Genomic DNA, 45,131 nt, shown 5'->3' on the forward strand with positions numbered 1-45,131 from the left:
AGGTTGGTAATTTCGAGTTGCCTTCCTGAATCTGTTTGAACAATTGCGCTAGGGCCAGACTCTGTTTCTCGCCGCCTTGAGGCACGAACCGCTGCGTTGAATTTCCGATCAAACTCGTACTTGGCAGCGATCGCTGCAAATTTTTGTTGTGGTGTAAATTCTACTCCTTTGAATAAGTCTTTAAACTGGACGATAGGACGCGATTCTAACTGTGATTCTTGGAAATATTTATTGGTTTGGCTAATTAATAATTCTACTGGTGAGTAACCTTTTGGTGTTATCCCTGTACTTAAATAAACTGTTTTTAATTTCTTATCTTTAATATAATTAACATCACGATACAAGTAGCGGCTGTTTTCCCGGATTTTATCCATCTCAGGTTTTTTAGCACTTTTGAATAAATCAACCGCTATTTGGTTTTGATAACATCCTTCTTCAATCATGCTCCGGTACATTTGACGGTTAATGTCCATTGCTTGCTGGATAATTTCGGGAGTTCTTTGAGAATGAGCAATTTCAACAACCCCTTGCATATAAGGCTTGTATTCTTCTCGAATTAACTTTGGATCTTTCTGGCGTTCTTGCTTAAACAGGGTTTCGTAATGGTTAGAAACTTGGTCTAAATAATTTGATTTCTGCTCAAAAGTACCGTAAGTTTTAAGTACCTCGATTTCTGATTCTAATGCTTCCAGTGCTGTCACTTGATTGTTGATTATGCCCACGCTGATGCTATCGCTCATGTGGATAGCGATTTTTTCAAATGGGGGTTGGGTTCCATCTTCCAAATAAAATGATTGTTTTTTGAGCTTAACCGTGGGCGAATAGGCGTTCTGGGGAAGATTTCTTCGCTCTGCCTCTGCTGTCAGATTAGGATATAAGCTAGCTCTTGCTACACCAATGCAGTCACCATCGTAGTCTCGTGCTTGGCGTTCTGATTCGGTTTCTGCTGGGTCGATAAAATCAGCATTGATTCCTCGTGCTTCTAGCTCTGTGATTCTTTGCTGTATGCGCTTGTGGTCTTCGTCATTGACTACAATTATGCCTTGCAAAGATTTACCATCTGGAGCAACACGGTCTAAAACGTATTTATTAGTAGAAACACACAAACCATTAGAGTTGAGGAAAGGAGAACGGAAGTTAAGAATTTTTTCTTGCTCATCGAGCCAAGAGACACAAATTTCACCATTTTTGAGTTCCTTGGAGGGAATAATCATCCCTCGGTCAAAAGTAAGCGTTTTCCCAACAGCAATATCTCGCCACTCACTTTGTACAAACCGACTTAATTCCTGTTTGACCTTCTCAGTTTCTAATAACTGCTGATGCCCAAGTAAATCAGCTTTAATGAGTTTATACATGAAGAAGTTACCTTTACTACTCTCATCCTCCAACTCCTGATCTGCATCTAAGTCATCATTTGTCCTTAAGTTTTTAACATTTGTTTCTTGATTGATAATATCTGATGTTTTTAATTTATTTTGGCTCAATGATTCTCTAAGTTTTTCGTATCTTTCACAATAGTAAGCAGCAACAATTCTCGGGTCATCTTGAATAGAGGCTAATCTTTGGGCTTGTACCTCTAGTTCCTCGGCAAAATCTTTAATTCCTTGGGGGAAAGATGCCAGTAATTGGGAGATAGACATCTGACCTTGTTGAGATTGTGCTTTTTCAGCTAACCAAATATTTTGCTGATATAATCCTGGCTTAATCTGCGGTTTAGTAGCGCCTTTGGGTCTATCCTTGTCTGTTCCCTTAAAACTGCTTACGGGGAGAATTATGTCTATTTTGAGTTTGTTCTTAGGATCTGCATATTCTATTTTATCTAGTCTGTATGGTCGGAGTGTTCCTTTGCCAAAACGATATTTAGTAGTATCTTCTCCAACTCCATCCACCCAACCAAATCGATGCTGAATTACACGATAGCTTTTATCTACTTGGGATTCTCTTAAGGTTAGCTTGTCATAAAGCTGTGTTGAAATCTGCCCATAACAATCGCCAACTAATTTATATGCCAAATCATTTGATAATATCCCTCCATTTTCACCCCTGTTATCAGTAGAATCATCTACTACCAGAATGTTTAGCTCTTCGTGAATCGCATTTTTACAAGCCCCAAGGAAGATGGAACCATAAGCCCCACGATCTTTACTATCTGGACAAATTTTTTGAATCATTTCTAAACATTCTTTATCTCCATAAAGTAAACGAGTTTTTGAAGATAATAGTAAAATCTGTCCATCTGGATGATTTTTTAAATCTTCGTCTGTACTGTATTCATCTGAATGTCCAAATGAGAATTTTTTATCAGGAAAGTAAAATTCCAGTAAAGTATTACTGAGCTTTTCAGTTAAAATAGTTTTATGCTCATCTGTATAAATCCATTGATTGAGCCTGGGATCAAAATGTTTAATTTCCAGAGTCATGATTTTAAGAATTTAATGAAACTTGGTTAATATCTTGAGAGGTTTGTATGTCGAGAATTAAGCGTTGGATAAATATGCATAAGGAAGAATTCAATGCAGATGGAACTTTAAAACATGAAGTAAGACAACAAAAGTTATCTCTTGGCGCACATCCAGAAGCAGTCGATGACTACGCTCGTAGAGCAAAAGAAGAGTATGACGAGTGGAAACACCTGGACGAGACTGATCCAGAACCGTGGCCAATCTACACAGCCTACGATTTCTTCACTGAACAAGAAAAAAAGGAGTTTAACCCAGATGGTTCTCTCAGACCTGAATATGTAGAATATGCTCAGAAAATTGGCATCAGTGAAAGTGCGCTAGAGCAGCTTGAGTGGCGTAAGAAAATGGAGGTTGATCATTATAATAAAATGTCTGCCTCACACGTAGAACAAGGCATCAACTTTGGTGAATGGTTGATGCAAGGGAGGATTGGAAACAGCAGAACATACGTCCAACGTCGTCAGCAGATGGAGCAAGACCTGCGTAACTTTGAGCCAGAAGACAGTTTGCCTTTCGACAAGGACACAGCATTTTAGGTGGGAGCGATGCACAGTGAGTAATAATATAAGCTGAAAGCGTTGTTTGATAACGCTTTCAGCTTTTTGGTAAAATCCTTTTAATGAGGTTGAACAGCAGGTGGGTTAACAACAGCCGCAGATGGTTTAACAGAGCGAAATGCCCCATTGAGAAAGGCAATCATTCCTAAAATGGCAAAGGCTGTAATGATTACTCTTTGCAGTGAATTGAATGCCGAGCGTTCTTTGATTACTTCAGCCCACATTACTTGCAGTTGGTCTTCCGTTGTTTGCTTTGAAGCTAAATAATAGAGAGCTTCAATACAAGGGGATATGTCTTCCCCTTGTTGAACCTTCTGATACAACAGATTTTCTAGTCGCTCTTTCTGTTGAGGGATAGTGAATGAGTCTGTTGACTTTTGAGGGTATGTACCGTTGTTGTGGGTTGGTAATTTTAGTTGTTGCATGATTTCCTTAAGAGATATTTGAGATGAAAGTAAGTAGAGAAAGGTGCAGAAGAATATTCCCCCACACCAGATTCTGCAAGTAAAAATGGAAATTATAATTACTCCCACCGCAGAGTTTATATTTTCTGCTCTCAAAAAATCAATCGACAAGAGTACGGAAAAAAACCGTACTCTTGTCTGTAGAAAAATAAGTCTATTTATGCTAAAGCTCTAATTCAGTATTTTACTTTGAGAATTAATCAAATACTTTCTTCTGGGTGTTAGAGATGGCGTACAGCCTACTTGAGACTTCTTGGTATAGGGAATGGGGTTGCGGACGGCTAGGGAAAGGGTTAAAGAGGAATGGGGAAAGGAACGAAATTAACCTTTACCCCTCTTCAATTCCCCTTTCCCTTTTACATGCAAATATGCACCCCAATCGGAAAGCAAAAGTTACTTTTGCAAGATGTCGTTGGAGTGAGCGACCTTTTAGCTATAAGTATTTTCCTTGCTAACCTTTGAGAAATTGGGCTAGGAGAATTAACATCATTAATAAAACAATTAATCTCAACATGGAAAATAGATTTTCTGTCAAATCAATTTTAAAAGTGTTTCCATAGCTATCAAAAACTCCCTGAATCAGCAAACGTACCTTTAATAAATCAGCATTTAAAACCGATGACCTTTTTAGTTTACCAATCCCAGGAAATTTGCACTTTTTAAACACACTCACCCCATAACATTTACAGCCAAGGGATTGTTTTTCTGATAACGCTTTCCTTTGCTGCTCAGTTTTCTGCCAGCACGAGTCTTTGGTCACATCTGCGCCAAGTCCACTCAGGGATACTAGAGATTCAAAGGGATATTTAGTCAACATCATCTGGTTAAATGTTTTGCCCACAGAGTTGAATTCGTTCGCTGGGAGAATGCCACCTCCAAAGACGACTTGAGGAACCAGCACAAGAATTGTTAGCAGAGGAGCAACACTTTGACTTGGTGCAATCGCAGAAATTAACAGTCCTAAAATCATACTCCCAAAAGAAGCGAGGAAAAGGCTGAGGTACATGAGAGTCAAAGTACTGTTATCAACATTTAATTTCACCGCCGTGGTCATGCAAACTAAAAGTATTGCTGATTGATAAAGTGCTAGCAAGAATGCTAATTGAAACTTGGATGCTATATAAGGAACTATCCCTAGTCCGGCACTACGCTCACGGCGATAAATGGCAGTTTCCTTCGCAATCTCCGACATCGTAGCTAGCGCTCCAGACATTACAGCCATGATGACTGTGACAAACAGCATTGTAATTGCCTGTCCTGCATTGCCAATCTTAGTGTTAAATAAGTCAGGCTTCCACAGTGCAAAATTCAATGAACCTAAAATCGGCGCTCCTAGAAGCATTAACGCTAAACTGATTTTGTTCTTGAGCAGAATAGCCAAGTTACGGCGGCATAACACCCCCCATTGTTGGAGAAAATCCGGCTTAACTAGTACGGGCTTAATTGAGTTTTGGGGAATGGTCTTTTGGCGTTCACCGACAAACTTTTTGTAGAAAGCGTAAGACTTAAATCCCTGCTCCCATTCTGATGGTGACAACTGGTGTTCAACTCTGGCATAAATTGAATCAAAATCTTTGACTTTGAAATAGCTAAAGGCTAACTTCGGAGGGCCAACATAAGCAAGTCTGCCCCCCTTAGCCAGAAAAACTACCATGTCAGCGATCGCCACATTTTTGGTAGCATGAGTAATCAATATTACTATGCTTCCAGCATCTGCTAAATTCCGCAGCAGGTGCATGATTTGTAATTCTGTGCCAGGATCAAGTCCTGAAGTTGCCTCATCCAGAAAAAATATGCTGGGATTGCTGATTAGTTCTACCCCAATACTTACACGTTTGCGCTGCCCACCACTAAGTCGCCCAATAGAGACATTCTTGCGCCCAGTAAGTTGCAGTTGTTCAAGTACTTCTTGTATGCGTTGCTGCCTTTTTGATGGCGATGCTGAAGGCAGACGGAGATGAGCAGCATAGTTAAGTGCTTCCCCCACAGTCAGTTCTGAATGAACGATATCGTCTTGCGGCACATAGCCAATTTTATTTTTGAAAGCGTTGAAATTCTTGTAGAGGTCGCAGCCGTTAACAAGTACTTTACCTCTAGCGCGGCGTTGTCCGTTGAGTGCGTCCATGAGAGTTGACTTCCCGCCACCGCTTACCCCAGCAATAACGACAAACTCTTGCGGAAAGAAAGATACAGAAATATCGTTGAGCAGAGTTGTACCTAATATTGGGCTGCTAGATTTTTTTAAATTGATTGCATCTAATCTCATGCGTTCAATTGAGAGAGTTTGACGTTGCCTTGCGTTAAATATTGGAATTTTGGCTGGTGCAGGGGAGCTAATTTTGATTTCTACGATCACCGAACCAAGCTCTATAAGATTCCCGTCTGTTAAAGCTCGGAATCGATATGCTTCTAGCCGAATCCCTGCCACCCGTGTGCCATTGGTACTACCTTCATCTAGCAAATAATACTGACCTTCTTTAAACGCAATCTTAGCGTGTCCTTTATCTACGCTGTTATCAGGAATTACCAAGTCATTGTATTTATCGCTACCAATACTGAAAGGAGTTTTTTCAACAGTGCATTGCTGAATCGGAATCGTGTGAATAGTCAGATGTAGAGTCTGCATTTGTGCATTGTCAAGAAAATAGTTTCTATTTTTGTCGCACTCCAGCAGATAATACAACAGTTAGCAAGAAGATAAAAGTAACTGGCTAAAAATACAAAAGTTTTTTTTTAAAGACAAGAACAACAAACAGATATAGAAAGAGAAATATGAAAATTTCAATCATTACCGCTACCTATAATAGACCTGAAAAATTAAGCACAATTGCACTGAAAAGCTTACTTAATCAAACCGATCACAATTTTGAATGGGTAATCATTAACGATGGGGGCAACCAACAAACTAAAGAACTTGTTACTAAATCTGCCGCTCCATTTCATATAGTTTATGAAGAAATAGAACACCTTTCCATTGGCTTTGGACTATGCCATGCACGCAATAAAGGATTAGATATAGCAACTGGAGAATTAATTGCTTATCTGGACGATGACAATAGCTTTGAGCCAGAGTTTATAGCTATGGTAAAGCAATTTTTTAAACAACAAAACTTCATTAAATATAGTATGGTTGTACAAAATCGTCGCCGTGATGTTATTTGTCAAGGTAAAACTATACGTATGAGTAAAACTTTTCTTTCTCCCAGTAACCCAAACTGCACACTTGATAAATTCATTAGTCAACAAGAAATTTTTGATAGCAATGGATTCATTCATTACCGTAATCATGCTTTAAAATGGAATCCTTGCCACCGAATATTTGCTGACTATGAATTCTTACTCCAATGTGCTAAAAAATATGGAGTTAGTACATTTAAAGTCAATCCTCAAGTTTTAGTTAATTATATTCAATCGTCTGAAGGGACTATTGGCACTTCAACTTATAGACAGTGGGCAGAAGAACTCAAACAAATAATCAAATCAGCTTCTTTTTACTCACTTGAATCATATCAAGTTGAGCGTCTACAGGAACTTACTAGAATGTATAACAATATAGCTAATAACCGCGCACCAGCATTTGTATAGTGTGCAAATTTGAAAGCGATCGCCTGGGAGCAAGCCGCAGAGAATCTACGTATAGGCAATCACTTTCAAATTAGGGCTTTAAACACCAGGGTGCATGGTCAAAAACCCGTTTTTCTCCCAAACTTCTTTAGGTGGGGTGGAATTTTTTACAGGTGGGGATTGATGATAGTCTGGAACCAAATCAGTTTTACGTTGGTAGCCAAAATTGTAGTCTAACATCTTGATATAGGTAATGTGTGCAGTCCAGACATCAGTAACTCGGCTACCTAGAGAGAGGGTATCGAGATACTTAGGCATCTCGACGTTGCCATTCCAAACAATAGGTATGCCCTCTTTTTCAAAATGTTGAGTTAATTCCTTATGCACAAACTCAGCAGTCCCGCCGCAAATGATAACTTCATCCAATACGGCAATATTTCTAATCCAGCGAATTAAGGCTCGACAGTAATCACCACGGACATCTAGTAAAACTGAGTTAAACAACTTTAAATCAGATTCAACTCCAGCAGATGTGGCTTTGCGTGATAACGACTGTAATGCATTCACGTTGCCCAAGCTTGCTGACACTAAAGCTTTTGGTATACGTAAATCATCTTTTGCTAGCCCAACAGCAGTACGCTCCACAAATTGCTGCACTAACCAATTCATCCCCAACTCTGTAGATTCAGCCTTTGCTTGATTACCTTTAGCCGAAACAAAAAAACTAGCATTCCGGTAGCCCAACATCAACAAACCAATACTTTTTTGCCCAAATAATGCCCCCAAAGCCCGACTACGGTAAGCCATAATCCCACTCCCCTCTGGAGCCACGTAAAAATTATGTAGCTTAAGTTTTAACTTGCCTGTAGGTGTGGCAATTCCTTTTCTCAACGCTGCCGACAGCTTCTTACCCAAATCTTTACCGTCCGACATTTCTCCTGGTGGTAGCAATAATTGCACGGAAGCATCAACACCATTACTCAAGCCCAATTGAAGACAAATTTTCCATAATAATCCCGCTATTTTTGGTAAAGCATAGTGATATTTCAGATCCCTGAGCGCTGGTGTGCCAGCAAAAGTATTTTTAGCTAGAGCGCCCAAGACATAATACTCATCATCTATTCCTACCCAAGTACAGTCTCCTGACAACTGAGTAATTGAGTTTTTTCCCACATCTGCAATTTCTGGCTCCATTGCTATTACTATCGGCACACCCGAAGGATATATCTGAACAATTACCTTGCTCTGACTCCCACCTAAATCAATGGACACAGCTACCCTTGTGTAAACGGGTGCAATCTCTCTTTTCGACGTATTCATGAATTTTTCTCAACTATTACTCGACATTAAACAAGCTGTTAATCTGCTTTATTTCTTCTGGCAGAACTAGTTCTGCCAAATCATCAATGTCCTCATCCAAGGTTTGGTCATTCTCATCATTAATGGTGGACACCAGCCTTTGACCATCTGCACTATCGCCAACTTCAGCGTTGTTCGCAGTCACAGCAGTTTGGACATGAGATGACAGAAAAATTTCACGAATCAAAGCCGCTTGTGCTTCTAATTTTTTAATTGACCAAATTGCCCTCTGCCTGAGTTCTTCACCATCCACTCCATCAGCAGATATGGCAAAGGGCGACCAATATTCAAGCAGGGTCAACATTACTATTTCAGGTAGGTTCCCTAAATCGAAGGGTCTAGAGTGGAGATAATTAATTATCTGTCCATCAATAGTGCCTAACCTTCGCCTAATTGAAAAAAAGACTTGTTGGTTCTGTTCCATTTTTTTTTCATGCAAAAGTTTCTGTACATTTACAGCCGCGTTGCTTCGGTTTTTTACTTGCAGAAAATCAAAATGCAGAATCACTTATTAAAGTCTAATCGATTTTTTCTGTTTTAAAAACTGAGTTACAATCTCCCCTAAATCTATGTAATTAGTGGATTTTGAATCAGGAAATTGTATACCAAACTACATTTTCTCCAGACTATGCCTAGACTAAGTTTGAACTATTCCTAGACTATGCCTAGACTAAGCACTCTTAATCAGTTTTTTCAAGAAAGTAAGTTCCTTGGACTATGCCTGGACTATCCTTAGACTATGCCACAACTTAGCGCAGGAAATTGCTATTTTTTGCCCTCAACAATTCTTCGCTTAGAGAATAAAGTAACCATACTCACTATGGTTTCATGCCCTGCGGGTGGCTGCGCCATCTCTCGCTGCGCTCATGACATGAAACAGCAGTTCACTTGGAGGGTTTTTGAGTACTACAACGCACTGCATTTGTAGCATAAAACTTTTATGTCGCCACTAACAATTCTCAGAATAGAGAAACTAAAAACATTTGGTAACGTTGCCGGAAGTGATGACCATGTTACCAGGAATAGAGAAACACCCAACGCAGATCCAACTAGAGAGAATGTCCGGTTGATTGGGGGAGAAGATGATCGCGCCCTAGAGGAAATAGTCAAAGAAAAAATCTCTACGCTACTGCATCGCCCTCGGCATGATGCAGTGTTATGCACCGAAATGTTTCTCTCGGCATCGCCTGAATATTTCCGCCCTGGTGATCCATCTCTGTCGGGGCAGTGGTCTGATTCACTGATGCAGGAATGGGCGATCGCATCTCGTGACTGGATAGATCAAAACTATGGATCAAAATGCGTCAGGGCAGAGCTTCACCTAGATGAAAGTACCCCACACATTCACGCCTACATCGTGCCATTGAACGATAAAACCGGGAGAGTCAGTCATGACGCGATGTTTGGCGGCAGAGGTGGACAGGGAAGAATTAAGTTATCCAAACTCCAAGATAGTTATGCTGCTGCACTCGCTCCTTTGGGCATTGAACGTGGGGTAAAGGGCAGCAAAGCAACCCACACCAAAGTCAAAGAATATTACCAAGCCGTTAACAGTGAACCACTCACCGCAGTCATTACAAATAACCAATTAGCACCCACACCATTTGAATCAGCCAGGAATTACGTTGCCAGGATTCAGTCTGATGACCAGTTCCAAGCCATTAATCACCAACTGGCTGATCGCTCCTTTATGGCAGAGCGATTGTTCCGTGCAGAGCAACGGGCTAGAGATAGTGAAAAAGAGCGACAGCAATTAGAAAAACGGGTGCAATTGTTAGAATCTCAAACTCAACAACTGCGCGATTTGCCCTTGGAAGATGTGGTTTGGGAGTTGGGGCTACACAATAGCCAAGGAAAATGGAAGGGTCACGGACACATCATTAATATAGATGGGCCCAAATTCTACGACTTTGCATCCGAACAGCAGAAAGGCGGCTGTGGTGCGATTGACTTGGTGATGCACGTTAACAATTGCAATCTACGGCAGGCGGTCGTCTGGTTGCATGAGCGATTTGGTGAAGCTGGGGCTATTGGGGCAGCGATCGCAAAAAGTTATCAAGTGGCTGCTGAGATTATACAGTTAGAACCGCGAACCCTCTTTAAGCCACCCGTTGAGGATAAAACCAAATGGCTTGCAGTTGAGCATTACCTGACTCAAAAACGAGGAATACCTGAAAACTTTGTGCAGGTTCTCCATAACCGAGGGCTTGTCTACGCTGATGAACAACAAAACGCTGTGTTCGTCATGCGGAATCTTGGCGAAGAACCCCAGGCAATAGGAGCATTCCTGCGGGGGACACGGGGCGAGAACAACACTTTCAAAGGTTACGAGAAAGGGACTAAGCGGCGTGAGGGCTGGTTTTACTTTCACTTAGGTGGACAGCCAACAGATCCAGCAGAAAGGTTAGTGCTGTGTAAATCCCCCATTGATACCATCTCTTTTGCCATGCTGGAATATCAAGTCAAGGGCGACGTACCGCTCAAAAGAACGCTCTTCCTGGCAATAGATCGCCCCAACACCTTGCCTGTTGAGCAATTGCAGCATATTCCTAATGTACAGGTAGCATTTGATTCTTCGGAACTTGGACATGCAAATGCACGGGCTATTAAACAATTGCTGCCACAGGCTAAAAGAAATAAATGTTTTGCGAGAGATTGGAACCAAGAACTGGTCAATCTCTCGCAGAAATTACAACAACAACAACAACGGCATCAAAATCAGGAAATGGAGCTTTAAATAATTCGTAATCCGTAATTATGTTTTGTGATTGTAAAGCGTCAGCATAAGCGTTGCGGCAGTGATAGCGCAGTGCCATTCACCCTACCCTTTAAATTAAAAAAAGTAAAACTAGAAATATATAACAAAGAGAAGTAAAAAATCAAGATACGAAAGTACTGATTATTTCCGTACCTTTATCGATTCCTTTGTGATTGGCAGATATGGGATAGTAATATCGTTCTGAGCCATAAAACGATGGTAGAAGTTTGGCAGTTTTGGGAATTTGAGCATTTCTCAAACAATATAGTACGAGTGATAGATGCTCCGAGTGGATTAGAGTTGTTTGCGGTTGATGTATTCCAAATAATTGCTCCAGCCCTGAACGATGGAAAAGTAATATTAATAGATGCGAAAACAAATCAGCGACAAGTGATGATGAATCAAAAAATAGTCGTCGTTAATACTTTGAATGCCTTGGGGATTCATTCATTGACAGGTATAGTAAAAGCTGATGTGGTTAGGCAATTTATGCAATGGATAAGGAGCCAAATAGTACCAATTTTTAGAAAACAGACAAATTTGAATATAGAAACTAACATTAAGCATATAACTTCAGGAATTATTTTTCCGAAGAGAGATTCTTTAATAAACTACCTGTATTCAAAGGGACAGAAGATATGGGAAGTAGAAATAGAAGTTATTGAATTATATTTAAAATTGATTTATAAGAAAATTCCTCTGGCTGCTAATTGTCCGGGAACTAGTAATTATCAAGAATTATCCTTCAGGCAGCAATATTTAGAATTGGTAAAACTAGTTTTATCGGAAATTATAAATTACGAAGAACTGTATAGTAGCTTGGTAGCGTTAGCTCCGAATTTATTAATAGCTCAAGAATTAGATTTTTATATATATAAGTCTTTAAAGTTAAATAGCAATTATGAGCTAATGAAGATTATAGAGCAGGGTTTAATTCTCCAAACCTTTAAATCAATTACGGATAATTTAGCAGAGTTTAGCAAACAAAGATATTTAGAAATATTTTACTTTCAAATACTGGAATGTTTCTCAGGGGACTAATTTGGGGAGTATGGAGAATATAGATTCTTTCCCTCCCACACCTGCTAACGGCAAGGTTTCACGTTATCAAGCGTGCCATTCACCTACACCCCTAAACCTATAGTTTTTGACCACTAATAATTATGAGGAGAAAGAAAGTGACAGATAGTATCGAACCTATGAATAATGGTTCAGAAGACAAGGCGAACGAAGGATCAATTGAGCAAATAACCAAAAAGAGATTAGTGATAGTAACTGGAGATAAGGGTGGTGTAGGTAAGTCTACTTTTGCAAGGGGATTAGTGCAAACATATTTGGATAAAGGACAAAGATTTATCGGCTTTGATGCTGATAGCTCCAATTCTCAATTATTAAGATTTTATGGTCAGCATTGCCATATAGAACCACTTGATATTTTTAAAACAGGCAATATAGATCAGTTCTTTGATGAAATGAAAACAAAAGCAAATCCCAAGCCAGTAGGAGATGGTGAAATAATCCAGCCAGAATCTTTATTTTTACTAGAATTACCACCACAGTCCAGAAGAATATTGCGGAAATTTGTAGAAGAAATGACTTTCCTGGAAACAGCCGAAAAACATTACAATATCCGCGTGACTATGGTAGTAGTTATTAGCCGCGTTATCGATTCTATAAATCAACTAATAGATTTGCATAGCTTTTGTGGAAATCAAGTAGATTACATAGTAGTAAAGAACTTATTTTTTGGAGAGCCTGATGAATTTACAAGATACGAAAACTCTCCCGAAGTTGAGAAAATTAAGGAGCAACTAAAATCGCAAAAAAGCCCATTTTCTGACATTAAAATGCCAGAACTAATAGAACGTAGTTATGATTATCTGGATGAAAATAACATGACTTTTAGGCAAGGGATGGAGCAAACAGATTTACCTTCGGTTAAAGGTAGAGTCACAAGTTGGTTAAGAACTTTCAAAGAAGAGATTGAAGCAGTAAAAGAGTCGTTAGGTTTAAATAATGTTGAACTCTCCTAAGCGAATGATTATGACTGTAGGTGACTCTCGTGTAGGGAAGTCTACAGTTACGAAACTATTAATTGATTGGTTTCAAGTTCAAGGAAGAAAAATTCAGGTCTACGACCATGACAATCGTGAGAGATTAAAAGCTTATGAAAATTTAGTGGCAATTGAAAGCTTAGACTTTTTTAATGGAGGTACGGATAAAATTTTAGATAATTTTATCAAAAATGAATTAGATATAATTATTGTTGATATGCCAGGGCAATATGTAGATAAGCTCTGTCAGTATATTGTGGGTTCGGATCTGTTCGATCTCTTAATTACATATCAATGGAAACTAACTTTTTTGCAACCAATTTCGCACAGAAGAGATTGTGTAGCTTACCTGAAAACTTTGGGAGAGTTTGCTACTGATAATGCTAACTATGTAGTAGTAAAAAATCAGCATTTTGATACGAGATTTGGAGAGTATCAGCAATCAATGCAGGATAAGGTACAAAGAATGGGTGGGACTGAGATATTCTTGCCAGCGTTACATCGTGACCATTACGAAAGATTGGAGAGAACGGGAAAACCTTACTCACTAGCTTGTAGAGATAAGTCAATTTATGTGGTTTACCGGACTTACATTTACCACTGGATTAAAAACTTTTACGATTCGATTTTAAATAATGATAAAGCAATTGAATATTTAGGATTAAAAAATGAGAACAGAACAAATTTTACAAGGATATTCGGAAGCAGAACAACAACGCATAGCTCAAATATCCCATGAATTAGGAATAGCCGAAGATGACCCGATGTTTAAGTTGATGGCAACATTAGGCAGAAACGAAGAAACAATGATTGACCTGCAAGCACGAATGGAGGCAATGGTAGAAGCTTGGGCAGTAATGATTGATCAGAAATTAGAATCCACTAGCAAAGCGGCTCAGTCGATGCACTATACAGTAGTATCAAAAGCTGTGCGTGATGAAATGAAGCATGTAACACCATCGACCTTAAATAGCTCATTCAAAGGTTTGAGTTGGTGGAAACTTTGGTCTATATCAGGGATATGCACAGGAGTAATGGCGGTAGGAGCGCTTCTAGGTTCGCTGACAACTTGGAATGTTGTCTCAAATTTGGGTGGAACTCAGTCAGTTGTAGTGTCAGCCAATGAGATGAAGATTTTGCAGTGGGCAAAATCAAGCGAAGGAAAACAAATGTACCAGTTATTGTTGTCCAACCAATCAGCCGTAGCAGCCTGTCAACAAGAAAACCGATTACAAGGATATTGCTTGATTCAGCTTAAGAAAACCAAACCCAAAAAGTAGCTTAACTAACTCTAGAGGTTTCTGTTTCTAAATAGCCAAGTTCTCTAGCCATAATGATCGCGTTAACACGACCTCTAACTCCTAACTTGGAAAAAAGATGGCTGGTGTGTCCCTTAACTGTACTGACTGTAATAAAGAGTTTTTCGGCGATCTCTTTATTAGAAAAACCACGGGCAATTAAGTTGAGAATTTGGGCTTCTGTAGCAGTAAGGGTTTCTCTGTATCTTTTACCCTTAATTTTTGTGTTGCCAGAAGCGAAGTTTCTAAAAAATCTTTTAGCAATCTCTGGGTCAATGAAAGAACTATTTTGATAAGTAGTATTGATAGCGTGTTTAATTAATTGCAGATCCATCTTCTTAAGAATGTAGGAATCAGCCCCATTTTGGAAGGCAGAATTAACTACATCTTGACTGGAGTGATAAGTGAGAACAATGACTTTACTATCCGTCCTCGTCTTAATATTATAGATGAGATCCAAACCACTAATATCTGGCAAAGCAATATCGAGCAAAACAATATCAGGCTTAAGTTCTTCAACAAGCCTCATCCCTTCAGTTCCGTTATCAGCTTCCCCACACATTTCAAAGTCTTGCTCTTGATTAACAACTGATTTAATTCCGAGCCGACTTAGAGCTTCATTTTCAATAATTACTAATCGAATCATCTTGATTACTTCGATTACAGGAACATAAAACATTTATAACATATTTACTTAAGTAAATCTTGACGATAGTGCGATATTAAAAAAAGTTTAGAATTTCGGTAAAATCAAAGTAAAAGCTAAGAAGTTTTTGGAGATGATGAAATTAGATTAAGTAGATTGTCTAAAACTAGAGAATTATCAGATGCGCTATTTATACGACCAAAAACTCTGGGATAAAATTGAATTGATGGTGGAATGGCTGATATTTATAGGTTTGATGATTGCGGCAACGCTCAGATTTAGTAGCAATCTAATGGAGACGAGCTTTTACATAATGTTGGGAACAATAATTGCCCCCTTCTCAAGAATAGAGAGGCGGACAAAGCGTTATTTATTGATTAGTGGTTTTTTCTTGGGTAGATTGGCTGGTTATTTTAGCTAGTCAAAAATGGGTGTGGAAAGTGTGGGGGGGTGAAGTTTGGTTAAAGTTTGTGGTGAAATGCCAGTACCTTACATCTAAACAAGCAAGAGAACTCTGCGCTCGTTATAATCAAGCTCTTAGTGAATTAGTCAAAATGATTACCCATCCAGATGATTGGTTACTCGACTAACTCCCGACACCTCCCACAATCCCCAAAGGGGAAAGGGGCTTAGTCACCAAGCTCAGTGCTGTTATCTTTATCAATATGATTAGGCTGAGATGTAAGCTGTTGTGCTGTTTGCTGTTTATCAAAGGCAATGAGTCGATTAGTCTCTGAGTATGAAAGGTTGTTTTGTGTAATTTGAAACTCATTAGAGTCATCTTTATAAGCTGTAAAAGCTGTTTCGGGATTACCAGTTTTTCTGTGAACGCTGAGAAGTTGCATTCCTTCTTTAATAAACAGTTGCAATCTGTAGGCTATCCCTTCATAGATGCGTCCTTGTTCAGTATCCTTGCCCATTGTCATGACAGTTCTCATGACTGCTTTAATAAGAGATTTTTCAGCAATATCAATAGCTGGTGAGACATTGTTTCCTCTAGATTTATTTATATTGTTTTGTGCCTGACTCCCTGTTCGCTGCTCATTTTCCTCTTTGCTGACCCTTTGACCTAAAGGTAGTTTTTGCACTCCCGATTCAAATATCTGTTGGAGGAATGTATTCTTCTTCTGGGCAATTAAGTTTTCAACTCTTGCTGAGTTATCTGGTTGAGATATAACAGATGACTGTTGGGTTACAGCAAATTTCTCTAAATACTCTGTGTAATATTTCTGTTTGAGATTTTGTCTGTAGTTTTCAATATTTTGAAGATTTTGAGATAAGGTTGTTCTCAGTTCTGACTGGAGATTTTCTCGCTCAGATGCATCCAATGTGGTGGTTGATTGTAACGACGGTGGATGTTTCTCCAGAAAGAGTGCTAGTCTGTAAGCCATCATGTTGTTAGAAATGCCACTGTCACGATTGATATTGCTGACTGTTTCTTGAAGTGAATTAGATGATTGGTTAGAATACATGGCTAATGTAGTTTACAGTTCATTTTCAGCAGAATTAGATTGAGCCTTATGATGTGGTTGTTGAGGTTTTTGGGAATGTACTTCAACTTTTGGGGTGTAGGTGTTATGAATGACTTCACTACGGGCAGACATCAAATCTTGGATAATTTCGTTTAGTGGGGGAAGGGAAATATCAGTTAATCCTTTGCGGCATTGCTCAACAACACTATGAATTAAAAGTTTATGGTAAAGTTCACGTTGCTCACCAAGGGTAAGTTTGCCAGTATGTTTAAGTTTCTCTTGTAATGGATAATTACCTTGCGCTGCGACTCCCGCCCATAAGCCAGTAGTTTCTAAATCTTGCCAAGGTTTAGCAATTAACGGGTGAACGGGCAAGAGAGTATTACGAATAGAGTTAGAAGAATCAGTAAGATGTTGTGAATCAGGTTGTTGATTTATTTGTTGTCGCAAATCATGAGTAATTTCGCTTAAAGGTGGAAGTACGAGATTGGTTCTTTGTTGTTGGCGAATTTCAGTCTGAGCTTGAACCTGAATTTTATGATAAAGTTCGCGTTGTTCGCCAATGGAGAGTTTGCCATTGGATTGAATCTTTAAACGAAATTCGGCATTTTCCTGTTTTGCGATATCAGCCCATCGATGATTATCTTCTAGCTCTTGCCAGTATTGACCAAGCAAAGGATGAAGGGGTAGAGGAATGCTCTCGATGTCAGATTTGCTTAATTGATGTTGAGAAGTAGATGTTTTTTTGATTGGTTTAGCTACTACTGTATTGGCTGGCTGCAAATTGATATCTTGAGAGCTGCTAGCTAGGTCAAACGTAGAGTCCGGGGAAAGAAAATTTTGTTCAACCTGTGCTGCTGTGTAAGGAACAGAATTACTTTTTTGTTGCCTATTTTCTAAGTCTTGCCAAAGTTTAGCAATTTTCGGGTGAATAGGCACTTCCATATCACGGGTAGCATGAGGATTGGCAGTTGCTTCCTTGGCAGGTTGTTGAATATCCAACTTTTGAGCAAGTAATCTGAGTTTAGCTATGTCTTGTTCAGTAATAGCAAGAGTCTTAAGTTGATGTGTCATACCTGAATCTGTTCTGCTGAATTCAAAGCTGGCAGCAACTCTTGTAGCACCCGTATGTTCAGTTTTCAGAAGTTGCAGAGTAGATGTAGTATCAAGTTGACTTTTATGGTAGAGAATACGGTAATTGCCCAACTCCAAATCATCACAACCAGTCCTTTTGAGAGTTTGAGTGAGGATTTGCAAGATTTCAGAAGTTTTAAAGCTCTCTAAAATTGTGTGCGTACCATTAAGGGAGAGTGAACCAAGGGTATTAGCAATCTTCCTGGGGTCTTCATCGACTGAAGGTAGTTGTTTGCCACTTTTGAGATAATCAGCAACTAACAAAAACTCCTGCCTTTCGATTGGAAACATATCTTTAGGTTGCTCAGACAGAGTGATAGCTCCCCATTTATCGGCATAAAATTGCATTAGTGCCAAGGTTTCGTCAGCGCGGCGATGAATACTATAATTATTGCCGGATTTTATGATAGTAAAAGCATCAGCCTGATAAACTAAATTACCATCTTTTTCAACACCATAATTCTTCACAAGGGCATAAGCTACAGAAGCAATTTCCTTATTTTCTCTAGCTTCTAAACGCTTTCTGAAAAAATTCTGCTGGTATTGTTTAACCTGTTCTCTTCTTGCCCAAGAATCAAAGGAGTGAACCGATACCTCCTTTAAAGGTAGAGAAGCGTTTTGAGCAGGAGCAACTTCTTCTTTACTTTCATCGGCAAGTACTTCAGCATCTATTACTTGCCCTCCTATATTTTGGGATGAACTTTCTGGGGTTGTAATTAGGTCTGTTGGTTGTATGATTGACAACTTGGAACGAGTTTTTCCAAAAAGAGCAATTGTCTGTTCTTCTTCCACACTTTCTCTTGACGGATTTAGATTAACAGTGCCATCACCAAGTTGTTCATAAAGATGGATCTGTTCACCATTTTTCAGAAAGACTGTTAGGCGTAAATCGGGTGGCTGATTTTTCTCCCACCAATCATTCAGGGGGACAGATGCAATAAACACTTGCCTCAAAGCTGACGCGCCCTGTGCAACAATCAAATCATCTACACCTTTTTCTGGGCCTGGTAATTCAACGATACTGACCTGAGCGCCAGCATCAGATAAAAGTTGACCAGTACGGTATGTAGCGATATCAATGTTGCGCTTAGTTTTATACCGAGTTTCATAGTCAAAGCAAATTTTGATGTCCCTGTTTGGGGTAGCAAAAACTGCCAATTCATCATGTAATATGGGCACAATTTGATTCCCCAGCCCATCCTTACTACGATAGCCAGCATAAATCCCTGGTAATCCAATTGCTGCTTCACCTTGGCTCAATAGGCTAGCGGCCTTCTTGGCTCCTTCGGCGAGTGTGACTGGAACATTATGTTTCCACACACAGTACCAAAACCCCGATTTGCGATCGCTAATACTTGGTTCAACTCCAGCTTTAGAATAAATTTGTTGAGCGATATCTTGGGGAACATCCAACAGGAAGATGCTTAATTCAACTTTCGGGGGATGTTCGTATTTGATAAACTTGCCTCTGTTATCGGCTTTTTCTCTCGGATTATTAGGTTTGTAGCATCCCCATATTTTTTGTTCGGGTTTATCTCCCGGCTCGTTTGCTGAAAAAGAACGAGGATCTACACCAGCATTACACCACCAGCCCCCATCCTCAAGGTGAGAATATTTGTTGAGCATTCCAGTAGATAGTCGTCCGGTATTAATACGTTCTAAATTCTTGCTGTACATGAGATATTCCCATGCTTCATGCTCAAGTTCTATTGGGTCTAAGTGTAAGCTCTTAAAATTAAGCTCGACAATTTCTGGAGCGATCGCACTTTCCTCGACTAATTCTTGCCAGTGGTTTGGATCTATGCGTGAAGAAGAGGTACGGGGCAGGGAGCTTTTTGCTGGCGTTGCACTTAGAGAATGCCCTAAGTGCAGATTTGGGGATGAAACAAGGTTATTGTCCAGAAATTGTTCTGTTGAACCGTTCTCTTTCTCTAAGTGCAACTCTACTCCTCCTACCGCCTCCTCTGCAACGCCAGCCCAAATTGTTGAGTCAGCCTCTTGAACGATTGGTATAACTACTAGTTCAACGGGTGTAGCAGAATTGGGCAAAAATGGAGGTGTACCAGACGGCGGTAAAATCGGAGGTGAATCACTGGGGGATAATTTAGGAGGTGTATTAGAGCCAGGCAAAAGTGGATCTGTATTATCCGGTGGTAAAAGTGGAAATTCATCATCAGATGGTAAAAGCGGAGTTAATAATTCTGTTAATAATTTTTCAAATTCTTCAAACTCTGCTTGAATAGATTCCTCGGTTTGCGGGTCAAATTTCTGCCATTTCCAACCACCATTTTCATCAGGAGTCATCACATAAGTCTCTTGACCAATTGACAATTTCAATCTCTTATTTATTTCATCATCTATTGCTAACCCTATCGAGTCCAATACAAATTTTAGATAAGGAGCTATCACTGCTCTGGCAAAGTATTCACTGCTTTTGGCATAAGCAGAACTCAATTGTAAATGTCGTTCATCAAACATAAGACTATTAGTTGAGAATTTTTAATCTTTATACCGATATTTTCATGCCACCTCTTGGCGATGAGTTCAGTTTTTCTTGATACCATTGAGATAAAGATTTTTGCACAGCGTGAGAACAACATCTTTGGAGGATTTCATATTGTTTCCAATCAGCTCCCACGCAGGCTAAATCAATAAGTTTCCCTAACGGAGTAACGCGATTAAAGATAATATGTAAATGAAGACAATCAGGTGTAATTTCCAAAAAGCTAATAAACTGTAAATCATCCCAACCAATACCATGAACATATTGATTTAAAATTTGTTGGCAAGATTCTTCTGTCAGAGGCTGATGAAGATTTTTTAAAGTAATTATGGTATAAATGCCAACTTTTTTAAGTTTTGGCCTTCGATAAGAGAGAGCTTGAAAACTGGCAATGATTTCGGAAGTCTCAGCATGAATATCTAAAAAGCTGACTGAACAAGTCTTTCGATTCCATGCTATTTTTTCAAGGATACTAAAACTCTCAATAGCAGATTCTTCAATAATCATTCGCATAAGGAAAAGTTCTCAATGAAAGGGAAATAGGGAACAAGGAACTTTTAACTGGGGTAATGTAAAGGAGGATTTATACCCATCTACAATTCGTTAATGACTCTTTTAAATAAAAACATTTGATTCAACATCTATCAATGAACTAACCTCAGACATATCCAAAGGCAAAGAGTTATTAGAAACTTCTGGAGTATTTTGAGATAAAGGGAAACGATTGTTAATATTAGCAATTCGGATATCTAAGTCTTGCTGAGTTGGAAATTTTTGAGTACTTTTCCGAGCTAAAAGACTGACAACGTTAGCCCATCGCTGCTGGTTATATTCTTCAATATCTCGAATAGCTTGAGGTATTTTGAGAGATTTTAGCAAAGGAACCGACCCCTCATTTTTATTAGAATAAGCAGGATTAATGAAGACACATTTACCTGGAGGCAACTTCAAAAACTGGGCTGACTCAAAGAGTTTTTTAGTTTTTTCCTGCTCACTAGTAGTAGTGTTTGCTTTTCCCCCGCCTGTAGAACGGCTTTTATGCTTGTACTTGATTTCCTCATCGCCCAAGAAACTGGAGAATAATTGTGCAGACTCATTTTCACCAGGATTGAAAACAAACTTAGTCCCGCAAGCCCCAAGAATAGTCTTAGCAACTTCCTTTCCATAATTTTTCTCAAGCTGCCCCATATTCTGCCAGCCCAGGATACCGCAGAACCCCTCAGAGCGTGATTCGTTCAGCCATTTAAATAAGTCTGGTAAGTACAGAGAAGGCAGTTCATCGAGTGCAACTATAAGAGGGTCAAAACGCTTTTTAGCAATGTTCCGAGCAATTGTCATGTGTAAAATACTGGTGAGCAAAGGGCTAACTGCGTCCCGACGTTCTCTGTCTAGCCCGAAGATAATCATCTGTTTACCCTTGATTGATAAGGGAAGAGTAGTCTTACCAATGAAACAACCAATAGTATTTTTGGCCATGAAGCGAGTGAACATGATGCTAGCGGTAGATACAATGCCAGCAACAGTTTTTTCACTTGCGGCGGAACTGAACAACTGACCAAAGGCAATTTTAATCCAAGGATTGAGATTAGCTGCCATCAATCTTTGCACCATAAGTTCAGAAGAAAGGATGGCGGCACTAGTCATAACATCAGCGCATTCGCCAAACTCTTTAGTCAGCATCAAGATAGCTTGTGTCAACTGATCCCCTGCTGGAGCAAAGAAACCATCTTCATTACTATTACTAAGAATGCGGAAGTTTTTATTAATTACAGTAGCGATTTGCCTAGCTGTTTCAGCATCACTACTGTCTCGTAAAAAGTCCAATGGATTACAAACTTCCGATTCTGGAAATCCTGGGGCGAAAATGTGAACATCATAGCCCTGACCCTTAGCGTAAGCAGCTATTTTGGCTTGAGAGGGATACTTAAAATCATAAGCAATTATCGGAAATCCTTGGTCAATGGCAGAGTAAATTGCGGGGTTAATAGCACTGAAAGTTTTACCACTACCGGGAGCGCCAATTGCCGCCGTTCCTCGTTGAACATCAGGAATATAAAAAGTAGTGCCAGCGCCACTTTCTTGTTTAGCACCCTTGCATTTATGCTTACCTATGTAAAGTGCAGCACTATCACATTTGGGTGAATTTATTTGTTGTAGCGCCTTTTTCTTGGCAGCAGCAGTTTCTTTACTACCTCCCCAGTAACTAGTAGCAATCTTCTTTTTATTACTGCCATCGCCAAAGAATACTCTCATTAAAATGTAAGCAGCCAACATACTTATAATTGCTAATCCACTTGGTTTAAATAAATGATGAGTGTACTTACCAATGTCACTATGTGGATTTTGTAACTGTTCAAAATGAAATGGTTGGTTGTTTGTAGAAGTAGTCAAATTATTGCTCATCACGCAAAAATTCAGGAATTAAGAATAGTTAATTAGGAACAGTAGAGGGACTACCAAAAATAATTGGGTCTTTTTCGTGATAATTGATAAACGGAACTGGCCCAATAAAGTAGGGAGTACAAGTCCGACCAACAAAAGGAATAGTCTTGCAGAAACGGAAAAACATAGCAGTGTTAACGGAACCGCTCGATTCATCTATATCCCACACCACTTGTTTAAATGATTTACCAAAGGGATGACGACCTGTTGGCTCAAGACCACCATTAGCTACAGCTAAAATTCCATAGCCACCTTTTACTTTTTGGACTTTACCCGAAATCCATTGCGCTCCAGTGGTCTGACCAAGACCTGAAGCTTCAAAGTGGACGCAATTATTTTGATTGCAAGGGACATTAAAACCCTCTTGATAACTGCCAGAAATGCTGCGAATCCGGTTAGCTTCTATATCTCCCAATGGCAAATCTACTTGCCCAACGAAAGAAAGATCCGGCTCTGGCACATTAGGAAAATTATTCCAAGATAAATCCTTTAATCCGGGAATGTCTGAAATTAGAGTATCTTGCCAATTAGCAAATTCATCAAATGATGAGTTTTCAATCCCCGGAATCGATGTCAGCTTGTATTTAGACAAATCAATTTCATTGCCGAGAGTGATATTATCTAAATTGTAATAATTAGCAACGTTACCAATTCTTTGATTAGTGCTGATACCCATTTGGCGAAAAAAGTCAGCTATTGGTGCTACACTACTGGCTGATTGATTAGCTAAATCAGGTATAGCCTTGACTAAATCGCTAAGGGTTTGAGTTTTGATTATTCCAAAATCGTCAAGCTTTAAACCATCTAAATCAATAGCTAATGCCTGAGATATTATCGAGAGGTTAAGCTTTTCAAGATTCAAATTGGCATCTTCAAAATCCCCAAGCTCCATAAAATCGCCAATACTTTGTCCAGCTTGCCAAGTTCTAGTCTGATTCCCTCGGTCAGTTGGGTAAGTCACATGACCAGATTCAGATACAATCATGTCTTGAAACTTCATTTTTGACCAGTCTGGAATCAAGCCATTGTTGCTAGTGAAAAATGGGACTTGTGCTGATGCTTTTGGCAATAAAAATCCAATTGCCTGATTCATAATTCCATACTGACAAAAACTGTGAATAAATAATCCTCCTAGCAATCCAAACAATATTAAATAGCGAATCATGTCAAAAGTAATTTTGGGCGAACGCTTTGATGATTTCATATTTGTCACTCTGTCCTGTTTTTTTGTCCAAGCTCGATTAATTTGTTAACTAAATTAAGTGAGACACCAGCCTGAGCAGCAGCAATAGGCATTTGCTCTCCAGCTTGAAAATGAGTCAAGAATTGCTCAATCCGATTGTGAAGTTCATCAGATGAGGAGAGCAAACCATTACTAATCGCTACGCTCATCCCCGCCCTGATTTGTTTTGTGGTGTTGATAGTTTGTACTAATGGCGATAATAAGGGTCGAGTAACTCTTGAAGATGGTTTATCCGAGATAATTGACACTTGACTGTATTCAGGACGGGAATTAGATGGGGTAACTTGAAAATGGTAAACTTTGCGCGAGCCAGAAGCAGTTTGAGTAATCACTGTAAGCAAAGTTGCACTTGTTTGCGGCAGTCCTGGAACCGGAAGCTTTTTAATCCGGCGTAAGTGAAGTAATCCAGCACTACTGTTTTGACAGTTCTGGTCGATTCCCTCTAAACAACCATCAGTGTCAATCAGAACTTGCGAGGGATCGTCAATCCACACCCGCTTCACCATCTCATTGACTTCATAAAATGAAATTGATACGCCTGAGCCATTCCAGACCTTAATTTTTTGCAGCTTGGCAGTGCTGCCACTAACCTGAGATTGCTTTATAGTGCGGACTGTACTTTGAGCATAGGTTTTGACTGGAACTAGACACACTGCCAAAAAAGCAGCAACCCCAAGCTGGAGCGCTGTCATGAGTTTTAACTTCTTCATGGCAACTCCAGAGAACGATTCACCAAAAACGTAATCTTCGTCCCCTGTGGGATATACCAAACATTGGGACGAGCGGTGATTTCTTGGTTAGAAGTTTCTGCACGACGAGCAATGGTGTCACTAAGCTTGCCAAAAGCACCTTGCAAGAATGCCCCGCCAATATTGCGCTGGCTGTTTGAAGTCGTGCTAGAGCTAAATGTCCCTGTAGCAGAATTAATTACACTGCTACTGGAATCAGATTGATTCAGGATTGTTCCTACTTGGCCCAAACCACTGACTAATCCCACAGTCAAGTCAGAACCTCCCCCTTTCTTATCTTGGAACTGTTTAGCTAACAACGGTTTCCCGCCTTCTCCTAATACAGAAATTGCACCGCTACTAATTGGGTACTCAGTGTTATCTTTGATAATGCTCGTGACTTGCACACTTACATAAGAGCCACCATTAACCTGTAGGGGTTCAACGGCCAATAAAGTGCCTTTATGAATTGCCACATTTCCATAGTTGTCATGCAAATCAGCCGTTAATCTAGCAACATAGCGTTTACTATCATCTGGAGCCTGCTGTTGTTGGAAGCGAGTATTTTCGCTTTGCTGCTTGACCACTGGAGTCACTAAAACACCATTTGCGAATTCCCCAACAACTAAATAGCGAGTTTTACGCTGTTGCAGAATTTGGTTTTCTTGAGGCAAGTAATTACCATCTGCTATTTGTTTATCAGATTTAGAATCGGCTAACCAACGAGGGCGAATTTTCTCAATTTCTGTGGATGTACTGTTAGAGAAGTTAGGGCGTGTTTGCTGTGTTGTATAAGCACTATTGGGTGGCTGTACTTGAATTCGTGTTGTATTCGGCGTTTGAAAGGATGTTGCCTCTGCTGATATCTGCTGGTCATTTGAAGTAGGTGTATAAGCGATTTTTCCGTAAGATCCTAAGCTGCGAAGTCGATTAAATTCAGCTATCACGTCTGTTGGCGTTTCTGTTTTCGGCGTAACAGTCCTAACAGGATTACTAATTCTTGGCAATGTTTGATTACGAGGTGGTGATGAAATAGTCTGGTTAGTTCTACTCGGAACGTAATATCGTCTAGGGCTATAACTTTGTGTTTGTGCCACAGGTCTAGCTGTTGGTGTTGGTGGTGAAGCTGCAACACTCACAGGTTTATTATTAACTTTAACTTCCTGCTTACTCTGATTAATCTTATTTAATTCATCTTCTTGCTGATTCAGCGCTAACTTAGCGTAAACATCCCCATCTGTTTGCTCAACTTGTTCTTTATTTACTGAAGACTTTGGTTCTTCAATAGTTTTAGTAGTATCGCGGTTATCAGGATTAAAAATTCCATTCAGCAGCCAAAATATAGCTAGGAAGGTCAATCCAAAAGGGAGTGCTATGACCAACAATCTTGACCAGGGAGAAGTAATTACTGTATGTTTAGTTGTGACTGATGGATTATCTAATTCTCCCTCTGACGTAATTTCCCTTGGGCTAGAATCTGAACTCATTGCTGAAGATTTTAAGTCATCATCTATTTGGAGAAAATCATCTACAGTTGATGAGCTATTAATGTGAGTATTTGTCATTGTCTGTTAGCCAAATTTAAATCGACGATTTGCGTAATTTCTAATCCAGCTTGCCTGACTTGATATATTTTCTTTGCCAGAGCAGTAGTATCATTAGGGATGTTTTGCGGTGTACTAATGGCTTCTACAGTAATAGTTTTGTTAAAGGGTATACCTTTGCCTGCATTATCAACTCTTGTAAAAGTAACGAGAGTAGCTACTAAATCTACTGACCATTGACCATCTTTAATTTTGCGAGGTGATGAAATGAAGCGGGGAATCAAAGATACTTGTGTATCACCGTTAAATACCCCTGCTGGGGTCATTTGAGCTAGCTTACGCAAAAATGCTGTCCGAAAATCATGCTTTTCACTGATTGCATAAGCAGCTTCATAAGAAGAAGTAGTTACTCTGCCATTAGAACGTTCAGTTCTACCTACATCTATACCAGCATCTTGTTTAGTAATGGGTTCTCCTTTTTCATTAAAAGTTTGAACAAGTCCATCCCAGTTAAACATCTTGATAAATGTGTTAGAAATAAATTTTTTAATAACTTCATCTGAGCGTTCATTCGGCTCTACTGCTTGGGCAACGACTGATTCTCCTGATGACAATTGTACTAGCGCTAACTGCTTTTTACCTAAACTACTGACTGCCCCATAATTAAGGATTTGTAGTAATAAAGAGAACAAAGCCATCGAAAACCCAGCCAGTGAAATTATTCCGATTCTAGTTGGGACAGATTTGTTATATTGCAGAAGCTGTAACGGCTCTGGTTTTGCCTTTGTACCATTCTTTGTATTAAACATTGTTAGATTCTTGGTGAAGAGGGAACTCTTAATCTAGCTATTACCTCTATTTACTGAATTTTGATACTAAACTACCACCAGATGTTGTTATAGCTTTAGTAGCATCAATAGCGATTGTGCTATAGGTTTCAGGCGCTTTGTTGATTTGTTGAAGTACAGCTAAACCACCACCAGCTGCTAATCCAGTTGCTAAGAAAGGAGCAAAAATCCCAATTGTAAAAAGAAAGAATAGAGGTTGATCTGCTCTAGAGGTAGCAATCAATTGTCCGGCTAATCCGGCAATTACGTTGAAACAAAGTTTTGCCATTCCTACAGCGAAATAACCCGTAAGCCAAGTAAAAATTGCTTTTCCACCATAAGGTAACAAAGAACCACCTACAGCTAAAGGGCCGAGAAGTGCTGTTAACAACATCGTTAGTTCAATCGCCCATTGGTAAGCTCCGTTCAACCCAATCAGTACAATGGAAACAATTTCGATGACCGAAGAACCAATATAAGCACTGAAAGGAGAAAGTATTACTTGTATAGGATTAGCCCCACCTTTAATTGCCTCTATTGGAGCTTGAATAATTCTGTCTATTTTTTGAATGACCCACGAAAACGGGCCGCTTTCACCAGTAAAATAACTCGGATAGTCTTGTTGAAGTCTATCTTTAGCATCCGACAGACATTTAACAGATTCTTCTGGACTCAAAGACGAGGTTTTGCAATTTTCTATTTCTTTCGCAATAGCTCCACGCACCGCTTCTACACCCAAAGCTTTTTGATATGCAGCTCTTAAATCAATACCTTTTGCTGTACGTGTTAGCATGTATTGGTTTGTATTGTTAATGTAATTTCTGATTCCGAGAGTACCTGCTCCTAAAGCTTTGCCATTATTTGCTAGGAGTACTATAACTATCAACACCCAAATAAAATCTGTGTATGCACGTTGTTCATCACCTAAGAGCATTTTCTTTGTCCACTCAACCATGAAAAAAACAAATGTTGCAACGGCGAATAATACACCGACTTTGCACATAGCAGCATATAAATCACCTGTGATAGTTTCTTCCCAAGTCTGATTAAAACCTTGAGCAATAAAATCTGCTGTATTACTTGCTTGTTCAAGTAAATCTGCACCAGCAAACTGAGATTGAGCGAATAAGTAATTTTTTGAAAGCATAAGGGTGAATTGATGATAAGGAATCAGGAAGATGTTAAGAGTTTCCTCTCCTGGTTAATTTTCTTGCGTTGGATCTAAACGAGATATACCGATAAGTTCATGGGTCAAAGAAAGAGTACCTAATTCATTCAAATCTTGTTTTTTGCGTGCATTTGCTGTGTTTTCTGCAACTTGAGTCAGCATGAGATTGGAGTATGAATTATCCTGCCTTGATTGCAATGAATCAGTGCGCTGTTGTGCCAACATGGAAACCACCAGACCATTTTGAGCGGCGATCGCTTTCAGGACATTTTGAGAAGCATCCATGTCTTGAGCTTGGTCAGCAATGGTTTTCGCGTCTTGAGCTATTTGTGTTGTTTTCTCTATTTTTTGAGACGTATCTGCTTGCCCAGTTTTACCTACAACACTGATGATTGAAGCTCTTGTGAGTTCTCGCTCTAAATCTTGCCCCTTTTCCTTAGCGACTGGTAAAGAGTAAGTATCAGCAATCCGATTTTTTAGTTCATCGCTACTAGCAATCGGATCTGGCGCTCCCATCTCTCCGACAGTATTATCAATTGCAGCTTGAGCATCTTCCTTAATGCCAGCCCAACTCTGATCTATTTGCGATTTTGTCCAAGTTTCGATCTGACTTACTTCACCTTTAATATCATCAACTATAGAGCTAAAAAAATCACTAATGACTAATCCATAACTGGGTGTAGTTAGTAATAAACTTACTACAGTAGCAGAAAATAGTACAGCAAGTTTTTGATGATTCTTCATGCTTAAGCCACCTTTGTTTTTTGTAATTGAAACATGAGTTTTTTAGCTTCCTCAGATAATTCTTCTGACCGAATCATCTTGATATAATCCTCAGTAAACTTGACGATTCCTAACAAAGGATTATCTTGATAATTTTTCAGAAAAAGAGTCCGCAATTCTTGCTCATGGGGATTGTTGGCAACAGATGCCAGTAAACAGTGTGCAGGATAATAACGGCAGAAAGTGAGCTTACCGTTATCATCAAGCAACCATTGAGAGTAAATCCCCGATTTTTGAGGATAGAAAGCTTCTGTACTGTTAACTCGAATGATTTCGGCAGGATATTTAAATCTATCTATGAATGGGTCTACTGCTGAGGTTTGTATCCTCCCGACTAATCTAGTCCCAATATTTGCAAAAATCTTAGATGCTGCCTTGCTTTGATAAATACTCTCTGGCTCTTGGGCAGATAGGATTACGCGAATTCCCGCTTTTGCACCATTTGCACACAATCTACCAATCAAATCTGCAATTGATTCAAATTGAAATAAAATTGGTGCTTCATCGAGGAAGAAGATACTGACTTTCGATGCTAACGCTCGTCTGAGTGCAGCAGCATAAGCGCTCAGAGCTAAGATGGCTGCATCCGCTTCACTTGATAAATTTCTTAATGCAAAAACAAGTAATTTTGCATCAGTTCTAAAACTAGAAGGGCGAGAAATTGACTGTCCAACTCTTGTGCTTAACCAGTAATTAAGTCTGAGTCGAATTTGTTCTAAAGCTTCCATGATGTCTCGACTGTTACTGGCAATAGAATCTAATTTAATAAAGGCTGGGGAACAGTATTTGTAAAAGTCTTGCAGTGTTGGAGTTTCTGTCCATGCCTTAGTTCCCACTCCTGATAAGAGCGCTAACTTATAGCGCATTTTGATTTCATCATCGTTGAAAAATATTTTTAATGTTAAAGCAATGATTGATTCAATATTGGTAATCATCCCAGGACTAACCCCAATCATGCTAGTTCCAATCACCATTGTCATTAACACTGATTTCAAAAACTCCTTGAAATCATTCAATCTTTCATTGATAATTTCTGGTTCTAGCCCTTGCAAATTCGGTAACTCAAAAAGATTGTTGTATTCTTTAGAAATATCAAAGTAAGCCCCGTCTTTCCCCAACAAATTAGTGTAGTCAGTGAAGGTAGATGTACCATCTGGTTTGGGGTAATCTAAAGCGACAACTGGGATATCTTGGGCAAGTGCTGGTGTAAGAATTCCAGCCACCAGTACTGATTTCCCCGAACGAGTTGCACCGAAAACAGCTAGATTCTTGTGATTTTGGTACAAGTCTAGATATACAGGTGTTCCCCCCTCTTCTGCAATTAACTCAAACCCAGTCCGATCTCCTGTGGCTGTGCGAATCAAAGGCATCAGCCCTGGTGCTTCCGAACTAAAATATGGCAGTCTGCGGTTAAAAGGCTTGGTTAACAGTGGTTCCCAAACAAATGGACAACACTGCAACCATGTCTTCCAGGCGTATTCTATCTCCCGGTCAACTGCCGCCGGACGCAAGAAGTAACTCGCAAGGTAACGGCAAGCTTCATCTAAAGAGCGTGTTGATTGACGGTGTACCAGAAAGACTACAGCCGTGTGTACGACAACATTTCCTTTGTAAATCGTCTTTTGAGCTTCTACTGCTGACTCAATATTCAGTCCCGACTTGACATCAATATTACCTTTATCACTGGATAATGTCGTAGAAGTAATCGATTGTTTAGTTAGTCTTTGCAGATTAGTTTTTGTGATTCCTTGGTTAGCTTTCGTAACTTGACAGATGATTTCAGTATCGAAAATACTATCTCTAGATATCAGTGACCAGAGATATCTTAGTTGTCCCTGTTCGTCTATCCAGCCCCCTGGTTTTTGACTAAAATTCAGCGCTCCAATATATTTATCTTGGATTTTTACCCATTGACGATCCAAAAATGGTAAAGACTGCTCATCTTCTAGTAAATGATGCCGGATGTGAAAATCGCTTGTTTGGGTTTCAATTAGTCCATTTATTTCATCTATTTTTAAGGGATTTGGGATTGCTGTTGGTGGAGAATGGTTAAATTGCTGCCAGATTACCGTCCAGAGTTCTTCAGGACTCAAAGCTTTAATCCCTAATTTCATCTTATTACTCAGCAAATTCTCCCATGATTGAAAACCAGCATTAAATGAATTTTGCAGAATATTTTCAATCTTGGTATTATTAATGTAGTGAATTTCTCCAGTGAATTTGTACCAGAATTTCTCCAATTGTTTAATAATAGACTCAACAAAATCTTGATTCCGTGACTCATCAGAAGCAACAGTATAAGTACACCATAACCTCAAGAATTTGTTTTTTCGGATTCCACTTTTGGTTAATCCTTTGATTCGTAATCTTTCACTACGAATCAAGAGTTTAAGTTGTTCGACTGAACAAGTATTCTCAATTTGCTTAAGTTCTTGTTGCCGTTCATAATCCGAAGTAAATGAACCAAAATGTATGGTCATTGATTCTTGCTCTGGGATTTCCTTAAGTCCGGCTTCTATCCCCTCGAATATCGGTAATATTTGTTCATTGGCTAAATTCGGATGAATCCCTAAACAATCAAAACAAAATTTAATCTGAATAGATTCACCTTTTTTGAGAATCAATGCACCTATGCCTTTTCTCCCGCCTAAATTCAAGTTGCAAATCCCTGCTAAATGAATAATGTCCTCAAAGGGAGTCAAGACTTTAGCAAACTCAATTTGCTCTTTTTCTAATGTTTTCTTACCTAATTTATCTGGATATTTAGATGGTTTCGGAGTTTTCATTATGAAGGCGCAAATTATCTACGATTGGTGGATGATTCAAATTATTTACTGTTACAAAACAGGGAACTCTTAACTCTTAAGTGGGAACGGTAGAAAATGAGAAATTCAAGAAGAATTCAGGAGCAGAGCCGGAGATGCTACGAAGCACCGCTTTTTCGGTCTATTACATTCCTGAATTATGACCCAACTCTTGGAGAAGCTACGCCCTAAGCGTAGCTATGCCGCAGGCTTTACGACAAGCTCAGGGCATCGCCCCTGACGGAGTGAATTTTGACTCTCAACCTACTTCTTTAATTCTGGGAATTCCTCTGTTGCCTGTTCCCTATTCCCTTTTAATTCTGATTTTTGTATTCTTTTTCAATGTTTTAAAAGGCATATAACCTCTACTAATTCGTGGTACGCCGATAAATTTTCCCAAAAAATCTTTATTCGTAGAAACTACCCACCATGTTGCCCATCCCCAAGCAATACTTAATCCAGTTGCTAACCATCCAGCTTGAAATGTATAAGAAACAACAAATACATTCACTACTCCTATTACTGACCAAGGAAAAATTTGGTCGGCGGGAAATGGGCCTAATCTGGGTCTGTCTCCCAAAATTCTATTTACAGTCCGAAATTTATTTTCATTTTTCATGATCTCAAACTATTTCAGCATGAAAAGACTGTATTAAATCAGTTATCAGTTATCACAGTTTCAGTCAAATAGTTTGACCCTAACTGTTACCTACTAATGAGTGAAAAATGGGGGACTCTGACGATGCAGATAAATACATCACTCTCTACTGATAACTGTTTACTGTTGGTTATGCCGCACCTCCACCAACAATCAAGCCAGTAACTAAATCTCCTACAAAAACTGAAAGGACAATAATTAATGGAGTTCTGGCTAATGTTTGCCAATCTTCATCGTTGCGGGCCGCTTGAACAACCCGGACTAGGCTGATGCCTACGTAGAGTAAGAACAGACCCCTTAATACGTTGAAGAACAATGCTACAACTGCTTGTGTTTGTCCGTTCCCAGCATTACCAAAGGTATTAGTCATCCAGGTTTGAGCAGTGTTAAAAAACTGTGCATCGGCTGGCGAGGAAGCAAAGTCAAGTAGACAAACAACCGTCAAAATCGTAAACAACACCGCATAAAGATTGACTCCATACTTGCGTTGTATCTGCTCAAAATTAGTCAACAGAGCTTGAGATTGCTTTGGTAGTGCTATAGCGATCGCCGTAGCAATCATCAATCCACCTAAGAGGATGTTATGGACTGACATCGACACGATCATTGCCGTACCCGTCGCTCCCATTAGCGCTAGTGTGCTATTTGTTATCTTGCTGTTCTTTTTTCCTGAAGCCAGTACAGCAGCAGTATCGGTATTAACAAACCTTTCAGTCTCGTCGTGGTAAGTATGCATTTCGTTCTCCTGAAACGATACGCATATTATTCGGGTTTTCACCCACAAAACCTACAAACCAAAGTACTAAAAAAAACCGTACCTTTGCCTACATAGAATATTTAATACAATCTATTTCACAGCAAATCTAGCAAGTAGACTGCTTATATAGATGTTATAGCTGTTTATTATCAGTATTTAAAATTATATAGGTATACAATTTTATATTCATTGATGAAATTTAGAGAAATAAGCGCCAGATTGCCTATTGACTTTTTTCCCTTTGTTGGTTTTCTCATCAGTATGGAACCGATAATGGCTGGATGTTGAGCTTGTCGCCGACTTGAATTTTAACAGCACCAGAGGGCAGTTCTAAAACCTGAGTAGCAACACTACCCCTGTAAATTGGACAAGGATTTTTTGCACAAGGTGGAGCGTTGTAAATTACCGTCGTCACCATACTATCCTTGATGAAAATGATGTCTAGGGGGATTTTTACTTGCTCCATCCAAAAGGGGACATTTTTGTATTCCTTGCCCAAATTAAACAACATCCCGCGATCGCCGGGCAAATGATTGCGAAACTTCAGCCCCTTCTCTAATTCAACAGGTGTGGTGGCTACTTCCAACTTGAATGTCCGATGATTGTAGGTGAGCATCTGCTTTGTGGGTAAATGCTGGGGACGAGTTTGCAAGTAGGCGATAGTTGATGAAGCGACAATTATTGATATTCCCGCAATTGGGCCAAGAATATTTAACAGTTTGTAAGCCGCAGCATATAAGTCGATTGTTGTGGGAATTTTGACTAATTGCATAATTTAACCAAAAATATTGACATTGCCGGCACTATATATACTTGAGTCAAGGGGACTGGACGGTAAACCCTGTAAATCAGCTTTGTTTCGCATACCCTCAATCCGTTCAGCTTCCCGGATTGCCAGAGGATTCATATTATTTCTCGCTGACAATAATGCTTCAAGTCTAATTTCTAGCGGCGGCAGTTCACCTATAGGTGGAACATCGTCTGTGAACATCAGGCAAAAAGTAGAGATAGCCGCCCTTTCCACAATTGCTTGGATTTCCGCACCCACACAGCGATGGGTCGCTTTGAGCAGTCTACGCCATTCTTCATCACTGAACCCATCTCTATCACGGAACCGATAATCAAATCTGGCAAGGTGAATTTTAAAAATTGAGTGTCGCTCCCCATTATTGGGTAAATCCACCTTAAAAATGTCGTCAAATCTCCCGTTTCTGGTCAGTTCTGGTGGTAGCCATTCAATGTTGTTGGCAGAAGCAATAATTAATACATCACTAGTCCTTTCTTGCATCCAGGTTAACAGCATCCCCGCTAGTCTTCGTGATAAATCATCATCTCCCGCAAATCCCTTATCGAAGTCGTCAAAGTATAATATTATACGATTAATCCTATCTGCCAGTGCCAATAATTTTTTGAGTTTGTATTCCGCCATGTTGCCGTAACTGCGAAAGTTACCCCACTCTACGATCATTAATGGTATTCCCATCTGCTGGGAACAAGCTTTAGCTGAGTGAGATTTACCTGTGCCTGGTGGCCCGATTAATAACACTCCCTTGGGTAATCGCAAATTATAAGCTCTCGCCAGTGGTGAGAGCAGCCGCTTGTATTTCTTAAATGCTTCTTGCATCAGTTCTAAACCCCCGACTGCAATTGTCACTGGTTGCAAGAATTCTATGTTGTAAACTCGCTTAAGTAAGTTGATTTTGTAGGCAGACAGTTTTTTAACCAACTCTTGACCATGACTTTCACTATCTAGCCTACTCACGCTTTTGATCAGAAACTCAATATCTGCTATATACATCCCTACAGATGCTTGAGCTATTTCCTTGATTTCCTCTTCGCTTACCTCTGTGGGAAGTATTGATGCTAAGTAATCGCTGATTTCCTCCTCTGTTGGCAGTTGTTGAACTATTGTCGGCGCAAGTGCTGCAATGTCAGATGACAGACTGGCATTTGACCCCAGTAATAGGGCTGTTTTGTTTGAACTGGTGTTATAAAGCTTTAAATTAATCAAGGCAGACTTGATCCACTCGCTAGTCAAAAAGAAATCAGGATCGCTTGTTCCTGTACCAATCCAGGGAAATATACCCTCTACTATCAAAATTCCTTCTAAGTGGGTAGTTTTCCAGAACCGCAAAATCTCAAAATAATCTTCTCGCCTATTTTTAGCGTTGGCTTGATATTCAGCTACTGGCAAAAGGTTTAAGTCTTGCCCATTGCAAAGTAACTGATGCAGATGGTCATCTTCCAGTGTCCACAAATAACAGTTAATATTCTGGTAAGCACACATCCTCGCCAGATTTGTTAAAAATCTAAGCCTCTCTTGCAGTGGAGATTCTACCGCAATCAAAGGATTGTTTAGTTTTATCAGCTCAAATACTTGCTCTATCAGCCCAGTATTCATCAGTTTTTTAGGTGAACTTCATCCAGATCATAAAAGTTGTGAAAAATTCTTTCTACAGATAAAAGTATTGAAAAATACAGTACTTTTACCTCTTGCTTTTTGAGTACAATATGCCATTCTTTCTTAATTTATCCGCATTGTCTGAGTGAGCAATTTTACTTAAATTTACTGCTATCTGATCAGTAAACTGCAAGTTATATTAGTATTTAAATCTCAACTGTTTTTCATATTTACTATTTGCTATATCTATCCATAAATCAAGTAAATATATTTGATGAAATTGATTTTCAACCTTAATTAACTGCTAAAATAGTGACAAAAAATTATGCTGAGTTGGGTGTTTTTATGATATTCAATCTTAACAAAAACCAGATTTATGCACTTGCTTTACTGTTAAGCTTGGGAGTGTCTTCATGCCAATCACCAGAACAAAAAGCTGCTTCTGCTCAAAAAGCAGTAGAAGCAGAGCGAGAGCAAAAGTTCAAACAGTTTGTCCAGAGTACACCTGATTTATACAAAGTAACTTGGAAAGTTTGCGGAAATGCTGGCGTAGATTTAAATAGAAAAATAAATTTGGGCTGTGATGAAACCAAAGATATTCCTACTCAAGGTTTCCAGACACCCATTTATGTATGGGGCCCTGCTGGAGAAATAAAGTTTATCACTAAGCCTAGCTTCTTTGCTGATATTTCATCGGACTCAACTCTTTTTGTCAAATCTAGGGGATGTCTTGCATCAGGTACTGCTAAACAAGAGCAATTATATGTTGTCAGAGAATTTCCACTAAAGAAAGGCAGTAATCCTCAACCTAAAGATGCGAAAATAGAAATCGTGCCAAAACAGGAAAAAGAGAAGATATTGCGAGATGCTGTCGCAAATGCACAAATAGAAAATGCAACTCTTACAAATTTTGGTGTATCCTCCAATGGGCTAATTCCTACAGGGAAAGCTTGTCAATCATTTGATGAGTGGAAGAAAGCTGATTAGGAACTCTCTTTCAATTTAACTAATATTGGGGTCAAGTCCGAATGGCACGAAGAAAACGTGAAACCTCGTCTGGGCTATCTTGTTGGGGGTAGGGTTGCAGCTTCGTGTGTTTAAGAAAATTGAATTTTAGTTGCGTCAATTCAACATCTTCTTCATTCCCTACACCCCAATACCTGCAACCCTATACCCTTTCATCCAGTAATAGTAGGGGTTTGCAAAGAGCAAGCGTGCCATTCCATGCAGGTAATTCTACACCGTATTCCTGGCTCAAATACTTTACAATAGGTGTAAAACTGTCAATTCTTTTCCAATTCACTCGATGTCGTTTTATAACTATACGAGTGTCGCAAGGTATAGTTAATTTCAAACTTGATGAATAGCCCCTTTCCTTTATCACCTCCCCAAAAAGCAATCGAGTCATTATTAGCATTGCGAGATTACTACGCACCTCTTGTAGAAGAGTACGAAAAATTATATTCCCTAGCAAAAGCAAATCTCACTCATGTAGAAGCTCTATTATCTAACTGGTCTTTGACTGAGGAGGTAGATAATGATAATGAAGAATTCACCTCTGAAAAAGGAAAAAACTTCTTCTTATTCTTAAGTGAGGAATCTGTTAATGACGATGTTGAACCTATTACCCATCTTGAGCTAGACGATTCACAGGATACATCAACAGTCGCAACACAATTGCTTGACTCCACTCAACAAAATATATTCACACTTATACAAGCTTGGTCAGGTGAAGAATCTGATGCAGCTACAGATAGTCCATTCCTCCTAAAGCCACCGATAGAAACATCAACTCAACAGCAAGCGCTCTCTGGAACCGAGACGGCCATGCTGCCTATTTTCCAATCGCTGTCTCGCCCGGAAGCTATTGAACAGGTTTTGGCAGAACACATTGGCACAATTGTTCACATCGATTTTATTGTCAAAATGCTTTATGGAGAATTAGAGCCGGATGCCTTCAAAGTCATCAAAGGCAGAGTTCAATCATCCCTCACTCATGGTAAGGAAACTAACAAATGGTTCAGTGTCCCAGGATCACCGGGATATTATACTCTGTCTTTAACTTTGCTACCAAAACCGGAGACGAAAAATTCGTCCACCACAGTCAAAGGCAAAAATAAGAAACAAGTTTTGCCGCCTCGGCCCAAAGAGATACCAATGCTCAAAGAATTTCAGGGTCAGTTTTTAATTGATGCACTAACAACTTTTTTAGAAAATAATTCGGGTAAAGTTTTTGGGGTTTCAGAAATTATCAACGGAATCTATGGCGAACTCACTGCGACTGAGATTGGAGAAGTGAGAAACAAGGTATTGAATGAGTTATCACGGGGTCATCGCACAGGCCGATTCACTAGGGTTCCTGAGCAGATTGGTTTTTATACCTGGGACTTAGAGTTGCTCAACAAGTAGAAACGATTAATTATCTTAAATATTGTTGAGCAACCAATGAATGGCACGCTCTCTCTCAACAATAAAAAGCTTCAACAAAAGCTGAGGCTAAAGAGAAATACCAAAATAAAAAGCAATATTTAGCGATCACCACCGGAAAGGGCGGTTACGCCATTGCCCAGGCTCAAGCACTTGATCCGTTGCATCCAACCAGACTACTGCTTAACTTACACTTTTAACATTTATGGCTATTCCAGCAGCAGAGTTAAAGATCGGGCAATCAGTAAGGTATTTGATTGGGACTCGAAGCGGCATGAGTGCGGCAATAACCGATATCAGCAAATCATCTCTTAGTCTCAAAAATACTTATATTGTTACTTTGACCTTTGATGATGATTCACTACCAAATCACTTAAAAACACAACAACTAACTGTTTATGACGAATTGCTTGAAGGTTGTGAAATAATCAGATTTTAAAAAATTCAAATTGGCAACAGCAGAGCGCACATCCCCTGCGACAAGTTGAAATTAATCAAAATACTAACTTGCTGGCTGATAGAATCCCGTATTTTGGTTAAATTCCCATCCCAACCCTGCTCTATCCTTGTTCTTACACCATGCTACAAAAAGCGGTGGGGGAAGATTAATTCGCTCCTTGCGTACAGTTTCCTCACTTACACCAAGCCTCTTGGCTAAACCTTCTTCAGTTAACGGTTGCATTCGGGGAGTATGCACTTTGAAGGATGAATTATTGTAGTACGATTTCTGTCCCCGCTTTTGTTGGTTGTTGAGATAGTCTTGAATTTTAATGATCGCCTCAGCCAACTGTGTCATTCGAGCTGCCATTCTCTCCACTTTTTGTTCTAAATTGGCGAGATTATCAATTACTGTGGTTTGGTTGCTATTAGATTCATTTGAAAACTCTGACTCAAGCTTATCAAGTCTTTCGCAAATAGCTATTATTGTTTCGTTGGTCGGACTGGCGTTACTATTGTTACTCGTAACTAAGTACTTCTCAACACTTGCCTTAATCTGAGAATCTAAGTGTTCGTCTAAATCGTTACCACCTATTGCATCAACCTTATCTTGGGAATCGCCTAAGTAGAGATCGATAAATTCGAGCAGCGTGGCTGTTGCGGTCGTCCCTTTCGAGTTGCAACAGGCGATAAACTGCTCCCACTTCCTTTGGTCACAGTTGAAAGATGCTAATTTTTTTTTCCGCCCTGTATTGCTCATGTAAAGCGTATCATCTAGGTAAACTTGGACTCTCCACGCTTATTAAATCGTGTAATTCATCATGATGAATTACCTTGATGCTATCATCGCCAAGTGTGTCAGCGCATTCTTCAAGCGATGGCTTTTGTAAAGAGATGCTACTGCCAACGGCTACCATTAGCGATCAAAAATTATCTCAGGCTTAAACACTTGCAGGATTGCTTTATCTAATTTTTGCTCATCGAAACAGTGCTGAGTACCTAGTTAGATTGCTAAGTAAGAAAGCAATAATTGCATCCAGTACAGTAAGTCTGTACCCCTACGGGGATCTTGCTACGCATAGCGTCTCTAAAAGTTGCCCCTGCTTTTAAGCCCTGGTGTCCATTAAAAAATTAGTTGTCAGTTTTAAATAATTAGTGTCCAAACGCATCGGAGAAAAGTTTGAGTTTTTGGGGAGCAAGTTTTACCCGTCCGTTTTTTGAAGAATTTTTTATAGAGGAATCAAACCACTCTCAAAAAATAAACTTAAAATGACTCTATAGTTTTATGGCGTGATAGCGATTAGATAGCGGGCTATTCCGATAAGCTTGATTTGGCATGAAAACAACAGATGCAGGAAAGAATTTTGTACAAGTTTCTTAAAATAAGCACCTTTGCCCGTTTTCTCTAACCCAAACCTACACCTGTAATATTTGTGTAGTTAACTGTTAGGAGTATGCTCTTTAACCTGTTGTATTACTTCTTAACTATAAAGTCATTTTTAGTTTATTTTTTTCATCGATTTTTAGGTTTTTCCTTTAAAGGTGTATTTTTAGGGGGAACCACAAAAAAAGATACCAGCCGTGTTCTTAATTGCTTGTTGTGTGGCGTGGATCTCGATCATACTTTCGTATCTTTATGAGCGGGTAAGTGCCTTACCACCCAAATCGGGAAAATTGGCTTGCATGAAGATGAAGCGATCGCCTCGCTCCTGTGTTACTTGGCACGCTTATCAAGCGTGCCAAGTAGCAAAGCGTGCCAATGTTAGAAGTTAAAAAAACTTGCTGAAGGTTATCTCCTTCGGGGAGTATAGGAAATATCTAATTTTTCTACAGCCCTACGTTTAGGCTCCTCTCCTCGGCGGTCATACTTGGAAGTTGTCGCTGGCGTTGCATGTCCGGCTAATTTCTGGACAGTGACAATATCAGTGCCACAGTCTAGCAGGTCTGAGCAGAATGTCCGGCGAAAGTCATGGGGAGAAAATGACTCAACCCCAGCAACAGCCGCCCGTTTTCGCACTATCAGCAGTACCGCTTGAGAAGTCATACGTCGCAGCTGTACTTCTCCGCCTTTGCGAATCGGACACAACAGCGCTCCAGCTTTGCGACCCCGAACCAACAGCCAATCTTCTACCACAGCAGTTGCAGCAGTTGATAAATACACCGTGCGGTCTTTGCCCCCTTTACCGCCACGCACTTCCAGAGAATTTGTGTTGACACTAAAATCTTTCAAATCCAGGTTGACCACCTCAGAGCGCCGCACACCTGCACCACGCAGTATAGCAATTAGTGCTGCATCCCTAATACCCTGCGATGTAGGGTCTTCAATACAAACTCTCATCAGTGCTGCTATTTCCTCAGAAGAAAGCGCCCTACCTCTGAGTCTTGTTTTGACCTTAACGCTAGGAAAATCCACAGCCTTGGCGTAATCAGTTGCATCCATCAATTCCAATCTATACGCTTCTTTTAGCACTCGTCGCAATGCACACAGCATTTTATTAGTTGTCGCTGGGGCATATCGCTGCACCAAGGCAGTGCGTATGGCCGCAGTGTGCTGGTAGCGCAGCGCTGCCCAGTCGAGAGTATAAGCGTCACACTCCCCATTGGTGAGTAAAGAAGCGATTTTGTTTAATGCCTCTTCCATTGTGCGCTTAGAACCTAACGACAGCACAGACAGGTACACCGCAGCCGGGTGAATTGTCAAAGATGGGGGATTGGTCAGAACTATTGATGTAACTGACTGGCGGGGCATTTGCTTATCAGAACTGTCCTTCTCATAAGTAATTTTCCCACCAATGGCGACACCGCGATCGCGTTGCTGTAGAGGAATAAAAAAGTTCAACAATAATAAATAATAAAGTCCAACAATTTCTGTTAGGTGCTTTATCCCGCTCCAGGCATCCGTCCATAAATCGCTTGAAAGAACCTGTACATCGCGCCCACGCGCCCACGCTACGTTATTACTAAAGCGATGCGCCCACATTCTCAAAGCATCACTCTCCTAATTGTTCAACTTTTTTATTTGAGTTTGGTGTCTCTGTGTTGAAAAAGTGGTAGATTGATGCCTTTAAAGCCCCAAATTGTTCAACTTATTTTCACGGGATTTACACCTAACCACTCTAAATCAATGCTTTGAGAGACTAGAATTGTTGAACTTTTTTATATGCTTACAGTTGCTCCCAATTAATCCCTCACCCCTCCATCGGCAATACTTCTTCACTTAGCAAGCTGTAAAATTCAGGAACTTGAGCTTCCACAAGTCGCAGTTCATTTGCCGCGATCGCCTCAAGTTCCAGTACTGTCTCCCAACGCAAATCTTCAACCCATCGCTTGAGAATGCCTTTAATTGCGTCCACTCCACGAGAAATACCAGATCGAAGTATTTCTACGCAGTGGAGTAGGGTAACGCGATCTGTCGGAGGCGACTCAAATTCGGTAGTATCCTCCCCTTGGCAATGGGAGTTCCCTATAGCATCAAGGGGGGGTGTGGATACGGGCTGGTGATTAGGGTTTGCACTATACGCAGCAGGAGTTTGAGCAGCATAATAGGTTCGATTTTCTTTTTGATTACGCTTTTCCACGCGATGAGCAATTACATGCATTGCAAATTCTAATTCCTCTTTAGATAAAGAAAAAAGTTTCACCTGTTGACCCCGCTTGCCCTGCTTGCGGAAAGTCAGCTTTAGCCCCAGCTGCTCTATAAGAGTGCCTAGCAACCAAATAGGTTTACAGTCTAGGGGAATAGTAAACCCAAGAATTGCTTTGACGTGAGCAGCACAATGTATAGCGATCTCGGTCATCTTGAGCAAAGTGGGGTCATCGGCAGTAACTTCATCACCCTTCATTAAAGAAGTGAGAATTTGATGCAGTCCCAGGTTAAATCTAGCCAGCCACCGTGCCGAGTAATTGCCCCAGTCGATGCACAAAGGTAGATTGTCGCGCTCGGTGCGGTCTTTTTGGGTGACAATTGTTGGTGGGGTAGGATAAGTTTGCCCAGTTTTGGGGTCAGTAAACGATTCTTCGGGTGGGGCTAAAATGGCTTCAAGTCCAGCGATCGCTCTAATTAAGCGGCCACCTTTATCCATTTCTACGAGTGATTCGGTTACTTCAATGCCGTAAGAATCAGAAATGCGGAATTTTTCGCATTCAAAAATTTCATTAGGGTCAAGGTAATCTTTGCTCTGACGGGCGCGGTACTCGCTCAAAGTAATATTCTTGGCCTTGGCAACAGCCGAATTGTGGGCACTATCCAAAGCTTGTGCTGCTGCTTTTAGACTTTCGAGAGATTGAGGATCTGAATCACTTCCCACATATATAAATGTATTGCCCATTTCGGTGAGAAGCTCACGCAAATCATCACGCAGATTATTGAGAGAATAGTGGCGGTTAGCCATAATTTGGCAGTAAGCCTCAAGCGCCCAATCTTTCTCTGCGCCCCGCTTACCCGTTTCTCTGTCAATCCGCAACAGAAAAGCGGTCATTTCATTGGTTTGGAGCAAGCGCTCTTTAATCTTGGATGCGTTAGTATCCTTGTAACCAAAGGGAGGACGCGGGGCCACCCAAATATGAAACGGGACTTTTGGACGATAGCGGTACAGTTGTTGGGCACACTCAGTAGCGGTTTGGGAAACGCCGTGAAACACACCAAATACTAAGTCAAAATGATACTCCGAAATATCGACACCCGTACCGAGACTGGGAGAGGTGAACAAGGCATCAAAGTTTTTGACGGCGTTGGTGATATCTTTGATGAAAGCGACATTTTCATCACTGCCAGAATTGTCTGAATGAACCGACCAAATGCGCCATTTTTGTGGTGTATGTGATTTTTCGGAGTTAGATTCTTCGTACTTGATAGTAAAGGATTTGTCGAGTTTCTTAATAAAACGCTTACTGTCACTGGCAACCATGACTTTTTCTCCAAGCATCAACGCTGCCGAGATTTGGGCGACTAGGGCGCTCTCATTATCCCCCTCGTACCAATAAATTGTGCGCTCCCCGTTTCGCCACTCGTTTTTGATAATGTAAGGTACTTCACCTTTTGGTCGCATTGCAAGAAAGAAGTCTACCGTTAAATCATCCATGTGTGCATCAGCAATCACCACTAACGGCGCGTTGTATACTATATATTCCAGTACTTCTAGGATTGCTGCACGGTGCTGTTTGCAAGTATTACTGTGTAGTAAGTGGGTGAGGTATTGGCAAGCTTCATCTATAAATATGCAGCCGTAGGTGAGAGACTGAGTATTGAGTTTGTGCAAGCTGTCAATAGTAATACTAAGGGCTTGAGCCTGGGCTAAACCTGTGTAACCCAAGTCGGAATACATCGCCGTCCGCAAGCGTTCGGCAAGATTTTTCAACAAATTAACCCGATGTCCATTGTTGAGAAATCTGGCATCAGGATTTTGGTCACGCCACCAGCGCATAAGTTCAGTTTTACCAGTACCCATGTCGCTCCACAGTACAACCAGTCCAATTTCTGGAAAACGAAAAGACTTTTTGGGATTTTGGGTACTGGGTTTGTGGTCAGGGCAGTCAGAAATTATTAACTCTTGTTTTCCTTCTCCCTCTTTACAGCTTGTAGAGCTAACACTTGGGGTAAACAATTTTTCTTCTGCGATATCATAAAGTGGCGGGACAGATGAACATTTTTCCTCCAGATCCGGAATGCAGAGTGCTTGGGTCAAATATTTAATATTGACTGTGACATCTGGTTTATATTTACTTAGTCCCCATTTCTTAGCCCGATACGAGCGCTGGTAATCTTTGAGTGATTTGGCATCGTCTATAATTGCAGTTAGTAGTGCATTGGCATCTTCACTGCGACTAACTACAAAATCATCAACGCCTTTTTCTGGCCCCGGCAGTAATGCAACTTCACAAAAGCAACCTGCCGATTCGATTGCTTTTGCAGTGCGAACAGTGGCTTGAAACACCGACCACCTGGTTTTAGAAGAAGTTTCGTAGTCAAATAAAATAATGAACTTGCGCCCCACCTGAGCCATCGGTACTAAGTCAGGATGCAACCGTTCATCAAAATCCCGTTTGCCCACGCGCCCGTTCCAAATTCCCGGAAGTGCGATCGCTACAAACCCCAGACTCAGCAAGCAAGCAGCCTTTTTTTCCCCTTCGCATAAGATAATCGGAATCTCTGGGTGCTGCTTTATCCACTCCCAAAATATTAATGGATTGAGTTGATCCAGCAAGCGCAATGCTAAAAGTGAATGATAGCGCTTAATTAAATAACGCTTTGCAACTTTGTCCCAGATGGGGTTAGCAACATCAAAGTAGGTAACGCGGTTGGGGGTTTTTGGGGGTGACTCGTACTTAACTGCCTTGCCTTTTTGCCAATCAATGCGCGGGAAGTTGGGCTTAATTCTTCCCCACTCCATCGGTTGCCAGTTTTTGAATGGGTCAAGTGATTGAATCCACGTCCCACCCAACAGCAAATGCTGATACAGCTTTAAGTATCCATCGGTGACTCGCCCTGCATTCTTGCGTGGGATTTTATCAGATATGAACAGGAAATCATAAACTGATTCTCCCTCTACATGGAAAAAGTTGCGCTTAATCAACGCCGGATGAATGGCGCTACCAGCTAACAACTCATGGTACTCCGCAGCCGTGAGATTGTTTGGATATT

34 protein-coding genes and 1 pseudogene are annotated in these 45,131 nt (G+C 40.1%); 11 read left to right on the top strand and 24 right to left on the bottom strand.

The features are described 5' to 3' along the window. A pseudogene (locus tag RRG12_RS29555) lies at window positions 1–2,420 on the bottom strand (hypothetical protein); the annotation flags it as partial. A 47-nt stretch (window positions 2,421–2,467) separates the two neighbouring features. Here RRG12_RS29555 and RRG12_RS29560 point away from each other — a divergent pair. Further along, the gene (locus RRG12_RS29560; protein ID WP_420761639.1) at window positions 2,468–2,998 is read left to right on the top strand and encodes a hypothetical protein; all 531 of its coding nucleotides are present in this window, start codon (window positions 2,468–2,470) and stop codon (window positions 2,996–2,998) included. 80 nt (window positions 2,999–3,078) lie between these two features. Here RRG12_RS29560 and RRG12_RS29565 read toward each other — a convergent pair whose 3' ends face one another. After that, on the bottom strand, window positions 3,079–3,444 hold the full coding sequence (locus RRG12_RS29565; protein WP_420761640.1) for a hypothetical protein: 366 nt from the start codon (window positions 3,442–3,444) through the stop codon (window positions 3,079–3,081). Between the two features lie 490 nt (window positions 3,445–3,934). Then, window positions 3,935–6,109: an ATP-binding cassette domain-containing protein gene (locus tag RRG12_RS29570; protein WP_420761641.1), complete on the bottom strand. Its 2,175-nt coding sequence runs from the start codon at window positions 6,107–6,109 to the stop codon at window positions 3,935–3,937. A gap of 146 nt (window positions 6,110–6,255) precedes the next feature. Here RRG12_RS29570 and RRG12_RS29575 point away from each other — a divergent pair, with 146 nt between their 5' ends. Continuing rightward, window positions 6,256–7,068 (top strand): glycosyltransferase family 2 protein, encoded by an 813-nt coding sequence (locus RRG12_RS29575; protein WP_420761642.1) that lies wholly within the window; start codon window positions 6,256–6,258, stop codon window positions 7,066–7,068. A 78-nt stretch (window positions 7,069–7,146) separates the two neighbouring features. On the opposite strand, the gene RRG12_RS29580 is transcribed toward RRG12_RS29575, so the two are convergent. Together RRG12_RS29580 and RRG12_RS29585 are read right to left on the bottom strand one after the other, a co-directional pair. Next, on the bottom strand, window positions 7,147–8,367 hold the full coding sequence (locus RRG12_RS29580; protein ID WP_420761643.1) for a hypothetical protein: 1,221 nt from the start codon (window positions 8,365–8,367) through the stop codon (window positions 7,147–7,149). A gap of 16 nt (window positions 8,368–8,383) precedes the next feature. Further along, window positions 8,384–8,830 carry a hypothetical protein gene (locus tag RRG12_RS29585; protein WP_163935833.1) on the bottom strand — a complete coding sequence of 149 codons (447 nt, stop codon included), beginning with the start codon at window positions 8,828–8,830 and terminating at the stop codon, window positions 8,384–8,386. A gap of 516 nt (window positions 8,831–9,346) precedes the next feature. Between RRG12_RS29585 and mobV the strand changes: the two genes are divergently transcribed. The 5 genes from mobV (at window position 9,347) to RRG12_RS29610 (ending at window position 14,498) form a co-directional block, all read left to right on the top strand. Further along, window positions 9,347–11,143 carry a MobV family relaxase gene (gene mobV, locus RRG12_RS29590; protein ID WP_420761644.1) on the top strand — a complete coding sequence of 599 codons (1,797 nt, stop codon included), beginning with the start codon at window positions 9,347–9,349 and terminating at the stop codon, window positions 11,141–11,143. 237 nt (window positions 11,144–11,380) lie between these two features. Further along, window positions 11,381–12,205 (top strand): hypothetical protein, encoded by an 825-nt coding sequence (locus RRG12_RS29595; RefSeq protein ID WP_194144824.1) that lies wholly within the window; start codon window positions 11,381–11,383, stop codon window positions 12,203–12,205. Between the two features lie 137 nt (window positions 12,206–12,342). After that, window positions 12,343–13,197 (top strand): hypothetical protein, encoded by an 855-nt coding sequence (locus RRG12_RS29600; RefSeq protein WP_420761645.1) that lies wholly within the window; start codon window positions 12,343–12,345, stop codon window positions 13,195–13,197. A gap of 10 nt (window positions 13,198–13,207) precedes the next feature. Then, window positions 13,208–13,957 carry a hypothetical protein gene (locus tag RRG12_RS29605; protein ID WP_420761646.1) on the top strand — a complete coding sequence of 250 codons (750 nt, stop codon included), beginning with the start codon at window positions 13,208–13,210 and terminating at the stop codon, window positions 13,955–13,957. Beyond that, window positions 13,887–14,498, top strand: coding sequence for a DUF6753 family protein (locus RRG12_RS29610; protein WP_420761647.1), 612 nt, complete (start codon window positions 13,887–13,889; stop codon window positions 14,496–14,498). Before RRG12_RS29605 ends, RRG12_RS29610 begins: the two co-directional genes overlap by 71 nt. Before the next feature lies 1 nt (window position 14,499). Here RRG12_RS29610 and RRG12_RS29615 read toward each other — a convergent pair whose 3' ends face one another. After that, entirely contained in the window at window positions 14,500–15,162 is a 663-nt protein-coding gene (locus RRG12_RS29615; RefSeq protein ID WP_420761648.1) for a response regulator, read from the bottom strand. A gap of 380 nt (window positions 15,163–15,542) precedes the next feature. Here RRG12_RS29615 and RRG12_RS29620 point away from each other — a divergent pair, with 380 nt between their 5' ends. After that, window positions 15,543–15,752, top strand: coding sequence for a hypothetical protein (locus tag RRG12_RS29620; RefSeq protein WP_420761649.1), 210 nt, complete (start codon window positions 15,543–15,545; stop codon window positions 15,750–15,752). 39 nt (window positions 15,753–15,791) lie between these two features. On the opposite strand, the gene RRG12_RS29625 is transcribed toward RRG12_RS29620, so the two are convergent. The 15 genes from RRG12_RS29625 to RRG12_RS29695 all read right to left on the bottom strand — a co-directional run bounded on the left by RRG12_RS29625 (window position 15,792) and on the right by RRG12_RS29695 (window position 35,626). Beyond that, the gene (locus tag RRG12_RS29625; protein WP_420761650.1) at window positions 15,792–16,634 is read right to left on the bottom strand and encodes a hypothetical protein; all 843 of its coding nucleotides are present in this window, start codon (window positions 16,632–16,634) and stop codon (window positions 15,792–15,794) included. A gap of 12 nt (window positions 16,635–16,646) precedes the next feature. Beyond that, entirely contained in the window at window positions 16,647–20,246 is a 3,600-nt protein-coding gene (locus tag RRG12_RS29630) for a DUF3854 domain-containing protein (RefSeq protein WP_420761651.1), read from the bottom strand. A 28-nt stretch (window positions 20,247–20,274) separates the two neighbouring features. Beyond that, window positions 20,275–20,778, bottom strand: a complete 504-nt coding sequence (locus RRG12_RS29635; protein ID WP_163930358.1) for a relaxase/mobilization nuclease domain-containing protein — start codon at window positions 20,776–20,778, stop codon at window positions 20,275–20,277. 108 nt (window positions 20,779–20,886) lie between these two features. After that, on the bottom strand, window positions 20,887–22,674 hold the full coding sequence (locus tag RRG12_RS29640) for a type IV secretory system conjugative DNA transfer family protein (RefSeq protein ID WP_420761652.1): 1,788 nt from the start codon (window positions 22,672–22,674) through the stop codon (window positions 20,887–20,889). 28 nt (window positions 22,675–22,702) lie between these two features. Then, window positions 22,703–23,917: a hypothetical protein gene (locus tag RRG12_RS29645; RefSeq protein ID WP_420761653.1), complete on the bottom strand. Its 1,215-nt coding sequence runs from the start codon at window positions 23,915–23,917 to the stop codon at window positions 22,703–22,705. 5 nt (window positions 23,918–23,922) lie between these two features. Next, window positions 23,923–24,666, bottom strand: coding sequence for a hypothetical protein (locus RRG12_RS29650; RefSeq protein ID WP_420761654.1), 744 nt, complete (start codon window positions 24,664–24,666; stop codon window positions 23,923–23,925). After that, window positions 24,663–26,249, bottom strand: coding sequence for a TrbI/VirB10 family protein (locus RRG12_RS29655; protein WP_420761655.1), 1,587 nt, complete (start codon window positions 26,247–26,249; stop codon window positions 24,663–24,665). Before RRG12_RS29655 ends, RRG12_RS29650 begins: the two co-directional genes overlap by 4 nt. Then, complete coding sequence (locus RRG12_RS29660) at window positions 26,246–27,037, bottom strand: hypothetical protein (RefSeq protein ID WP_069074533.1); 792 nt, start codon at window positions 27,035–27,037, stop codon at window positions 26,246–26,248. Before RRG12_RS29660 ends, RRG12_RS29655 begins: the two co-directional genes overlap by 4 nt. A 46-nt stretch (window positions 27,038–27,083) precedes the next feature. Beyond that, a complete protein-coding gene (locus RRG12_RS29665; RefSeq protein ID WP_420761656.1) occupies window positions 27,084–28,202 on the bottom strand; it encodes a hypothetical protein in 1,119 nt (372 codons plus the stop codon). 54 nt (window positions 28,203–28,256) lie between these two features. Next, on the bottom strand, window positions 28,257–28,967 hold the full coding sequence (locus RRG12_RS29670; protein WP_420761657.1) for a hypothetical protein: 711 nt from the start codon (window positions 28,965–28,967) through the stop codon (window positions 28,257–28,259). A gap of 2 nt (window positions 28,968–28,969) precedes the next feature. Next, entirely contained in the window at window positions 28,970–31,792 is a 2,823-nt protein-coding gene (locus RRG12_RS29675; protein WP_420761658.1) for a hypothetical protein, read from the bottom strand. A 322-nt stretch (window positions 31,793–32,114) separates the two neighbouring features. Beyond that, window positions 32,115–32,429: a hypothetical protein gene (locus RRG12_RS29680; RefSeq protein WP_069074926.1), complete on the bottom strand. Its 315-nt coding sequence runs from the start codon at window positions 32,427–32,429 to the stop codon at window positions 32,115–32,117. Window positions 32,430–32,598: 169 nt separating this feature from the next. Next, entirely contained in the window at window positions 32,599–33,204 is a 606-nt protein-coding gene (locus RRG12_RS29685) for a hypothetical protein (RefSeq protein WP_420761659.1), read from the bottom strand. Between the two features lie 277 nt (window positions 33,205–33,481). After that, window positions 33,482–33,997: a DUF192 domain-containing protein gene (locus tag RRG12_RS29690; RefSeq protein WP_190900035.1), complete on the bottom strand. Its 516-nt coding sequence runs from the start codon at window positions 33,995–33,997 to the stop codon at window positions 33,482–33,484. A 3-nt stretch (window positions 33,998–34,000) separates the two neighbouring features. Beyond that, complete coding sequence (locus tag RRG12_RS29695) at window positions 34,001–35,626, bottom strand: ATP-binding protein (RefSeq protein ID WP_420761660.1); 1,626 nt, start codon at window positions 35,624–35,626, stop codon at window positions 34,001–34,003. Between the two features lie 312 nt (window positions 35,627–35,938). Between RRG12_RS29695 and RRG12_RS29700 the strand changes: the two genes are divergently transcribed. The 3 genes from RRG12_RS29700 to RRG12_RS29710 all read left to right on the top strand — a co-directional run bounded on the left by RRG12_RS29700 (window position 35,939) and on the right by RRG12_RS29710 (window position 38,492). Continuing rightward, a complete protein-coding gene (locus RRG12_RS29700; protein WP_420761661.1) occupies window positions 35,939–36,613 on the top strand; it encodes a hypothetical protein in 675 nt (224 codons plus the stop codon). A 372-nt stretch (window positions 36,614–36,985) separates the two neighbouring features. Continuing rightward, window positions 36,986–38,035, top strand: coding sequence for a hypothetical protein (locus RRG12_RS29705; RefSeq protein WP_420761662.1), 1,050 nt, complete (start codon window positions 36,986–36,988; stop codon window positions 38,033–38,035). A gap of 223 nt (window positions 38,036–38,258) precedes the next feature. Beyond that, on the top strand, window positions 38,259–38,492 hold the full coding sequence (locus RRG12_RS29710) for a hypothetical protein (protein ID WP_420761663.1): 234 nt from the start codon (window positions 38,259–38,261) through the stop codon (window positions 38,490–38,492). Between the two features lie 63 nt (window positions 38,493–38,555). On the opposite strand, the gene RRG12_RS29715 is transcribed toward RRG12_RS29710, so the two are convergent. From RRG12_RS29715 to RRG12_RS29725, 3 genes are all read right to left on the bottom strand, one after another. Beyond that, window positions 38,556–39,251, bottom strand: a complete 696-nt coding sequence (locus RRG12_RS29715; protein WP_420761664.1) for a hypothetical protein — start codon at window positions 39,249–39,251, stop codon at window positions 38,556–38,558. A gap of 1,029 nt (window positions 39,252–40,280) precedes the next feature. Then, a complete protein-coding gene (locus RRG12_RS29720; RefSeq protein ID WP_420761666.1) occupies window positions 40,281–41,240 on the bottom strand; it encodes a tyrosine-type recombinase/integrase in 960 nt (319 codons plus the stop codon). A 439-nt stretch (window positions 41,241–41,679) separates the two neighbouring features. Beyond that, the coding region (locus RRG12_RS29725; RefSeq protein ID WP_420761665.1) for a plasmid replication protein, CyRepA1 family at window positions 41,680–45,131 on the bottom strand (3,452 nt) is incomplete at its 5' end.

The organism is Nostoc sp. CALU 546 (genome assembly GCF_048836525.1).

Bases quoted from the DNA above. Each gene is read 5' to 3' on its own strand.
- RRG12_RS29640 (WP_420761652.1), bottom strand. From the start codon at position 22,674: ATGAGCAATAATTTGACTACTTCTACAAACAACCAACCATTTCATTTT.
- RRG12_RS29615 (WP_420761648.1), bottom strand. From the start codon at position 15,162: ATGATTCGATTAGTAATTATTGAAAATGAAGCTCTAAGTCGGCTCGGA.
- RRG12_RS29630 (WP_420761651.1), bottom strand. From the start codon at position 20,246: ATGTTTGATGAACGACATTTACAATTGAGTTCTGCTTATGCCAAAAGC.
- RRG12_RS29680 (WP_069074926.1), bottom strand. From the start codon at position 32,429: ATGAAAAATGAAAATAAATTTCGGACTGTAAATAGAATTTTGGGAGAC.
- RRG12_RS29580 (WP_420761643.1), bottom strand. From the start codon at position 8,367: ATGAATACGTCGAAAAGAGAGATTGCACCCGTTTACACAAGGGTAGCT.
- RRG12_RS29585 (WP_163935833.1), bottom strand. From the start codon at position 8,830: ATGGAACAGAACCAACAAGTCTTTTTTTCAATTAGGCGAAGGTTAGGC.
- RRG12_RS29665 (WP_420761656.1), bottom strand. From the start codon at position 28,202: ATGCTTTCAAAAAATTACTTATTCGCTCAATCTCAGTTTGCTGGTGCA.
- RRG12_RS29650 (WP_420761654.1), bottom strand. From the start codon at position 24,666: ATGAAGAAGTTAAAACTCATGACAGCGCTCCAGCTTGGGGTTGCTGCT.
- RRG12_RS29670 (WP_420761657.1), bottom strand. From the start codon at position 28,967: ATGAAGAATCATCAAAAACTTGCTGTACTATTTTCTGCTACTGTAGTA.
- RRG12_RS29660 (WP_069074533.1), bottom strand. From the start codon at position 27,037: ATGTTTAATACAAAGAATGGTACAAAGGCAAAACCAGAGCCGTTACAG.
- RRG12_RS29605 (WP_420761646.1), top strand. From the start codon at position 13,208: ATGACTGTAGGTGACTCTCGTGTAGGGAAGTCTACAGTTACGAAACTA.
- RRG12_RS29675 (WP_420761658.1), bottom strand. From the start codon at position 31,792: ATGAAAACTCCGAAACCATCTAAATATCCAGATAAATTAGGTAAGAAA.
- RRG12_RS29720 (WP_420761666.1), bottom strand. From the start codon at position 41,240: ATGCCCCGCCAGTCAGTTACATCAATAGTTCTGACCAATCCCCCATCT.
- RRG12_RS29690 (WP_190900035.1), bottom strand. From the start codon at position 33,997: ATGCAATTAGTCAAAATTCCCACAACAATCGACTTATATGCTGCGGCT.
- RRG12_RS29635 (WP_163930358.1), bottom strand. From the start codon at position 20,778: ATGATTATTGAAGAATCTGCTATTGAGAGTTTTAGTATCCTTGAAAAA.
- RRG12_RS29560 (WP_420761639.1), top strand. From the start codon at position 2,468: ATGTCGAGAATTAAGCGTTGGATAAATATGCATAAGGAAGAATTCAAT.
- RRG12_RS29645 (WP_420761653.1), bottom strand. From the start codon at position 23,917: ATGAAATCATCAAAGCGTTCGCCCAAAATTACTTTTGACATGATTCGC.
- RRG12_RS29705 (WP_420761662.1), top strand. From the start codon at position 36,986: ATGAATAGCCCCTTTCCTTTATCACCTCCCCAAAAAGCAATCGAGTCA.
- RRG12_RS29595 (WP_194144824.1), top strand. From the start codon at position 11,381: ATGGTAGAAGTTTGGCAGTTTTGGGAATTTGAGCATTTCTCAAACAAT.
- RRG12_RS29710 (WP_420761663.1), top strand. From the start codon at position 38,259: ATGGCTATTCCAGCAGCAGAGTTAAAGATCGGGCAATCAGTAAGGTAT.
- RRG12_RS29575 (WP_420761642.1), top strand. From the start codon at position 6,256: ATGAAAATTTCAATCATTACCGCTACCTATAATAGACCTGAAAAATTA.
- RRG12_RS29610 (WP_420761647.1), top strand. From the start codon at position 13,887: ATGAGAACAGAACAAATTTTACAAGGATATTCGGAAGCAGAACAACAA.
- RRG12_RS29695 (WP_420761660.1), bottom strand. From the start codon at position 35,626: ATGAATACTGGGCTGATAGAGCAAGTATTTGAGCTGATAAAACTAAAC.
- mobV (WP_420761644.1), top strand. From the start codon at position 9,347: ATGTCGCCACTAACAATTCTCAGAATAGAGAAACTAAAAACATTTGGT.
- RRG12_RS29625 (WP_420761650.1), bottom strand. From the start codon at position 16,634: ATGTATTCTAACCAATCATCTAATTCACTTCAAGAAACAGTCAGCAAT.
- RRG12_RS29565 (WP_420761640.1), bottom strand. From the start codon at position 3,444: ATGCAACAACTAAAATTACCAACCCACAACAACGGTACATACCCTCAA.
- RRG12_RS29685 (WP_420761659.1), bottom strand. From the start codon at position 33,204: ATGCATACTTACCACGACGAGACTGAAAGGTTTGTTAATACCGATACT.
- RRG12_RS29570 (WP_420761641.1), bottom strand. From the start codon at position 6,109: ATGCAGACTCTACATCTGACTATTCACACGATTCCGATTCAGCAATGC.
- RRG12_RS29715 (WP_420761664.1), bottom strand. From the start codon at position 39,251: ATGAGCAATACAGGGCGGAAAAAAAAATTAGCATCTTTCAACTGTGAC.
- RRG12_RS29655 (WP_420761655.1), bottom strand. From the start codon at position 26,249: ATGACAAATACTCACATTAATAGCTCATCAACTGTAGATGATTTTCTC.